The sequence below is a fragment of the Acetobacter sp. DsW_059 genome (genome assembly GCF_002153695.1).
Lineage (GTDB): Bacteria > Pseudomonadota > Alphaproteobacteria > Acetobacterales > Acetobacteraceae > Acetobacter > Acetobacter thailandicus.
In genome coordinates this window covers 115,344-173,014 of sequence record NZ_JOPI01000023.1, presented here as the reverse complement: position 1 = coordinate 173,014, position 57,671 = coordinate 115,344, and the positions used below count along the sequence as shown (strand labels likewise).

Genomic DNA, 57,671 nt, shown 5'->3' with positions numbered 1-57,671 from the left:
AGGAGCAAAATTTCTTTCCAGTGTACCAAGTTTGCTGCCTGGTGGCCCACGCTCAGGCAATGCGGCCTATCAGTACACACTTGAGAGCGATGATGCCGCCACTCTCTATCACTGGATGCCCCTGCTTCAGCAGGCTTTACAAAAGCATTCTGAATTAGCTGATATTTCGACAGATATTCAGCAAAAAGGTCTGGCTGAAAATGTTAATATTAACCGTGACAGTACAGCCAGAACCAGTCTGACAGCACAGCTTGTAGCTAACACACTTTATGATGCCTATGGTCAGCGGGCTGCATCAGTTATTTATAATGCGCTTAACCAGTATCGTGTTGTTATGAATGTTAAGCCAGAGTTCTGGAAAAATGCAGATATGCTGCAAATGACATGGGTTAGCACAGCAGGTGGCACCGCAAGCGGCAGCACGCAAAGTAATACAATCCGCTCATCTGGTACAACAACGACATCTTCATCATCATCTGATGTCGATGATGCAACATCTGCACAAAACAGCCAGTCTTTTAAAAACCAGATTGCTAACAGCCTGGCTGGAGGAAGTGGTGCATCAAATGGCTCAGCTGTCTCTTCTAATGCTGAAACTATGGTACCACTATCCGCTATTGCTCATATGTCACGCGGCACCACACCAGTGAACATTAATCATCAGGGACAGGCCATTGCTGCAACGTTATCTTTCAACCTGACTGCAGGAGCATCTATAAATGATGCGGCACGTATTATTGCAGATGATATGGCAAATCTGAAGATACCATCCTCTGTCCATGGTGGATTTGCAGGAACAACTGCGCGCCTGCAGCAGGAAAGCAGTAACGAGCCTTTAATTATTCTCGTAGCGCTGCTCGCTGTTTATGTTGTTCTGGGCATTTTATATGAAAGTTATGTCCACCCGATTACCATTCTATCCACCCTGCCCTCTGCCGGCGCAGGAGCCCTGCTTGCACTTTATCTGAGCGGACAGGAATTTGATCTTATCGGACTTATCGGCGTTATTCTTCTGATAGGTATAGTTAAGAAAAATGCTATTATGCTCGTAGATTTTGCAATCACTGAAGAGCGTGAACATGGCCTCTCGGCTCACGATGCTATTTATCAGGCCTGCATGCTGCGCTTTCGCCCTATCCTCATGACAACACTAGCCGCAGCTCTTGGTGCAGTACCGCTCGTACTGGGGAATGGTTATGGCATAGAACTACGCCGACCTCTTGGCATTGCTATCATTGGCGGCCTTGCACTTAGTCAGGTACTAACACTTTTCACCACTCCGGTTGTGTATATTTACCTGGACAGACTTGGCATGTGGGGACGCAAAGCTATTCCCGCTGTTGTACATGCTATCCTGAAACCCCTTCGTTCCATACGTATCCGTCGCTCCTGACCTCTTTCGGAATATTGTTGCCATGACACTCTCACGCTCTTCACTTTCCGGTCGGTCTCTGCTCAAGGCAATGGCTGCGCTGATTACCCCCACAATTTTATCAGGCTGTATTCTGGTCGGGCCGGATTATAAACGCCCCAAAGCTGTGCTTTCTGCAAAATTCAAAGAAACACAGCCGGCACCTGGATGGTCAAAAGCACAGCCGGATATGGCTGCTATTCCCAAGGGTACCTGGTGGACAATTTATAACGATCCGGTTCTGAATGAACTGGAATCACAGGTTTCAATCTCCAACCAGAATCTTAAAAAATACGAAGCCCAGTATCGCAATGCTCAGGCTCTTGTCATGGCTGCACAGGCCAACCTTTACCCAACCCTTACTGGTGGGCTTAATTTTTCACGAAACAGTCAGGGTGGCACAGCAACATCAACAAGCGGAACACAATACAGCACAGGCAGAACACGCAATACCTACGCCGCACAGTTGTCAGCAGACTGGACCGTTGATATCTGGGGTAAAATCCGCCGTCAGATCCAGGAACAGGTTACAGCCGCACAGGCAAGTGCTGCTGATCTGGCTAATGCACGCCTCTCTTACCAGTCACAGCTGGCTCAGGATTATTTTGAGCTGCGCTACCAGGACTCACTCAAAGCACTACTTGAACGTAATATCACGTTATACGAGCACACACTTGCTATTGTACAGGCTCAGCACCAGGGCGGCACAATGAACGGTAATGATGTATGGCAGGCTCAGAACCAGCTGGATGCTGCGCGCGCCAATGCAACAGCAACAGACGTTACACGTTCAGAATATGAACATGCCATTGCTGTGCTTATAGGCAGACCTCCAGCCGAACTTTCGCTGTCACGAAACACTCTTCCTGCTTTCATTCCTGAAATTCCTGTTTCTATACCAGCATCTTTACTGCAACGTCGTCCTGATATTGCATCGGCTGAAAGAGCCATGGAACAGTATAATGCTGAGATTGGTGTTGCAATTGGCGCCTTCTATCCTCAGCTTTCCTTGTCCGCCGCTTATGGATACAGCGGCAATCCTGTTCAGTCACTCATTCAGGTTAGCAACCGCATATGGTCTCTTGGTGCATCGGCTTCACAAACTATTTTTGCCGGTGGTGCACGCACAGCAGCTGTTGAAGAAGCCAATGCAGATTATGACAGTGCTGTCGCAACTTACAGACAAACTGTTCTTACGGCCCTTCAGGATACGGAAGATCAGTTATCCAGTCTGAGGATATTAAAACAACAGGCTGAAGAGCAGAAACGTGCTGTGCAGTCAGCTATTCACGCTGCTGATGTCTCTGTCAGTCAGTATAAATATGGTACTGCTATTTATACAACCGTACTTACAAGCCAGCGTAGTGCGCTCAGTAGTCAGCAAACAGCCTTACAAATTCAGCAAAATCGTTTACTTGCCAGTGTTAAGCTGATTGCTGATATGGGGGGTGGCTGGAATATCGACGAACTTCCGTCAAAAAACTATCTGCAACGTCATAACCCTCTGGTTCCAGCATTTATTGAAAATAGTCTCCAGAAATAACTTAATAAAAAATCTGTCAGAAAGTTCTCTCTGACAGATTTATTTTTTACCCAAGAGGGGTATATAATATATAATTTTTATATATTATAATTATGAACTATTAAAAAAAATTAGATTAAAATATAACAGCAACCCTGGCACCAAATGTATCACCACTATTACTACCGATGTAATCTCCCGTCGCATTATAAACATGAGCGTGCGTATAGTTAAACATCAGATGCGCTGTGCTCATAAGATACCAGTTAAGACCAGCGGTTAACGTCCATGCATCTGCTCCTGAGAAAACATGAGACGAATTTGCCCAGTCCCAGCGGAAAGCCAGCTCCCACGCACCCATACCACCATCAATCACCGGATGCAGGACATGTGGCAGACCCCACACGCCATTACGTGGCATATAGTTCGGCTTCTCACCTGTCAGAAAAACACCATACTGAGCACTAAATGCCCTGACTGTGCCTGTCATACCGGCAAAATCAGTCGAACTCGAAGCTATCCCTGAAGTACGCCGCAATGTCATACGACGTGCACCGAACTCAACAAGAGCCCACATACTCTTCCTCATACCGAAAAGTTCCAGCCCCCCGGCAAATGAATGTGCAAGAGGAGCTGTTGGGCCAAACTGCAAATTAAAGTTATTATTTGTACGACTAAGTGCCTCTATATCCTGCGTAAAATTTTGTGCCGGTTTAACATCTTCATAGTAACCCCATATCCCCAGGTGCAAAAGATATGTGTTGTTTCTGAATGGAATATAATGTGCTCTTGCTAAATAAGTAATATCGTCACGTATATTATTTTTCATGTTAACGTTGTTAACCTGATCACCAGCTATCTGTGTCGCCACATGCCAGTTATTACCATATATTTTATAAGCCCCGCCAAGACCATACCACCCCATAACCGGCACCAGTGTCGTAGCAACTAAATCGCGGTCCAGAAAGACGGTATTATATGAACCTGTCGAACCATCAAAGCCACGTTCTGAAAATTTATGCCCAAGCGTATATTCAGCAACGTGACCGAATGTTTTGGTTGTCCATGTCGCATAAGCACTCATCAGAACAAGTGAGTTGCTTGAGAAATCACTCTCGATAACCCATGACAGTTGTTTAATTCGACCTTCAGCACCGATACGCGCAGCACGCATCATCGTTCTGGAAACATTCAGATTATGAAAACGACTACCAAAAGAAGACCCATAATCAGCCAGGATCCTGCCTCTCAGACGGAATGAATAATCACCATTCTCTGTCGTAATGGCGGGAATTCCATTTCCCCACTTCAGGATCAGACCATTGACCTGTGTAGTGCTTTTATTATCTCTTGCTGAATAACCAAATAATTTTTCAAAATAATTATTACTCTCGACTCTTTCTGCATAAGGATCATGAAACCTGATACTTTCCTCAGGTGTTCCGGAATAATTTATTCGCCTTACAACACTCGCATCTTCATTCTGCTTTTTATTGTAGGTTACTTTTTTAACATAAACTTTACGGGACTCTATTTGCCCCATGCGCTTTTCAAGAGACTGAATCTGTTGTGACTGTTTATTTATAATAGCAATTAACTGAGATATTTTGTCATCATACTTACTTTGACCCGCATAAGCTGGCGCAGCCATAAAAAATGAAAATACAATTAGCGACACTACTTTTTTATTATTATTTTTGATCATAACTATATTATTTATTTTTTGATAGAGTCAGTTTATTGATAGACAAAGCAGAATGTTCCTCTGAAAAGTTGTTGCATTTCTGGAATAGCTGAATTGCAAAGTGATTTCATGTCAATCATTTTGCTCTTATATCAATCGCTTGTGATAAAATAACTTTCAGGAAATATTTTTATTTATCTCAATAATATCATTAAGTTACAAACTCTTACTGACAAATATATTACGTTTTTTTGATGATTTTGTAATATAGAATAAGGAGAAAGACGTTAAAAGATTACACTAAACGATTCTGCATATGAGAAATATATAAGAAAGAATTTAAAAGTGAAAAAATTTATTTTTACTTTCTGTATCATGAAAAATTCAAAAAGATAATCATAAAAATAATATAAAAAAACAAAATATAAAATATAAAAATTATGTTGCCTCAGAACTTCTCGAAGCAAGTTCTGAAGCAACGCAAAAACATATTAAATTTTAGCGTAACGCCAGCCACCACTCGCAGTAATTTCTTTTCCACTACGTGCAATCGCCTCACTACACAAAAAGCCGCAAACCTCACTGCCATCAGCCAGTAAAATTTTACCAATCGCCATTGGCTGAGGCAGACCAGCAACAAAACGACCAAAACCTCCGGCTGAAAGCTCGTAAACCTCGACTTCAAGACCAGGCCCTGAAAAGCCCCTCTCACGCACCAGACCCGGTTTAGGAGGCGTCGCATTGGGCAAGGCAAATAAACGATAATCTGCCGCAGTGCGTGTCGTCGCTTTCAGCACAGCCTGCTCCTGCTCAAGCTGCCAGTGCAAGGGAAAGCCCTTCAGATGCGCACCAACAACAGCAACCAGAATATTACCAGGTGCAGGCTGTGCGGCATTGTCGTCAGCTGTCATTAAATGTGTGCCGGACAAACCCGTTGTATGCTGAGCCTCTTTATGAAAACGCCCGGCAAGAGATGCCAGATCACAATCCGTCAGAGCAGGTGCAATAAATGTTACACCAAAAGGCATACCATCAGGTGCAAAACCTGCCGGCACCGCACAGGCTGCCATATCAAGCAGATTTACAAAATTAGTGTAGGTGCCAAGCATACTGTTCGCTACAACAGGCTGATCAATCACTTCCTTTTTTGTTACAATGCGTGGCGCTGTTGGCACGACCATTACATCAAACTGCTTCCACATCCGGTCTGCAATTTGTTTAAGCTGGTGCTGGCGATAAATACCATCAAACACATCAGTAGCTGAATAATGAGCGGCACAGTCAATAATTTTACCAACGACAGGGTCCATATCCTGTCGATTATTTTTATAAAATTCTTTAACCGCAGCTAAACGCTCGACGACAAACGGGCCACTATAAAGAAGCTCTGCTGTTTCTTTAAGCGGTGTGAAATCAATCTCAACTTCAATGCCACCCATTTTTTTAAGCTGAGAAATCGCCTGCTCATACAAAGCAGCATTATGTGTATTACCGTCAAAAAAACGATCCTGCTTACGCAGCACACCAAAACGAAAGGGCCCTGCTGGCAAAGCACGCGGAGTCAGAGCGCGTGAGTAAGGCGAGCGAGCATCAGGAGCAGCGGCACACTGTTCAACACACCAGGCATCAGCAGTCGATGCTGCAAAAACAGAAATGCAATCGATTGAAGCGCAGGCAGGCACAAGACCATAATTGCTCAGTGCGCCGCGTGACGGCTTAAGCCCGACAATGTTGTTAAAAGCAGCAGGTACTCGTCCTGAACCTGCCGTATCAGTGCCCAGAGCGAAAGATACCAGACCGGCTGCAACAGCAACGGCTGAGCCTGAGCTTGAGCCTCCTGACACATGCTCTGCACTAAAGACACTATGAGGCTGCCCGTAAGGCGAGCGCATCCCGACAAGACCAGTCGCAAACTGATCAAGGTTGGTTTTGCCTACCACTATAGCACCGGCAGCCTCAAGGCGGCTAACCACCTCTGCACTTTCTTTCGCTTCATAAGCAAAAGCCGGACAGGCCGCAGTCGTGGGCAAACCAGCTACGTCAATATTATCTTTTACCGCAAAAGGAACCCCATAAAGCGGCAGATCATCAGCTGATAAACTCTCAAGCTCAGCGGCTCTTGCAAGAAGACGTTCAGGTGAGACACGCGTAATCCACACTGCAGGATCAACTGCATGATAAGCGTCGATACGCGCCAGCACCTCACGCACAATATCTGTCGGGGTGAGCGCACCATTGCGACAGGCAGTAAGAAGGGGCGTAATCTGTAACATTGCAGGAAATGACATGATTTTTATATCCTTATTACTGCTGCAAAAGAAAGAAATTATTCTGCGGCTTTAATCGGTGCACACCACCATAATGCGTTCACCTCCTCGCACTTCGCGGCCTTTACGACAAAGAATTTCTTTCACTTCGCCACTTGCAGGTGAGCTGATTTTCATTTCAGTTTTCATTGATTCAATAATCGCAACGGTGTCACCCACTTTAACCCGGTCACCTACTGCCACCTGTATCTGCCAAACACTCCCGGGAACGGGGCTGTCAACACTCATCTGCCCTTCAGGCAAAACCGACTCATCTGCCAGACTGCTGTTATCTTCAGCCTCGAAAGTATCAAGACCTTTTGCAATCCACTCCTGGCGCTCTGCCTCAAAAGCAGCCTGCTGACGCGCACAGGCTTCACCAATTTCAACTTTATTAGCTTCAAGGAAGTTTCTGTATTCTGAAAGGCTAAATTTTGTCTCTTCAATTCTGACAGAGAAACGTCCGTGCGGGAAGGCTGCACGTGCTTCCATCAGCTCATCATGCGAGACCGGATAAAAACGAATCTGATCAAAAAACCGTAATAGCCATGGGGTGTTTTCATGAAAAACATCTGTTGTTCTCCATGTATTCCAGACCTGTGTTGTACGCCCGAAAAGCTGATAACCGCCAGGGCCTTCCATGCCATAAATACACATGTAGCTGCCGCCAATACCCACAACGTTATCAGGTGTCCAGGTACGGGCAGGGTTATATTTTGTTGTCACCAGACGGTGACGAGGGTCTACAGGCGTTGCAACAGGAGCACCAAGATAAACATCGCCCAGCCCCATAACAAGATATGAAGCGCTGAAAATAATATCTTTCACAGCCTCAACTGATGAAAGACCATTAATACGACGAATAAATTCTATATTTGACGGACACCATGGTGCATTAGGGCGCACGAGCTCCTGATAACGCTGCATCGCAAGACGAGCCTGCTCATCATCCCACGAAACAGGCAGGTAAACTATACGACTTGGCACCACAATATCATCATCACCCGAAGGCAAAGCCTGCTCTGTCGTATGCAGTCTCTCAAGCAATGAAGATAACATAAGAACATCAGGATTATAATGCACCTGTAGCGACCTGATGCCCGGTGTCATATCAATAATACCGTCTATAGCCGCTTCTTTAAGGCGTTCGAGCATCAGCTGCACACGCAGGCGCAACGCGATATCAAGCTCTGGCGGCCCAAACTCAAGCAGCAGATAACAGTCACCGGCACGACGATAAACAACCGGAATTTCACCCTCTGAGCGGAACAGAACCGGAGTATCAGCGACAATCGGCTCAGGCAAAAAGGCAACACTGACGGGCTCAGGCTTTACCCGCCGGAAACGCACCTTATCACCCGGGTGCAGCTGTCCCATTTTCCACAATTCATCACGCGTCAACACGGCAGGGCAAACAAAACCACCAAGGCTTGGTCCGTCTGGCCCCAGGAGGATGGGCATATCACCTGTAAAATCGATAGCACCAATCGCATAAGCATTATCGTGAATATTAGAAGGATGCAGCCCCGCCTCTCCGCCATCAGTTCTGGCCCAGCGCGGCTTAGGACCGATCAGACGCACACCTGTACGGGCGCTGTTAAAATGCACCTCATATTCACTGGAAAACAGAGTTGCTATATCCTCCTCAAGGAAGAAGTCTGGTGCGCCGTGCGGGCCATACAACACGCCAAGCTCCCAGGTGCGGGTAAGGGCAGGACGGTCTTCTGCTGCAATTGTAACCGGGGCAGAAATAGCACCCTCAGCTTTTGCAAGACGAAGCACATCACCCGTGCGCAGCTGACCCGTGGCATGACCACCAAACTGCCCCAGCATAAAGGTCGCACTTGACCCCAGATATAGCGGTGCATCAATACCACCCCGCACGGCCAGATAAGTGCGATGCCCCGCTCCCTTGATCTGCCCCAGAGCCAGAACCTGACCAGCTTTAACTTCTACCGGCTGCCAGTAAGGCACCTCCTCCCCGTCCAGCGTGGCGGGCATCCACGCCCCTGAAAGACCGATAAGAGCCGGTGCATTAAAACGTAATACCGGCCCGGTAGCGGTAAACTCAAGCGCAGGTTTACCTTCTGCATTACCAACAATACGGTTTGCCAGACGAAAGCTATGGTCATCCATCGGGCCGCTTGGCGGCACGCCGACATCCCAGTAACCAACACGACCTGGCCAGTCCTGCACTGTAGACTGCAGGCCTGGAGCAACAACCTCGATTGTTGCAGGCATATATGCAAAACTATTGAGCAGACCTGTAAAAACTTTACCTTCTTTTACCGCCTCATCGGCAGTAATAGCGCGCAGATAATCAAGATTGCTTTCAAGGCCGCTAAGGCGTGTTTCAGTCAGTGCTGCATTAAGGTTCGCAAATGCCTCCTCACGCGAGGCACCTCGGGCAATCACTTTTGCCAGCATGGGGTCATAATAGGGGGTGACTTCAGTGCCGGTTTCAACCCAGCCATCAACACGCACGCCAGGAGCAAAACTGACTTCAGTAAGACGCCCTGTAGAAGGACGGAAATTTTCTGCCGCGTTCTCGGCATAAATACGAGCTTCGACGGCAGCACCTTCTGGTATGAGACTTTCCTGCGCAGGAAGAACCAGACTGCCATCAGCCTGGCGTACCATCCATTCAACCAGATCAATCCCGAACACTTCTTCAGTCACACAGTGCTCAACCTGAAGGCGCGTATTCACTTCAAGGAAGTAGAAATCTCCGCTTTCTGTGTCATAAATAAACTCAACTGTACCTGCTGATTCATATGCCACAGCAGCACAGAGAGCACGTGCGGCTTCGCGCAAACCAGCGCGCGTTTCATCAGAAAGACCTGGAGCTGGTGTCTCTTCAATAACCTTCTGATTACGACGCTGAAGGGAGCAGTCACGCTCACCCAGTGTAAGAATATTCCCGCGTCCATCACCAAAAATCTGAATTTCAACATGACGTGCACAGGCAATGAATTTTTCTAAAAAGACGCGGGCATCACCAAAATTATTACCCCCCATACGTGAAACAGCGGCAAAACATTCCTGCAGTTCAGCCTCGTTATGACAGATCTGCATACCAATGCCACCGCCACCGGCTGTGCTTTTCAGCATGACCGGATAGCCAATTTCAGCAGCAGCTTTTAAGGCTGCGTCAGCACTCTCAAGAATATCAGTGCCTGGCAAAAGTGGGACGTTATTCTGTCGTGCCAGGTCACGGGCTGTATGCTTAAGGCCGAAAGCACGCATATGCTCAGGGCGAGGACCCATAAATTTAATACCATGCTGAGCAAGCCTTTCAGCAAACTCTGCACGTTCACTTAAAAAACCATAACCAGGATGAACAGCCTGCGCTCCTGTACTGATACAGGCCTGCAAAATTGCGTCCATGTTCAGGTAGCTTTCACTAACCGCAGCAGGGCCAATGAGAACAGATTCATCTGCCTCAAGAACAGGCGGCGTGAAACGGTCAGCTTCAGAGCAGACAGCGACGGATGCTATGTCCATCCGCTTTAACGTACGACCAACACGACGCACGATCTCTCCGCGATTAGCAATCAATACCTTTGTGAACATGACAGGCTGCCCTTAGCGTCAAAGAGAAACAGGATCGCCGATAACGACGCGAACCGGGGTCGGCACGAAGCCATTGCAGGGGTTATTTACCTGCGGGCAGTTGGAGATCACGACCAGTGTGTCCATCTCTGCGCGCAGATCGACATATCCACCCGGATCAGAAAGGCCATCGTCAATAACCAGCTCGCCATTTTGCAAAATGGGAACATTCATAAAAAAGTTAACGTTATTAACGATATCTCTTTTACTCATACCGTATTTTTCAACTTCAAGAAGGAAGTTCTCACGACAGGCATGCATATATTTCGTCTCATGCCCAAAACGCACGGTATTTGATTCACAGCTGCAGGCACCGGCCAGTGTGTCATGACGACCGCAGGTATCAGCCACAACAGTCATCAGTACATTACCTTCGTTTGAATAAAGGCTGGTACCTGTACTGATATAAGCGGCACCCTGGTTTACCAGTGTATCCTGCGCACTGTAGCGCTCATGATAAGCATGGGCGTTATAAAAAAGTGCATCAACAGCCTGCTGACTTTCAAGATCTATAATCCGGATCACCTGACCTTTACGCACAACACCAGACCATGGTGTACGCGCAGGAATGACGTGATCGAGAACTACAGTTGAAAAAACTTTGCTGATTTCATGCTCTGTCATAGGTCTGACTCCGCTCAGGCAAACAGAATATCGGTATTGTCGAAACCACGGCGGGCTTCTTCACAGAAATTACGGCACAGATCATCTGCCGCTGGCTTCGGCGCCTGCCAGCGCACAGCTTCAACCGGACCAGGTGTGAAATCTGCATCAGGCGCAAATGGGTGCAGGCAGTTTGAAACTGCAACCAGCAGGTTCATTTCAGCCCGCAGATCAACATAATCACCGGGGTTTACATCACCCTCAACCCACTTAAAGCTTCCATCAGCCTGTGTACTGATATGCGAGAAAAACGTAATGCAGGAGGTCACATCATGCTGCGACATGCCGTATTTTCCGGCAGTGAGACGAAAATTATTACGCGTATTACGCAGGGATGAAGAACCAAAATTGCGCATATTGCTTTGTGGTGTACTGCCACCGGCCAGGGTGTCACTGAAACCACATGTATCAGCAATAACCGAAGCGAGAACCCGCCCCATATCAGAAAATAATACACGCCCTGTTGTCAGGCAGGTTGTCCATTGCAGCTTAATAGTATCACCCGCATTATAACGCTCACTTAGGTCATCGGCGTTCCACAAGGCAACTGAAACACCATTATTACCTGATGTATTTAACAGCCGGAGAGCCTGACCACGCGGCAGAAACGTGCTCCAGTACCATCCACCCGGAATAGTCTCACGATGGAGAACATCTTCTTCTTTCATCTCAACAGGCGCTGCCGGAGCACGCACGCTGTTTTCTGTTTCAAGGGCCTGATCGCGCAGCTGATTATAACGCGCACGGTACCATTCTGGTGACTGTTGATCAATTTGCATAAAACTCTCCTGTATTATTCAGGGAAGATAAAAAATATCAGGGTTCTTCGACATTAAGTTCAAGCTCACGACCTGTTTCGTGAACGGGAGGAATAAGTGAAGCAATCAGGTGCAGGCGACCAGATATAACACCAGGCAATGTGATAAACTGATCAGCTATTTCCTGAAGTTTTTTTACTTTACCCTGAACGAGCAAAACTTCGAGTGTCTGACGACGAATGAGATTAACATGCAGAGAACTAATAACCTCAGCCAGATTTTCATATTGCAGATCAGCCAGTCTCTGCGGAAGATTTGCAACCGTGTTATTATAAAAAAGAATGATAACACCAGCCGAAAGCTCATCACCGCTTTCCTGGCGACATGACATCAGCTCCTGATGCACAATATTCTGAATAGCCTGAGACCGGCTGGCATAACCTTTTGCCTCAACCATAGCATCCAGCTCACGCAGAATAACCGGCGACAGCGATACACTGATACGGCTGATTTGCTCTTTGGGTTCTTTGCCGCTCATTCCGGTCTCTCCTACTCTACTTTATCTGTCACAAGCGTGAGGAGGGGGAGATCAATTTTTACATCCTCGTCCTCTGCATTCTCATCTGGCACACCGAAAGAACGAATAAGTTCCTCAAGATGAGCTTTAGTTGCCAGAAACTCATCTGACGTCATCTGCTCTGCCCTGCGTGGCCGTGACAGAGGTACTTCTATGACCTCTTCAACCCGACCAGGGTTAGGTTTAAGAACAAGGATACGATCAGCAAGATAAATAGCTTCATCAAGATCATGCGTGATAAAGACTATTGTTATGTCAATTTTACGCCAGATCTCCATCAGATAATTCTGCATTTTTGTGCGGGTCTGAGCATCAAGAGCGCTAAAGGATTCATCCATCAGAAGCACACGAGGTGAAGCCGCAAGAGCACGCGCAATTGCCACTCTTTGCTGCATACCACCTGACAACTGATGCGGATAAGCCTTTGCAAACTGCTCCAGACCAATCATCTGTAACCATTGCAGTGCCTGGCGCTGGGCCTCAAGACGGCTGACACCAGCCATTTCGATACCAAACATGACATTCTGACAAACATCCAGCCATGGAAAGAGTGTATATTTCTGAAAAACCATACCCCGGTCTGCACCTGGACCGTGTACCGACTTGCCATCCATCAGAATATGGCCGCTTGTCGGATCTTCCAGGCCTGCCAGGATACGAATAAGGGTTGATTTTCCACATCCTGATGGCCCGACAACACAGACCAGTTCGCGGCGATGCACACCAAATTCTATATCATCAAGCGCTTTGACACGGGAACGTTTTTGCACAAACTCTTTTGTAACATGGTCAATTTTTAAAACATAATCTCGTTTTTTAATCTGTGCCATACGCTCTGCAACATCAGGCGGAAGATCACGATAATCAGGAAGGGTATGTTCTGCTTTATCAGTCATCAGCCATTCTCCCTTTTCCATGTAAACAGTTTACGACCGAGCAGACCCAGAACAATATCAGTTCCAAGGCCAACGACACCAATCAGGGCAATAGCAGCAAAAACATTGTCAAAATGCTGATAACGCGCCTGCTGTGTAATGAACCATGTAATGCCGGATGATGTGCCAATCAGCTCAGCGACAATCAGATACGTCCAGGCCCAGCCCAGCAAAATGCGCTGATCTTTATAAAGGTCTGGCAAAATACCAGGAATAACAACACGAAATAATAAACGAAAACCTTTTGCACCCAGCGTACGTGATGCCTCAACCAGTGAGAAATCGAGCTGGCGTGTTGTATTGGCTATTACCAGAACCTGCTGGAACAATGTTCCGATTACAATGATGGCAATTTTCGGAGCATCATAAATACCCAGAATAGCAACGGCGAGAGCGCCAAAAGCCGGTGCCGGAAGATAACGAAAGAAATCGACAAATGGCTCAATTAATCTGGAAAGAGCGGGAATTGCACCACAAAATACACCCAGAGGCACGCCGATCACTGACGAAATTAAAAAACCCCAGAAAATAATACGAATACTGTGCCAGAAAGCCTGAAGAATAGAGTGCTCTGCCCCGACAGAAGCTGTAGATGTAAAGGCATTAACAAAAGCTTTTAACACCTGCCCCGGTGAAGGCAGATAAACAGGATTAGATGCGACACCTTTTGGCACAGCCTGATGCTGATCCTGCATTTCTTTTACTGCGCGGGCAAAATCGCTTTTATTCATCCGCATACCAGCTTCAAGATACTCCTCCCCTCCCGGGTCAGTAATCATAATCTGCGGATGCCAGACAAAAGGAAGGTAGCTGACTGAACTCCAGATCAGCAAAGGCAGGAGAACTGCCAGAACACCAAATATCTGGCGAGATACCCGGTCAGTCCGGCCATATAGCCGCCATGAAGCCCTGAAGCTGTGCATGATGCTCTCCTGCCGCACTTTTATTTAACGGATGCCGTAAAAGACGGATTTATATAACTGTCAACATTCTGCGACTTTTTATAAACCCCCTGCTGAAGGTTAAATGTATTCGCAACTTCTGTTGATCCGTAGAGAGAAGAAAGTCCCTCTTTTTTTACAAAAACAGCTTTATTATCTGAAAGTGTCAGAAGGTGCGTACCATTAAGAAAATGCTTGTAGGCAACAGGCGTGACCCCTGCGAGATGTGACATAATACGCAAAGCATCGGGCTGCGTTTTGGGGTCCTGAATATACGTCACTACACGATCCCATACGCCGACAAGGCGCTGCCACTGCTCACGGTTATCATGCACCGATTGCGGATCAACCACGATGGTATCATAAATCAGCCCAGGCACCTGATGTGATGTAAAAACCGGGCGAGAGCCAGGCACAGCCCGCAGCGCCTGACCTGAGTTAGGCTGCCAGGCGACAACGGCAGCAACTTCACCAGAAGCCAGAACCTGAGGCATTTCGTTAGTTTTGGTATTAACCAGCTTCACATCTTTTTCAGACATGCCTGACTGTTCAAGCGCTTTAAGCAGCAAAAGATGATCGACCAGACCCTCCTCAACCGCAATCGACTTGCCTTTAAGCTCCTGCATGCTGGTAATGCCAGGCTGTGCAACAACCATATCGTTGCCATCGGAATAATCGGTCGCGAGAATCATCTCGCCCTTATGGCCATTAGCCCCCATCATCAGGGCGTCACCATTTGTCGCCATAACAGCATCAAGCTTATGTGCAGCAAAAGCATCAAGCGAGGCACCATAATCAAACCACTGAAAATCAGCGTCAACCTTCGCCTCTTTCAGCCAGCCTTTATCAATAGCAATCTGCCAGGCGACCCAGCCTGGCCAGTCACTATAACCAACCTTGAGGGAAGCCGCAGAAACTGACGTGCAGGAAAGTGCCGCACAGATACCAGCGAACACGCTTTTGCGAAGAAGTGATGGCAGACGCATGAGAGCTCCAGTAATACGAATTTACAAAACCGTATTACTGATAGTGACCACAAAGGCCCGCTTCATGCAATTAAAATTATTCTAACTTCAGAATATTTCGAATTCGTTCTGTTATCTGTGCAAAAATTTAATGTGTTTTGAACAGGATGGACCAATTACGCCGCAGCATAAAAAAAATCATATTCAAACTCAGGAGAGGAGTCTGAAAACACAGCAATCTGTGATGAGGAAAAAAAACTCGACGAAAATTACAATCAAAACACTTAAGGTTTAATTATATTTTTCGGAGAAAAGTCTGGAGCGGGCGATGGGATTCGAACCCACGACCCCAACCTTGGCAAGGTTGTGCTCTACCCCTGAGCTACGCCCGCATCAGACTGAGGACTATATATTCTGATGATGAAAATTACACAATAGGGTATTTTGCTTTTTTATAATTTTTTTCGAAAATTTTTTCCTGCCAGGCAGAACGACTATTCTGCCATAGCTCAGGTTCACTCCTGACGGCTCAAAATAAGAGGAAGGGCGCAAAACCATCATGCCAGATTCTGTTTTTTACGCACTATACCACCATGGATACGCCCGCGTTGCCGCCTGCACCCTTCCTGTCGCTCTGGCTGACCCTGCCACCAACAAAGAACGTATCCTTGAGGCTGCAAAAAACAGCGATGAGCAGGGATGCTCGCTCTGCGTTTTTCCTGAACTCAGCCTGACAGGCTATTCTCTTGATGACCTGCGCCAGCAGGAAGTACTTCTCACCGAGACAGAAACCGCACTGACTGAGCTCGCTGCAGCTACCATTGATCTGCTCCCCATGCTCATTGTCGGAGCCGCCCTGCGCCACGGCTCAGCCTTATGTAACTGTGCCGTGGTGCTGCATCGCGGAAAAATTCTCGGAGTAGTACCCAAAAGCTACCTGCCAAACTACAGAGAGTTTTATGAGGCCCGGCAGTTCACAGCCTGTGCACAGCTCCGCAACGAAACGATCCGCATAGGGAAATATGCGGTGCCTTTTGGCACAAACCTTTTATTTGAAGCTGCCGACATCGCACATTTCTGCGTCGCTATCGAAATCTGCGAGGATATGTGGGTCCCCGTCTCACCCGGTTCAGTCGCTGCACTGGCCGGAGCCACCATTCTCGCCAACCCCTCTGCCAGTGACATCACCGTTGGCAAAGCTGAAACCCGCGATCTTTTATGCCGCTCACAATCAGCCCGGTGCCTCTCTGCTTATATTTACGCCGCCGCCGGAGAGGGGGAATCCACGACAGATGTAGCCTGGGATGGGCAAATCTCTATTTTTGAAAATGGGCAGCTACTGGCAGAAAGCGAACGTTTTCCCTCTGGCAGTCGCGTTATCACTGCTGATATCGACCTCATGCTACTGGCTCAGGAGCGTATGCGCATGGGGTCATTCACCGCAAATGCCCGTGCTGTTGCTGGCGATACATCCGCCTGGCAGCGTATTACAAGCACCTTCACACCGCCGCTGACCAATCTGGGCCTGCGCCGCCCCCTTAACCGTTTTCCTTTCGTGCCCTCCGACCCACACCGCCTTGAACAGGACTGCTTTGAAGCTTTTACCATTCAGGTTTCGGCACTCAAACAACGCTTGCGCAACAGCGGCGTAAAAACCATGGTCATTGGCATATCGGGAGGGCTGGACTCGACCCAAGCACTGCTGACCGCTGTGCGCGCTGCCGATGAAATGGGCTGGCCCCGCACATCAGTGCTGGCCTACACCATGCCGGGCTTTGGTACGACTGATAAAACCCTGGCCAGCGCCAATATTTTAATGGAGACCCTGGGTACCACACACGAAGTTCTCGATATCCGGCCAGCAGCCTCTCTGATGCTGCGTGACATTGATCACCCCTTTGCAAAAGGCGAGGCTGTGCATGATGTCACTTTTGAAAATGTTCAGGCCGGCATGCGCACAGACTTTTTATTCAGGCTGGCTAACAAACATAACGGGCTTGTGATCGGCACAGGAGACCTCTCGGAACTGGCTCTTGGCTGGTGTACTTATGGTGTCGGCGATCAGATGTCGCACTATAATGTGAATGCCGGCCTGCCCAAAACGCTTATTCAGCACCTCATCCGCTGGGCAATTACCTCAGGGTATTTTTCACAAACAGTTTCCCCGGTTCTGACCACAATTCTTAATACAGAAATCTCTCCCGAACTCATTCCCGCAACGAATGGAAAAATACAAAGCACAGAAGATACAATAGGCCCCTATGCTCTGCATGACTTCACCTTATTTTATATACTGCGCTATGGCCTGCCACCATCACGTATCGCCTTTATGGCCCTGCAGGCCTGGCAAAATACAGAGGAAGGCAGCTGGCCACCCGGCTTTCCTGATGCAGAGCGTAAGGCCTATGACCTTGTAACGATCAGACACTGGCTTGGTAAATTTCTTTACCGTTTTTTCACCACCAGTCAGTTTAAACGCTCAGCCATGCCCAACGGCCCCAAAATTATGGCCGGCGGCAGTCTCTCACCACGTGGCGACTGGCGCGCTCCCTCTGATGGCAACGCGAGACTCTGGCTCGATGAGCTTGAACGCAACGTGCCCTGAAAAAACCTGAAAAAGACTTAAGCCTGAAAAAGGCTTAAGATAGATTTACCAAATTCTGAGCAGCAGGCATGGTAACGCATCATAGCGTGATGCTGCAGCTTAGGTTATACAGGACACCATTATGAAGACAGAACGTCAGGCCACAACCCATCGCGCAACCAGCGAGACAGATATTACGGTGACCCTGGATCTCGACGGATCAGGTAAAGCGAATATTGACACAGGCATTGGTTTTTTTGACCATATGCTGACAGCTCTTTCAAAACACAGCCTGATTGATCTGTCAGTTAAAGTGCAGGGAGACCTGCATATTGACGGGCACCATACCGTTGAAGACACCGGCATTGCCATAGGGCAGACCCTCAGACAGGCCCTGGGTGACAAACGCGGTGTTCGCCGGTTTGGTCACGCTCTTGTACCGCTTGATGAAGCTCTGTGTGAAGCGGTTGTTGATCTGTCCGGTCGCCCCTTCCTCGCTTTTGACGCAACCTTTGACCGTGACCGCATTGGCGAAATGGATACAGAACTGGTCGAAGAATTTTTTCGTGCATTCGCAATGTCTGGCCTGCTAACATTGCATCTCACACAAAAAGCCGGAAAAAACTGCCACCATATTGCTGAAGCCGGTTTTAAAGCACTGGCAAGGGCACTCCGCATGGCGGTAGAAGCAGACCCGCGCGCTCAGGATGCAATCCCCTCAACCAAGGGAAAGCTGTAAAGCGTCTGCAATTCCCCCAGGCTCCCTCCATCCCGGAGCTTTTTCTCCGCTGGCCCTCTGCAGGCCGAGAACGTACGAGGTCATATGCCCAACTCTCTCTCCGTTGCCGTAATTGATTATGACGGCGGCAATCTGGCTTCTGCTGCCCGCGCAGCAGAGCGGGCAGCAGAGCTTTCAGGTCTTACTGCTTCTGTTGAGATTACCAGCAACCCCGACGCGGTTCTCAAAGCTGATCGTATTATTCTGCCAGGTCAGGGAGCCTTTGCCGACTGCGCCCGGGGGCTTGCTGCACAACCAGGTCTGAAACAGGCCCTGCTTAAAGCTGTAAGTGAAGGAACACCGTTTCTGGGCATCTGTGTTGGCATGCAGCTCATGGCCGAGCAGGGGCTTGAGCATGGCATAACCCCCGGCTTTGGATGGATCAAAGGTGAAGTCGCTCCTCTTGATGCACCAGGCCTGCGTCTTCCCCAGATGGGGTGGAACTCTCTCTCCTTCACTCGCCCACACCCGTTAACTGAACATCTGGGCAATGACCCGCACGGATATTTTGTGCACTCCTACGCCCTGCGCAACACATCTGCCGATACACTTCTGGCTACAACGGAGTATGGTGGTGCTGTGCCGGCTATAGTCTGTCACAAAAATATGGCAGGCACTCAGTTTCATGTTGAAAAAAGTCAGACTGTCGGCCTGCGTATTATAGCAAATTTTCTGTCCTGGCAGCCTGAGTCACCCCGGTGGGCCTGATGTCAAAAAAGAAAACAGTCAGTCGGATCCTGGAGTTTGAAGACGACGACCTGCAGGCACTATGCGAAGCAGTTAACGCCACAACAATTGATGGCGGAGGGCTTGGCTGGGTACGCCCTCAGGGCGCACAGGTGCTCGAGCGCTATTTTCAGGGGCTTCTGCTCGTACCTGAACGCATGCTTTTTGGCGTACGCCATGAAGAGGTTATTGTAGGCTCTGCCCAGCTTGTTCGCGAGCCTCGCAATAACGAAGCACAGGCCATGTGTGTTGCTCTGAAAAGTCTGTTTGTTGCCCCTTATGCCCGAAGGCAGGGACTTGGCCTGCAGTTGCTAAGTGCCGTTGAGCAGGCAGCACGCAGCATGGGTTATCGCGTCATCAATGCTGATGTACCCGAAACGCAGCGAGCCGCCATACAGCTCTTTATCCGTGCAGGTTTTGAGCACTGGGGCACACACCCTCATTATGCGCAGGTCGATGAGTGCCCGGTTCGCGGGTTATTCTTTTCAAAAAGACTCGACCTGACCTCCCTCCCTCTCCAGCAGCAGAAATAACACCAATGCCTCAGACTGATACCGCTCTTCGTCCTCTCACTCTGTATCCGGCCATTGACCTGAAAGACGGTGCCTGCGTTCGGCTACGTCGGGGTGAGATGGATGATGCAACCGTTTATTCTGATGACCCGGCTGCGCAGGCCCGTGCATGGTGTGATGCCGGATTTAAATGGCTGCATGCTGTTGACCTGAACGGTGCCTTCAGCGGCAAATCAGTTAACACCCCTGCCGTGCGCGCCATTCTTGAAAATACGACAGTACCGATGCAGCTGGGAGGAGGCCTGCGTGACATTCAGGCTATAGCCTCATGGCTTGAAGCCGGCATTACCCGCGTCATTCTGGGCTCAGTCGCAGTCAAAAACCCTGAACTGGTACGCGAAGCCTGTCGTCTCTTTCCTGGTCAGATTGTAGCCGGCATTGATGCACGCTCAGGCTTTGTTGCAACCGAGGGCTGGGCTGAAGTATCAGAAATGCAGGCCCGTGATCTGGCCCTGCGAATGCAGGATGCCGGTACAAGTGCCATTATCTTTACGGAAATCAGCCGTGATGGTATGCTCGAAGGCCTTGATCTGGAACAAACCGTCGAGCTGGCAAACACTGTGAGCATTCCGGTTATTGCCAGCGGTGGTGTTGGGTCAGTCGGGCATCTTGCCGCCTTACGCGAAGCCGCAGCACAGGCTCCTGGTATAGAAGGGGTGATTGTTGGCCGGGCCCTGTATGACGGCAGAGTGTCACCGCAGGAAGCACTTAGGGTACTTGGGTCATGCTGAAGCTGCGCGTTATTCCCTGCCTTGATGTTAAAAATGGCCGGGTTGTTAAGGGGGTTAACTTTGTCTCTCTGCGTGATGCAGGGGACCCGGTTGAGCAGGCTGTTGTTTACGACGCCGCCGGTGCCGATGAGCTGACCTTCCTCGATATTACGGCCAGCAATGAAAACCGTGATACTATCCTTGATGTCGTGACCCGCACAGCAAGACGCATTTTTTTACCTCTGACTGTGGGCGGAGGGGTCCGCACAACAGATGATATGCGTCGCCTTCTGCTGGCCGGTGCTGATAAATGCGCTATGAACTCAGCGGCGGTCTCACGCCCTGAGCTGATTAACGAAGCCGCCAATAAGTTCGGTAGTCAGTGTACAGTTGTTGCTGTTGATGCCAGGCAGTCTGCACCGGGGAAGTGGGAGGTGTATACCCATGGAGGGCGCACGCCGACAGGACGCGATGTAACCGACTGGGTACGCGAAGTTGAAGAACGTGGTGCAGGCGAAATTCTGCTCACATCAATGGACAGAGACGGCACCCGTTCAGGTTTCGACCTGTCCTTACTGCGCTCTGTTACTCAGGCAGTTCGTCTGCCGGTTATTGCCTCAGGTGGCGTTGGCGAGCTTGAACATTTTGCCGAAGGCGCACACGCCGGGGCAACAGGTCTGCTCGCTGCCAGCGTATTTCATTTTGGGCAGTTCAGCATTTCTCAGGTTAAAACGGCACTGGCTGCAGCCGGTCTGCCGGTCAGACCTTCTCCCGCTCCATTTCAGGCAAGCCAATCGATATGATTAAGAAAGTCAGCACAAAAACGCCTCCTGTCACACAACAGGACAAAAAAGCAGCAGCGACATCACCTGCGAAGAAAAAGGTGACTGCGAAGCCAAAAGCTGTGCCCACGGTCACGGCTGAACAGCTGGCAGACGTGCATATTCTTGAACGTCTGTTTACACTTGTCGAAAGCCGGAAAGGGACAGACCCTTCCCTTAGTCACTCTGCCCGCCTGCTGTCTCGCGGGACCAGCAAAATCGCACAGAAATTTGGTGAGGAAGCTGTTGAGTGCCTGATCGAAGCAGTAGCCGGTCGTAAAGATGAACTGATTAGTGAGAGTGCTGACGTACTCTACCATCTTATCGTCATGCTGGTAGACAGCGGCGTGCAGCTTAACGACATTTGGGCAGAACTGCATCGCCGGGAAGGGATCAGCGGCATTGCAGAAAAAGCATCACGTCCTAAAAAAAACCTTTCTAAAAAAGGATAAATAATGTCTGTCAGCGGCACCGGAACTTATGAGCCTGGCAATATTTTTGCCAGAATTTTACGAGGCGAAATTCCCTGCAATAAAGTCTTTGAAAATGACTATGTGCTCGCCTTTCATGACATCAGCCCAAAAGCGCCGGTGCACGTGCTGATAATTCCTAAAAAACCTTATGTCTCTTTTATTGATTTCAGCAAAACAGCATCCGCTGAAGAAATCGCTGCCATAATGCAGGCAACAGGGCACATTGCAGCCAGCCTTGATCTTGAAGAGGGTGGCTACAGGGTCATAACCAACGCAGGCCATAATGCCGGACAGGAAGTCCCGCATTTTCATCTGCATCTGATGGGTGGCAAAGCTCTCCCTGCTTTCCCTGGCTAATCGGCATAAAGTTTTCGCCTTACTGATCAGAAGGACCATAATAACATGACGCCAATGGAAATGCTCCTTAACCGTGCATCTCAGGACTCCCTTACTGCACCTGCACCATCTGCGTCAGAACTTTCAGACATTCTGGCGACAGCTATGCGCGCACCAGACCATGGCAAACTCAGACCGTGGCGTTATGTTATCATTGAAGGCGAAGCCCGCCCGCTTGCTGCAGAGCGTATAGTAGCCAGCATGCTCCGCCTTGATGCTCATGCTCCTCAGGCAAAAATAGACAAACGTCGCGATCGTTTTTCGAATATGCCCATGATCATTGCTCTGGGTATGCATTTGCGGCCTGATAATAAAATTCCTTTATGGGAACAGGAAATGACTGTCGCTGCAGGGGCTATGAACATCCTCAATGCACTTTCAGCAACAGGCTTTGGCGGCGTGTGGGTCTCTGGTGATATCACGGAGGATCCCGTTCTCGCAGCCGAGATCGGTTTTGAAGCCCCCCATAAACTGGCAGGTTTTCTTTTTGTCGGCACACCAGCCGGGCAGAACACCCCCTCACCCCGTCGCCCTGACCCTGAGCAGTTCACCGCACGCTGGCTTGGCAGCCCTGTGACTTTTACTGCTGACCGTAAGGAGTAATCATTATGTCAGACAGCATACAAACTGATGTTGTCATAACAGGTGGTGGGCCTGTCGGGCTGGCAACAGCTTTATCGTTAGCTGATATTGGCCTGAAGAGTGTTGTGCTCGAACGGGCACCTCTCAGCGCATGGGAAGACCCGGCTTTTGACGGCCGGGAGATTGCTCTGACACACCACTCCGTCAATATTCTTAAAAAACTAAATGCCTGGAACCTTATTCCTGAAACAGCTATCTGCCCGCTTCGTGAGGCACGGGTTGAAACCGGTAAATTTCGTCACCCGCTTACCTTCACGACCAACGGACGGGGTGTCGATGCTCTGGGCTGGCTTGTTTCTAACCATGAGATCAAACGTGCCCTCTATACTGTAGCTGCCCGGCGACCAGAGATTATACTGATGCCAGGCGCGGCCGTAACGGCCATTAATCAGGGTGCTGACCACGCTACTATTTCGCACACAGGCGGAGAGATAAAAGCTCAGCTTGTTGTCGGAGCAGATGGTCGTTTTTCTGAAACACGCGAACGCTGCGGCATAGGTGCCATTGTGCACGACTTTAAACGTGTGATGATGGTGTGTCGTATGTTTCACACCTCACCGCACCATAACATTGCAACACAATGGTTTGATGAGGGCCAGACCGTAGCACTCCTGCCTGTTAACGGAAGTGCATCATCACTTGTTCTGACATTACCTGAAGAGCAAATGCGCCAGCTTCTGGCTCTGCCACGTGATGACTTTAATGCTGCTGTTATGCAACGACTTGGAAACAGACTTGGTACGATGCGCCTGGTCAGCACACAGCATGTCTACCCGCTTAAAGGGGTTTATGCCCATCGTTTTGCCTCACGCCGCCTGGCACTGGTGGGCGATGCTTCAGTAGGTATGCACCCTATCACTGCTCATGGTTTTAACCTCGGCCTGAAAGGGCAGGAGACACTTGCAGATGCCGTCGCATGGAACCTGTCACTCTCAGCTGATGCCGGAGCCGCTGCGGGTTTAAGACGTTTTGAAAAAAAGCACAGACTGGCAACGGCTTTTCTTTTTGCTGGTACAAATGGCCTCGCCTCTCTCTACACCCACGATGGAGCGCCATTCAAAAAAATTCGTGAAACCGGCATTAAGCTTGCGGACTCTTTCCCTCCTTTTAAAAGAGCCGTTACATCCCTGCTGATGGATCGTCATGCAGAAAATAAAAAATATACGTAAGTGAAAATAAATATCTAAATTTTACCGGGTTATAATGTGACTATGGCCTGAGCTTAACCCGGTAAAAATCTGCCAGCCTTCTTATTCCAGACTGACAATCCATATTTAATTTTTAAAATTTATATCACCCACGTCCATAAGATTGCAGGGACTGTTTTAACGCCCGCCTTAGCTGACGCAAAACCCAGCGTGTTTCACGGCTGTTCCAGTTGAATCCTGGTTTTTCAGATTGTTTGTTACGTACCCGCCGGGCATAAGCATTAGTACCTGTCGCAGGCATAGCCATAACATGAGTTTTAACAGACTCTGGCAGAGAGGGGAAAACATCAATCCCGGCTCTTTGTTGTAACTGAGACAAAGAGATGAGCCGGCACTGCGGTGTATTGCTGTTTAAGCATAAATATACAGCCGCTCCATCCGCCACCGGGTCAAACACAGCTTTCCATAATGCAGAAGGAACCATCACGCCATCACGCCCGGTTCGTTTCTGTCCTGTTTGCGGAAACAGAACACCTGTCACAACATAAAGTTCACCATCCTGATATGTCAGCCCTCTGACAACACTTTCTATACCTGCCCAGGCGCCTCTGTTTAAGGCCGGCGCCTGTGGCACGATGTTAGAAAGGGCAAAAGATTCCTGCTGGGCTGCAATACCCGCAAAGTCACCGGAGGGTGCAAGGTGCCCTCTGTCCCAGCCACTTTTCTCCCAGTCAGATAATTCTCCCCTCTGGCCATATGGCACCCGGGTATCAGGATAAAAAGAGCCTTCACGCTTTGTTCTGGAGGCCTGCTCAAGGTTTTCTTCAACCAGCCACTCCGCTGACCAGACAGGACCTCGTGTCATGGGTGAATTCAGTGTTGCATAAGCTTTATTACACAGGAGCTGCCCATGACTGAGTGCACCACTAACAGCCGGAACAAGCCCTTTATAAAACAATGCATGGCAACCCTCGGTTGCAAAAGCCTGTGTCGACATACCCCACAGGAACACAACACCGGACAGGAAAATTCCGCCTGTCCGCATCATAACTCTCATCTAACTTACCTTAAGGCAATCATAGTCAGCATCAGTGTGATGCCTGACTTTCGTTCTATGTCATTTTCTTACCTATACATGTGGTTGTATTTTCTTGCCAACTAAACCCATACCCGCACTTTCAGCCGGGCCATGTAAGTAATCACACTTTATGTCTCTGGATATTTAAAAAATGACATATATCAAAAAATATTTTCACGAAATAATAACAAATAAAATTTACTTTTTATGTTTTTCTTGATCTCAAAAAAAAACAAACCTACGCTTCATATGTTCTGAAACAACACATATTAAATAAGGTATTTTTTATGAGTAAACACTCAGATAAAATTCATACTACTGATTCAGGCATTCCCGTTTCCAACGACCAGTTTTCTCTTTCTGTCGGAAATGATGGTCCTATTCTGTTGCAGGATCATGTTCTGATCGAGCAAATGGCTGCATTTAACCGCGAGATGATCCCTGACCGCCAGCCACATGCAAAAGGAGGCGGGGCATTTGGTCACTTTACCGTCACTCACGATGTCAGCCGCTATACATCAGCAAAATTTTTACAAAAGGGTACAAAAACAGAAGTTGTAGCCCGCTTTTCAACAGTTGCGGGTGAGGGTGGCAGCCCGGACACCTGGCGTGACCCACGGGGTTTTTCTGTCAGATTTTATACAGAAGAAGGCAATTTCGATATGGTGGGTAACAATACCCCCATATTTTTCATTCGTGACCCGATCAAATTTCAGCACTTTATTCATTCACAAAAAAGACGTGTCGATAATGGTCTGAGAGACAACGACATGCAGTGGGATTTCTGGACACTGAATCCCGAAACAGCTCATCAGGTTGCCTGGCTCATGGGTGACAGGGGCATTCCCGCATCGTGGCGCCACATGGATGGTTTCTCCAGCCATACTTATATGTGGGTCAATGCAAAGGGAGAGCGCTTCTGGGTCAAATATCACTTCAAAACGGATCAGGGTATTAAATGCCTGACACAGGAGCAGGCAGACAGCCTTGCTGGCTCAGATGCAGATTATCACCGTCGTGACCTGTATCAGGCCATCAAACGTAAAGAGTATCCAGGCTGGACGCTCAAAATGCAAATCATGCCCTATGATGATGCAAAAAAATATCACATCAATCCGTTTGATCTGACAAAAGTATGGCCTCAGGGCGAATACCCCCTGATTGAAGTTGGCAAGCTTGTGCTTGATCGTAACCCGGCTGATTTCTTTGCTGAAATCGAACAGGCAGCTTTTGAGCCAAATAACTTTGTACCTGGTACAGGTCTTTCACCTGATAAGATGTTGCTGGGCCGATCATTTGCTTATGCTGATGCTCACCGTGCGCGACTGGGGGTCAACTATAAACAAATCCCCGTCAATGCACCGAAATGCCCTGTTCATGGCTACAACAAAGGGGGGGCTATGCGCATCAATAATGCTCATGACCCGGTTTACACCCCTAACTCGAAAGGCGGGCCGGTGGCAGACGGGGTAAGGTTCCCTGAAAATGCTGTATGGAGTGCAGATGGCGAATTTGTGCGCTCAGCTTATACCCTGCGCCCGGATGATGATGATTACTCTCAGGCACGTGCGCTTGTAACAAAAGTCATGGACGATGCCGCGAGAGACCGTCTGGTCAGCAATGTGGTCGGACATCTGTCAAATGGCGTTGAGGAACCTGTTCTCTCAAGAGTTTTTGAATACTGGTCAAATATCGATAAAGATATTGGTCAGCGCATCAAAAACAAATTTACCAGCAAGTAAAAACTACAGCCGGAGAGATCATATCTCTCCGGTTTTTTCATATTTCCAGTCATTTTTTTTTAAAAGAGACGGCATAATACGACCATAAAGTCATGATATTGATGATTTATTGGTCATTGAGATAAGGATTGGAAATGATGAAACGTCATATGAAATTTCTGGCTGCTACAGCAACTCTTGCTCTGGCAACCAGCTCTGTCTCTTATGCAGAGCCTGGCGGTTGCCTGAAATATGGTACTGCTGGTGCCGTTGGTGGACACATGGTTGGTCACGGTGTTCTTGGTGCTACCGGCGGATGTGTAACCGGAATGTACAAGCGACATGAATTTCGTAAAGAAGAAAAAGAAAAAGCTGCTGCTTATGACAAAGAGCACCCTGGTGCAAAAGGAACTTATGCACAAAAAGCTACAGCCTATGATGTCGAACACTCAACATCACCTGGAAAAATGGCACCTGATGCACCAGCAGCAAATGAGTCTTTACACTAATATACCCCACACCATCCGCCCTGCTTATGCAGGGCGGATAACACATACTACACTCTTACTGTTTTATATCTGATTTTTCAGGTTCAAGAGGTGAGAGAATTTCTTTAATTTCATTGAGGTTTCCGGAAAGATAAGGGTAACGCAGCCCGTCATGATACGGTAATGAAACTGTGTGAAAATTATCGCCGTCACGCAGCAGCAGTACAACTGGCTGACTATTTTTACCTTTAACTTCTGTAATGGCTTCTTTAAGCACATCTTCACTATAGGCTTCGTTATTAACAGCTATAATCTGCTGATCACGGGTTATACCCGCATTCCAGGCCGGGCCATCCCACAGCACATTCGTCAGGATACCTTTTTTATTAACCTGGAAACCAAGAGAAAACCTGAAATCTGTTGTATGTCGCAATAAAGAATCAGATTTAATAAAATCAGTTGGCTTATCTGAAAAAGCTAATTTAGCACCTGTACGTGTTAAACCATCAAGAGGCGCCATTGGATTAATCTGATCAACCCGCTGATGCAGAAAAGCTGTCCAGTCATAAGGCTGTACACTATTCAGCGTGCTGGCAACTTCACTGATCCAGTATGTGCTGGGCATAACCCGCCCGTTATTCTTACCAAAGAAATCTCCGGCAAAATTATTGAGCGATTTTTCACCATGAGACAGCTTGCGGATCAGTGTATCGACATCAAGCCATATCAGCTGCCCTTCTGAATAATAATCCTCACTACGTTGCCAGTTTCTCCATGACAAAGGTGCACGCTGCGCAATAATCGGGTCATTCGTCGTATCAATAAGCGGGCGCCATTTACGACCTGCCTGAGCACTGTAGGTTGCCGCAACATCAGCTATAGCTTCTTCTGTCTGAGGCACAGTCATAAGACCTGAACGGGCAGCCAGAACATAACCCCAGTATTGAGTCTGCCCTTCATAAACCCACAACCCGCTTCCACGCTGTGGCGTGTTAAAGTTTGCAGCCCACAAGTCAGCCGGACGACGATATTTACCATTCCATGAATGAGTAAATTCATGCGCCAGAAGATCACGTGCTGCAGCAGTTTCATCCCATTTTGTAAAGTAACCCAGCGGACCACTATTCTCACTGGATTCATGATGTTCCAGACCAATGCGTCCCAGATGCTCGGTCAGAGCAAGCAAAAAGTCATAATGCTTATAATGATGAGAACGGAACAGCAGCGTTGCCTGTCTGACCAGCTCTTTATGACGAGCAATCTGGTCATGAGTGGCGTTCAGATATTGCGGTTTATCAGCCATCACATTAAGTGTGACAGGCACCTGGTCACCTTGTGTCAGGTCAAACTTACGGAAGTATTTCCCTGCAAAAATGGGGGAGTCCACCAGCGTGTTAAACATAACTGATTTAAAGGTAACTGTATTACCTTTTTGCGGTCCATCAGCACGCAAAGCCGTACCATATTGCCAGCCTTCAGGAAGAATAACCTGGGATACAACCGGTATTTGCCGTGTATAATAACCAGCAGGATAAAGGGAAACAGCTGACCATTGTATGTTTTCCATCACATCCGTCATCACAACGCGTCCCTCATCAGGAGAGACCGGTGAAAGAAGCTGATATGACACATTCAGTTCACGCGTACCGGCAGGAACTGTAATATGAAAAGCACTTACTTCAACTGTATCACGATGCCACGGCAGAACCTCTTTACCAGAGCGCACTTCTAATCCACCTACCTGGTCAATCGTGCCGGAAGGAGAGTGATCACCTGGCAGCCACATAGGGTAAAGCAGAATAAAATCACCACCTTTTTGAGACAGTTCAGGCGGGAGAGTAACAACTTCTTTTATACTCATGATACGACGGCTTAAATCAGTCGCGTCAACGCTGATCTGCATTTTGCCTGGGTAGGGGATATCTTGAGGCTGAGGGAGAGGGGAGGGGACGGGCACCTGCTGTGGCGCAGCTGTTTGTGCCTGTGCAGCTACTGCACACAAATCCAGTCCTAAAAAAACAGAGCAGAGCAAGGCTGCCCGATGGTATAGTTTCATCTGATATTTCCTATTAGATTTGTCTCTATAAAGACAAAAATATCAGATAATTCCAGAGCAATACAAAAATTTAATAGCTGACCTTAGCTTTAAGCATAACAGCGCCTGTATTGCTCTGAACTTATAAAACTACCGGAGCAAACCTGTATGCCCGATTGAATAACGACCAGGCTGAGGCCATACCGTCAGACCATGAGGCTCTTTGCCAACAGGAATTTTCTGCATATCTCCGGTTTCTGTATCAATTTTATATACGACATCATCAAAACGACCAGAGAGCCAGAGATATTTACCATCTGCGCTGACATTACCCATATCAGGGCTGCCGCCACCAGGAATAGGCCAGTTATTAACAATTTTATTCGTCGCAAAATCAATAACCGTCACACCCCCTGCTTTACTATGAGGGTTACCATGAATTTTATGCGAACCACGATTGGCAACATACATTTTTGTTCCATCACGGCTTGGGTAAAGCCCGTGTGTACCAACACCAGTATGAATAAATCCGATCTCGCGGAATGTATCCCCGTCAACGAGGAACACACCATCGGCCATCATATCAGCAATATAAAATGTCTTGCCGTCAGGTGAAATCAGAATATCCTGTGGCATACCACCACCTGAAAGCTTCAGATATCCTAATACTTTTTTATTAACTGTATCAACTTTTACCAGATGTCCGCCAAACTCACAGGTGAAAATGGCATAGCGACCATCAATTGAAAAATCAGCATGATTCACCCCCTTACAGTCAGGGGTCTGCACAGACTGCTGCAGTTCCATTGTATGCGGGTCACGAAAATCAAGGCGTTTACGTGCCTCGGCAACAACAATGGCAGATTTACCATCTGGTGTGAAATACATATTATAAGGGTCATCAACAGCAACAGCCGCACCAGCTTTACCAGTCTGCGCATCAATCGGGGTCAGACTACCGTCAAATGTGCCTTCAGCATTATTCGTCACCCACAGGGTTTTAAGGTCCCACGAAGGTACAACATGCTGTGGACTTTTACCGACCTTAATCGTCTCAACAACTTTGTTCGTATGCTGGTCAATAACAGAAACACTGTTTGAACGCAGATTGGGCACATAAACCCGTTCAGGATCAGCTGCGATCTGCGGTGCAATATGCCCTACACCTGTTTCACTATATAAATTAGAAGCATCGGTAACAGCCGGCATGCCAGGAATAGTCTGAACCGCAGGCACTCCACCCTGTTGTGAAGCTGATGAAACCGTCTGCGCAGACACAAGGTCATAACCTGTACCAAGCATGACAAAAACAGCAGTTGCCGCTGTCAGATGTCGTTTAAATACCATAGTTTTATATGCCTATTATTTGAATGATGCCTGTCACAATACAAAAAACAGGCATTTCTCCATTTTTACCATAATGGCCTGATATCGTCCATTGCCACGATAAGCAGCATATTACTCCTGCTGCAACGACCTGATATCATGCACTGCAGCATTAACCTGCATTTCAAGGCCAACTTTGCCCAGTGCAGCAGAAGCACGCCTGGGGTCACCACCATAAATCCCCTGACTGGTCAGAGGCTGACCTGACTGCCGCAAAGCCTGCTGCCGCACCATTGACGGATCTGCTGCCATAAGAAGAGATGTATCGCTGATGTCAGCATGCATACCAACTTCTTTCGCATAGCCATGCTGCGCCAGCCAGTGTGCATAATCATGTGTGACGGCGGTATAATATCCCACATCAAAAAATGCTCTGGCATTTTTATCATGCCATGATTTATTTAATGTTTTTACCGTTTTTTCAAGGACAGAATTATAACCACCGTGATCTCCCAGAAACACAACCAGTTTAAACCCCTGCACCCGAAAACTTTCAGCTGCAGATATCATCATTTTTTCGAAAACATCATTAGGTACTGTTATCGTTCCTGGAAAGCGCATATGTGAAGATCGCGGCGTCGTGCTACCTTCAGGGACATAAGAAACGACTGGTGCAATAAGCGTATGACCAAGCTTTTGAGCAATCTCATCTGCCAGCAATTTAACCCGTGTATTATGTTTGCCAACAGCCAGATAAGGACCACTCTGCTCAGTTGCACCAACAGGGATAATAATAGTCGTTGTTCCGGAGTGAATTTTATTATCTATCTCTGTCCATGTCAGTTTTTCAAACTGTACACTATCACTCTGACTGGTTTGCCCAAAACTGGCATCAGAAATAAATCCACTAAAAACAACTGAAAATAATGTAACAGCTTTTAATATTTTCATTATTTTTCACTTATTATCAAGAAGTGGTTTCAGGAATTTTCCTGTATAGCTGTTCTTACAGGCGACGATTTCCTCAGGGGTACCTTCGGCAATAATCTGACCACCACCATCTCCTCCCTCTGGACCAACATCAACGATCCAGTCAGCAGTTTTTATAACTTCAAGATTATGCTCAATGACAACAACTGTATTGCCCTGATCAACCAGAGCATGCAAAACCTCAAGTAACTTACCAACATCTTCAGTATGTAAGCCTGTCGTTGGCTCATCAAGAATATATAATGTACGACCTGTTGCACGACGAGCCAGCTCTTTTGATAGTTTTACGCGTTGCGCCTCACCACCTGAAAGAGTTGTAGCCTGCTGCCCTAACGTCATATAGCCAAGGCCAACTTTTTGTAAAATCACCAGTCTGTCTTTTATACGAGGCTGAGCAGAAAAATACTCGAGTGCCTCATCAACACTCATAGCCAGTACATCAGCAATAGATTTACCACGAAACTTAATATCAAGTGTTTCACGGTTATAGCGTGCACCTTTACAGGTATCGCATGTTACAAACACATCAGGCAGAAAGTGCATTTCAATTTTAAGTACACCGTCACCCTGACAGGCCTCACACCGTCCGCCTTTCACATTAAAAGAAAAGCGTCCGGGCTTATAGCCCCGGGCTTTACTTTCAGGCAGTTCGGCAAACCAGTCACGTATTGGAGCAAACAAGTCTGTATAAGTTGCCGGGTTTGAACGTGGTGTACGCCCGATAGGAGACTGATCAATATCAATGATTTTATCAATCTTATCAGTGCCTGTAATCGCTTTACAGGGCTCGGGAGATGTTGATGACCCCATAAGCTCACGGGATAATGTTTTATAAAGCGTATCAATCACCAGTGTTGATTTACCACTGCCTGAAACACCAGTAACACAAACAAACGTCCCCAGTGGAAAACATGCTGTCACATTTTTAAGGTTATTACCTGTAGCACCTTCAATTTTTAAAATTCTTTTTTTGTCAGCCTTACGTCTCTTCTGTGGTACAGGAATTTTTTTACGACCCGAAAGATATGCACCGGTAATGCTTTCCGGCACTTTTGCAACCTGCTCAGGCGTACCTGCCGCTATTACTGTACCACCATGCACACCCGCTCCTGGCCCCATATCAACCAGCCAGTCAGCACTACGAATAGCATCTTCGTCATGCTCAACAACAATCAGTGTATTGCCAAGTTTTTTCAAACGCTCAAGCGTACCAAGAAGTCGCTCATTATCGCGCTGATGTAACCCGATCGATGGCTCATCAAGTACATACAGCACACCTGTCAGCCCTGAACCAATCTGGCTAGCCAGCCTGATACGCTGACTTTCTCCCCCTGATAAAGTAGCGGAGCTGCGGGCCAGTGTAAGATAATCCAAGCCAACATCATCAAGAAATTTCAGACGGTCAAGAATTTCACGTAAAATACGCCGGGCAATTTCTGCACGCTGCGGCGTAAGTGCAGGCAAAACTGTATCAAACCAGGAAAGAGCTTTATTAATTGGCAAAAGACATGCTTCTGCAATGGTTTTTTCTGCAACCCTGACACATAAGGCTTCAGGTTTAAGACGTGCACCATCACAAACATGACAGGCTTTTTCAGACTGATAACGTGAAAGTTCCTCACGAACCCAGGCGCTGTCTGTATTCATAAGCCTGCGGGCCAGACTATGCAAAACACCTTCAAAAGGTTTTGTAACAGTATAGCTTTTTTTCTCATCATGATATGTGAAGGTTACATCTTCACTTACCCCGTTAAGAATACCATCCTGTGCTGTTTCAGGCAGATCTTTCCAGGGCGTATCCATTTTAATATCAAAATGCCGGGCAAGGCTTTCGAGCGTCTGATCAAACAAAGGCGTTTTCGAATCACGCCATGGTGCAACAGCTCCTTTTTGTAAAGAAAGAGCCGTATTAGGCACAACCAGAACCGGGTTAAAAAATGTCTCTGTTCCCAAACCATCGCAGGCAGGGCATGCCCCCTGGGGAGCATTAAACGAAAACAGACGCGGCTCAATTTCTTCGAGTGTAAAACCACTCTCCGGGCACGAAAACCGCGAAGAAAAAACCAGACGCTCAGGTGTTACGTCACTGTCTTTTAATGCCTCTTCCGCATAAACAATACCGTCTGACAAACCCAGAGCCGTTTCAAGACTGTCAGCCAGACGCGTTTCCAGCCCTTCACGCACGACAATACGATCAACAACCACCTCAACAGTATGACGCAGCTTGCGGTTCAGAGCTGGTACATCAGCAATGTCATACAGCGTACCATCCACTTTAACGCGGGTGAAGCCCTTACGCTGCAACTCAAGCAGCTCTTTACGATATTCCCCCTTGCGGTCGCGAATAACAGGGGCCAGCAGGAGATAACGTGCACCTTCAGGCTGAGCCATTATGCGATCAACCATCTGGCTTACTGTCTGCGCTTCAATCGGCAGCCCGGTGGCCGGAGAATAAGGTACACCTGCACGCGCCCATAACAGACGCATATAGTCATAAACCTCTGTCACCGTACCAACGGTAGAACGCGGGTTTTTAGACGTTGTTTTTTGTTCGATCGAAATAGCAGGGGAGAGGCCTTCAATCGAGTCCACATCCGGCTTACCCATCAGCTCCAGAAACTGACGGGCATAAGCTGAGAGGCTTTCAACATAACGACGCTGCCCCTCGGCATAGATCGTATCAAATGCCAGGGATGACTTACCCGAGCCAGACACGCCCGTCATTACGGTCAGACAATCACGGGGAATGTCTATATCCACATTTTTGAGGTTATGCACCCGTGCACCCCGTACACGAATAACCGGCTTTTCAGATGTAAGAGTTTTTTCTGTCGGCTTTTTCACAACGGCTCCCGCTTTTTCACTGACCCGCAACCACGGCACCATGACGGCAAGGTGATCTGCTACGCTACACACACAATAACTCTTTGAATATCCCATTGCACCCAGACACATGATAGACCATCTAAAGCAACAGGAAATGGCACACACCAACCAGACTACAGGGAAAACCTGAGAGGCTCCCTGCGATAAAACAAGGATAACGACCTTATGAATCAGATTATCGGCCAGTCACTCCAAGGTAAACCAGCAGGGGCCCCATCTTCAGACAATACCCCTGTTATTTCTGAAGGCTCACAGGCCACCTTCATGAAAGATGTGATTGAGGCCAGTAAAACGGTTCCTGTCCTGGTCGATTTCTGGGCTGAGTGGTGCAATATCTGTAAAAAGCTGGCACCGGTTCTCGAGCGCGTTGTAACATCGGCCAAAGGACGCGTCAGACTGGTTAAAATTGACGTTGAAGCAAACCAGTCTCTTGCCGCACAGCTCGCACAGGCTGGCCTGCCTTTGCAGTCTATCCCAATGGTGGCCGTCTTCTGGAAAGGTCAGATTCTTGATATGTTCCAGGGTGCGCCCTCCGAAAGCGAGATCAAAAAATTCATCGAGAATGTCGTTAAAAACACTGGCGGTGGCCCTCTTCCCACGACAGAGCTGATGAGCGAAGCTGATACCGCTCTTGAAGCTGGCAAGCCCGAGGAAGCAGCTGGCCTGTATTCGACTGTAATCGGCGAAGAGCTGGAAAATGCGAAAGCCTGGAGCGGCCTTATTCGTGCACTGCTCGCACTGGATGATGAAGAGTCTGCCCTTGCCGCACTGGAAGATGTGCCTGAAGCCATTGCAAAACACCCGGATATTGAAGGTGCCAGAGCCGCTCTCGAACTAAAAAAAGAAGGACGTAAAGCCGCAGAACAAAGCGAGGAGATTCACGCTCGCCTGGCAGCTAACCCTGATGATTTTGAAGCACGCTGCGAACTGGCAACCGCTTTAAACGTCGCAGGTAAACGCGAAGAAGCTGCAGAGCAGCTGCTTTACATTATCAAAACCGATAATACCTGGAACGATGGTGCTGCTAAACAACAGCTTTTGCGCTTTTTTGAAGCCTGGGGGCATACTGACCCGGTAACACTAACATCGCGTCGTAAACTTTCATCCTTCCTTTTTTCATAAGTATTTTGATAAGTGCCCCCCTCTCTTCCTGCTAATACTGACCTTCTGCGGCGGGTGCCGCAGATTTCAGATATGACACTGGCTGATATCCCTGCTGAAATCGGCCTTTTTCCTCTGTCTGGTATCGTGCTGCTGCCGCATGGAAAACTACCGCTGAATGTTTTCGAACCACGCTATATCGCCCTGGTTGAAGATGCCCTGGCATCACATCGGCTAATTGGCATTATTCAGCCCGACATACACACTTCTGAACAACTGACCGGGCAGGCCACGATACCACTTTATAAGACCGGTTGCGTCGGGCGGATTATCTCATTTGCTGAAAAGCCTGATAATACCTTTGTCATCACACTGCGTGGTATTATACGCTTCAGAACCCTGCGGGAAACACAACCGCACCGGAATTACCGGTGTGCCCGTATCGATGCCTCCGGCTTTGCCGGAGACCTGAGTGAGGTGTCCTCAGCCCCGTTTGATCGTAAAAAACTGCTCACTGCGCTGCGTTACTATTTGTCAAAAAAAAATATTAATGTCCGCTGGTCAGCCATTGAACAGATGGAAGATGACATTCTTCTCATTACCTTACCTATGATCTGTCCTTTCCCTCCGGCAGAAAAACAGGCATTGCTTGACGCAGCTACTCTGAGTGAGCGTATTAATCTGCTACACAGGCTGCTCGACCTGACCGGACTCTGACAATAAGAGTCCACTTTTCTGATGTTTCTTTAAAGGAGCCTCTCCTGATGTCTGAGCCTCATAACCACGTCGCCCCTGACCAGCGTCTGCTCTCTCTCCTGGTCTGCCCGGTAACAAAGTCTCCTCTGATCTATGATTCGCTTACAAATGAGCTCATCAGCGAAAAAGCTGGTCTGGCCTTCCCTGTGCGCGATGGTATCCCTGTTATGCTGCCAGATGAGGCCCGCCGGCTTAAAGACTAATTCCCTCTGACAACGGATTATACGTTGTGCCTTTTCTCTCTCTGATGTCGCAGCAGCAAGGTCACGCACGCCCGGTGAATTTTTGTGTCAGAAAACCTTCTGTCAGCCTTCTTTTGGGGATTCTCCTGGTCTCGCCATGGCTAACAGGCTGCCATCAGGAAATTGAGGGAGAGAATATCGATATTCCGCCTGAGCGGCCAGGTCGCTTTCTCCCTGAAGCCTCAGAGGCTGAAGCGCGCCGGGCGAGAGAAGATGTTGCACGCCAGGAACAGGCTGAAGCCCTTCATCCTGAAAAATACAAAACTTCATCCAGTCAGCCTTATGAAGCTATTGCGCCGGGGAATGCGTCCTCTGGTCCGCTTACAACGGGCGATGGTCATATGGTTATTCCTCAGGAGGAGCCAGTTTATGGCAATGCTCCTAAGCAAAAAACCTCTGCCACGCCATCTGCTCCACAGGCGCAGTAATTTTTAAACACAGCAGATTAATTCTCATAACCCTGTGTATGTCTTCACACCTACAGTTAACACGCCCACTGACGGCACAGCAGAAGCGCGTCAGAGCCATCAGGATAATAGCGTTTTCTGACCCCGACCTCAGCAAACCCCTCTGAGAAATATAAAGCCTGTGCGCTTTCGTTCGCTTTTGACACTTCCAGAAAGAAGCGTTCAGCACCACTGTCATACACAGTCTGCTCTGCCCATTGTAAAAGCTTACGGGCAATACCCTGCCGCCTGTATGCCGGGTCAACACACACGGTAAGAATTTCAGCTTCTCCCGCAACACTGCGCACCATAATAAAACCAGCTGGCTGATCCTGGTGCAACGCAAGCCCTGTTAGCACACCAGACAAGGTAAAAAGTTCAGAGAAAGCCGCTTCATCCCAGCGGTCTGCTTCTGAAAAACTATGAGCATGAAGAGCTGCAAGAACCCCGGCATGGCATGGTTCAGCCTGCATAATATCAGAAGTCATATTATTTTATACTCAGACCGGAGCCGATCTTAGTCCACCGGCAGGACGTTTTGCTTCTGGCGGATCAACATAGACAGGCAGTGCATCCCGCGGGGGCAGATAACCGTTCAGTCTCGCCAGAGCCACCTGAGCAATCTGCTCAGCATCGGGCATAGCCAGTGTGCTGACTTCTCCCTCCGGCATGGCAGGTAAAAGGCTCACCGCATCACCGGCGACCAGCCACACTCCCGACGGAGGGATCCAGTCAGCGAGGGATACGGCCTGAACACCCTCCGTAGTTTCAATAAAAACACGACCTTTACGGGCTGCTGTAACCAGCAGCCACCCCTGCAATGGTTGCTCACTATGTTCACGAATAGTCTGCTCCAGAGCAGGACGAAGAGCTTCTCCACGCGTAACACCCGTAACAGGTACACCCAGCCCCAGAGCATAACCAGCAGCCACCGCGCAGGATGCCCGTAAGCCTGTGAAAGAACCCGGGCCCACGACAACGGCAACACAATGAGGAGCCGTTTCAGCCTCTTTGCTCCATCCGGCATCATCAAGAGCATGGTGTGCAAGGCCGGCAATACCCTCAGCAGCCTGCTTACCAGCTACTTTGCTGCAGGAAAGAAGAGTGTATCGCCCTGCTTTATGCTCAACACACGCGGCCAGACCATATGCTGACTCTCCCGCAGCACTGCCATCAAGAACAAGGATGCGGCGCATATCAGTCATAGTAAACGACAGGCCTCTTCAAAAGATAAACGCGGGGCCCGTGCAGCTAAGCCATCTGTGTCACCATAGCCCAGACACAGCAAAAAATTCGCACGCCAGCCTGTTTCGGCCAGAAAAGCCTCTTCCACTGTTGTTTCGTCAAAACCAGATACTGGCAAAACATCAAGCCCCAGTGCACGGGCCGCCATAATCATATATCCCCCCTGAAGCGTGCCGTTACGAAAGGCTGTCTCTTCAGAAAGGCCTACGTCGGTGGCAAACCAGGACCGAAGCTCCTCACCCGGGGCGAGGTAAGGGAGTTGTTCAAAAAACAGAGGGTCATGCGCGACAATGGCAATAACAGGGGCCCCCATGACACGGTTAATATTACCGGCAGATAAAGCCGGGCGGAGCTTTTCACGCCCTTCTGAGCCGGTAATAAAAATAAAACGGGCAGGGCAACAGTTCCCCGAAGTAGGACCAAGGCACACCATATCATAAAGGCGGCGCAGGGTTTCAGCCTCCACAGGGCGGGTTGTCCAGCGACGCGGTGTCCGTGCGTTCTGAAAAAGTAGATCCTGTGCACTGCTATCCAGCATAATATATCACCTTACCCGCTGCCGCGCACATACCGTGCTGTGCCCGTTTTTAAACGGTTGAACAGGTTAGTCTTCAACCTGTTCAACAGAAACAACCTCTGGCACATAGTGGCGCAGCATGTTCTCAACCCCATGTTTAAGCGTTGCCCGTGAAGAAGGACAGCCTGAACATGCACCCTGCATTGTCAGCCTTACAACACCTTCACGGTAGCCACGAAAAACGATATCGCCGCCATCACCCGCAACGGCAGGACGTACACGTGTGTCGAGCAGCTCTTTAATCTGCTTCACAATTTCCTCGTCTTCCGGGGCGATCTTATCTTCGGTAACGCCTGCACCTTCGGTTACAACCGGCAGACCTGCCACCAGATGATCTGCCAGAGTAGTCAGCACAACAGGGCGTACCTCTGACCAGTCAGCATCATCAGCTTTTGTCACAGAAACAAAGTCGTGCCCCAGAAAAACACGCGACACACCAGGAATAGCAAACAGAACATCCGCCAGAGGAGAGCGACCGGCAACACCATCGGCATCAATGAAATCGATAGTACCGGCATCTCCCATAACAGAGCGGCCGGGCAAAAATTTCAGTGTGGATGGGTTCGGCGTGTCAGCGGTTTCAATAAACATGGTTTGTGATCCTGATGTTCTTTGTCGATATGATAAGATCTTACCTCAGTTGGTGCCACAATGCGAACTGGACAAGTCCTGTTAAAAAACTATTACTCTGAAATATGACCCGCACGGGCAAATCTGCGCCGCATCAGATCTGCCAGCCCCATAGCCACAATACCCGTCATCATCCCAATGGCGGTAGGAATAGCCCCCCCTCCGGGCACCATCGCAACCAGAACGCTGCTCATCGAGCCAATACCAAACTGCAAGGTGCCGAGCATGGCAGAGGCACTGCCTGCATGCTGCCCATGATGGTAAAATGACATCACTGTTGCATTAGGGCCAATGAAGCCCAGAGCACCGGTAATGCTCGTAATTAAAGCACAGGTCAGCAGAGCATGATGCTCACCAGCAAACCCTGTTAAAGCCAGCACGGTAAATACAGCCCCCGAGACCACCGCCCAGGCAAGAGCAGTCTGGAGCAGAAAAGACATAGTGAACTTATGCACAAGACGACCATTGATCTGCGTACCGAGGATAAACGCGGCGGCATTCACCCCAAAAAAAAGACCAAACTGTGAGGCAGAAAAATGCAGAACCTGCTCGAACAACACCGGCGCGCTGCTCAGATAAGAGAACATAACAAAGGTAGAGAAGGTCGCTATGAGGGCATTATAACGAAACACCGGCTCCTGCAGAATAGTAAGATAACGACCGGCAATACGCAGCGGAGAGAGAGAAGTTCTTTTACTCTCATCAAGGGTGTCGGGAAGACTGCTTACAATGCCTGCAATGCCAACAAGACCATAAAGACAGCCTGCCCAGAAAATCCACCGCCAGTCGCCGAATTTGAGAATGATACTTCCCAGACTGGGAGCCAGAACAGGCATCACACCAAAAACCAGCGTCAGCTGAGACATCAGTCTGGCGCCGGCTTTACCGGTTGCGACATCTCTGACAATAGCACGGGGAATAACAGCCGAAGCAGAGCCGCCTATGGCGCCAATAAACCGAAGCAGGCAAAAAAGATGATAATTTTGCACCACGGCACAACCAGCTGATGCAACAGAAAACACAGCCAGGCCTGTAATCAACGGTGCGCGACGCCCAAACCTGTCTGATAAAGGCCCCTGAGAAAACTGCCCCAGAGCAAGCCCCATGAACCAGGCAGCCAGCGTAAACTGAGCAGAACCAGGACCACCCCCCACCAGATCATGCTCAACCTGCGGAAAGGCAGGCAAATACATATCAGTTGCCAGCGGGCCAATCCCTGTAATCAACCCCAGAAGGACGATACGCCAGAGTGTCAGGCTGTTGCCAGAAGACAAAGAGGTTGTGGGGTGCGAAGATGTCATATCGTAAACTCAGGCAAAAGAGCGACAAGGCTGTTTCCCTGCCGTGCTATGCTGCTTTATCTGTCATTCTTTGTCAGAACAACAAAATGACCGCATCTTTTTTATCACTAACCGGAAATTTATTGGTCGGAGTAAGAGGATTCGAACCTCCGGCCCCTGCGTCCCGAACACAGTGCTCTACCAGGCTGAGCTATACTCCGACACTTACACCTGCGCCTATAAAACGTCAGAATTATTTTAGCAAGTGCCGCATAGCCTAAAGCTGAAAAGGTAATAAAATCTCCTGTCAGAACTGTTCGACTGATATGGCATACTGCCGGGTTTCTGAGATGCTACGGGCAAAAGCGGCCTCTACATCTGGTACGACCTCAATTTTTGCCCGGGCCGTAGACTCAGCAAAACCCTGCTTAACGGATGCATCAAGCATAGCAATCAGAGCATCACCCCAGCCGTCAGCATTAACCAGTAAAATAGGCTTTGCGTGCCTCTGAAGCTGTTTCCATGTCAGAATTTCCATAGTCTCATCAAAAGTACCAAAACCACCAGGCAGTATCCAGTATGCATCTGCTGTATCAAACATAATCTGTTTGCGTTCATGCATTGAATCAACAACGATCAGATCCGTCACACCTTCATGCATATTTTCACGCGAGTGCAGAAAATGCGGAATAATGCCCGTTACAGTCCCTCCGGCTTTAAGGGTGGAATCTGCTACGACCCCCATGAGGCCATTAGACCCTCCGCCATAAACCAGCTTCACACCATTTTTTGCAAGTATCTGACCTGCCTGCTCTGCAACAGTGCGGTACAATGGGCTATTGCCCATACGAGACCCGCAAAATACAGCAACAGATTTAACAGAACCAGCCATGATACAATATTCCTCTCGGTTTGTTCTTTACTTTATTCCTGCCTATGCTCTCATGCTCGCCAATAAAAGGCCAGCATTATGATCGTTTTGCCTGAGCATTTAAAGCAACACACATACCAACACCTGCAAGACAGCAAACAGCCGTCAGATAAAACAAAACTCCATATCCCCAAAGCGGAATAATAAACCCAAGGAGCGGGCCTGAAACAGCAATAGCAATATCAAGAAATACCGAAAAAGCACCGATAGCCGCACCGCGGCTCTCTTCTGAAACCCGGTTAACAACCCCCACCCCAAGTGACGGGAACAACAGAGAAAAGCCAACGCCTGAGAGGCCTGCACCAGTACAGGCCCAGAAAGCTGATGGTGCCCAGGCCAGAAATGATAACCCCAGAGCCTCGACAAAAAGAGAAAACAGAGCAACCGTTACGCCGCCATGTTTTGCAATTTGTCTGGTAAATGCGAAACGGGTGAGAACAAAAAGAGTACCAAACAAAGAAAGCCCGACTGCGGCACCGCTCCAGTTACGATGGGCAAAATAAAGCGTAAGCAGTGCTGAAATAGCTCCGAACCCAACCGAGCCCGATGCCAGAGTAGCCCCGTAGGGCCAGACCTGTGAGAGCGTTTTGAAAAATGACTGTTTTTTTTGTGTCGTCATCGGAGGGACTGCAGGCTTCATAAAAGCCAGAGGGAAACCAGTCCCCATCAGAAACGCACATAAAATACCCACCATTCCAAAACCGGTCAGAAGGCCCAGAGCATGCTGATAATATAAAAAAATCGCTACAGGAGCACCCAGGGCAATGCCACCATAAGAACACACACCATTCCAGGAAATAACCTGCGCCGTGTTTTCAGCACCGGCGCGCCTGATGTTCCAGACTATGACAGATGTTGCTACCCAGCTCTCTGCAAAACCAAGCGTAATACGCCCTGCAAGAAGAGCGGTCAGAGACATATAAGGCCAGGTAGCAAGCATGCCGGACAATGCAATAAGCAGCCCACATAACACCCCTGTCAGCAAACCAGTTAAAACAACTTTTTTGGGGCCGACACTATCAATGCGGCGGCCGGCATCTGCCCGGGTTGCAAATGTTGCCAGATATTGAACTGACACTGCAAAACCAGCCATAGCAGAGCTGAAACCAAGCTTTTCATGCACAAACAGCGGTGTCACGGCCATTTGCAGACCAATGACGATATAACAAAACAGCGTAAACAAAACGACTGGCAGAATACTCTTTAAAGCAGAAGAAGATTTTACCTGAGCGGACGACATTACAGAAACCTTTAATTTTCTTTTCTTCTTCAGAAACATGGTAACATAAACGGACAACGAAAAAACCTGAGGAGACTACAACTATGACTGCCCCTCTGCCAGATCCGGGAGGATATTCTGTTCTCTCCTCACGCATTGCTTATGAAAACCCGTGGACACGCGTGCGGGAGGACATCATACGCCGCCCTGATGGCAAAGATGGTCTGTATGGTGTTGTTGAACGCGGTCAATTTGCTGTTATCTGCCCGTTAGGCAGAACAAAAGACGGGAAACCCACCCTCACATTAGTTAACCAGTATCGCTATCCTGTAGGGGAACGTCTGTGGGAATTTCCTATGGGGATGTGGGAGACACGGCCGGATGCAAAACCAGAAGACCTTGCGGCAGGGGAGCTGAAAGAAGAAACCGGTCTTATCGCAGGCAGGATGCTTTATGCTGGCCCGGTCTATCAGGGAGCGGGATATTCAACTCAAAAAGGACATATCTACCTTGCAACAGAACTGTCACAGGATGTGGCTGAAAGAGAGCAAACAGAGCAGGATATGCTATGTACAACATTACCACTCGAAAAATTTGAAGATATGATATCAAACAATGAAATCTTATGCATGGTTACACTGGCAGCTTTTGGATTAATCAAAGCAAAAAAACTTATTTAAACATAAATTTTCTGCACATTTTATTAAAAATAAGTGTGCAGAAAATAAATTCAGAATGGTTTTACGATTACCATAATCACAATAATAATCATAAAAATTGTCGGCACTTCATTAGCGATACGATAATATCGTTCAGAATGTATGTTGCTGTCACTGTCAAATTCTTTTCTCCAGCGGGCACAACACCCATGAAAAGCAAACATACCGACAAGAGAAACAAGTTTGCAGTACCACCACCCGGATGACCAGTCTATAAGACCTGGTGTTAAAGTCAGAAGAGCACCAAATAAAAGGCTTGATATCATGGCCGGGTTCATAATTGCCCGCAGCAGACGTCTCTCCATCAGTTTAAAACGAGCGCTTTCCTCTGACCCGATTTTAACCTGACAATGATAGACAAAAAGACGAGGCAGATAAAATAAACCTGCCATCCATGCGATGACAGACATCACATGAAAAGCAAGAAGCCAGGAAACCCACGGTAAAAGAAACATAAACATATTTTTCATTCTTTCTGAATATTTATAGTATTTTCTATAAGATCAGAAAATTCTGAAAGATGATGGATAACGTTAAGGCCTGGCCAGTCAGGAACGGGCAGACCTGGCGCGCGAAGCAAAACACACATCATACCTGCATTCACTGCGGCACGGGCACCTGTATCACTATCTTCAAGCACGATACAATTTTCAGGTTTTACGCCTTCATCTGATGCAGCTTTAATGTAAACATCTGGTGCAGGCTTTGGTTTTCCCATATCCTGTGCAGAATGAATACGATCCTGAAAATAAGGTGTCATATTCAGTTTTTTAAATTTCAGATCCATCTCAAGAGCTGATGAATTTGAACCGACCCTTACAGGAACAGAGAGTTTTTCAACTCTCTTAAGCATGTCATAAACACCATCAACTGGTTCAAGGTGATCTGCCATAGCCTCAATAAAACGCTTCTGCATTTTACTGATCCAGTCATGGCCAAGATTTTTTCCTGTATGTTTCTCTATTTTTTGCTGAATAAGAGACAATGCCATACCTGAAAACTGCTCAACGGCTTTTTCTTCAGGTGCCTCCATACCAGCCAGACGGGCCTCTTCAGCACTGACCTGACAGCAAATTGTCTCACTGTCGACCAGAACACCATCACAGTCGAAAATAATAAGTTTAAGTTTGCCTTCAGAAGACAGCACTGAAGATGTTTGCATTATTATGGCTCTTCTCTGATTGTTCTGATCAGTTCCTGCACATGCTCAACTGGTGTCTGAGGTAAAACACCATGCCCAAGATTGAAAACATGAGCCCGCCCTTTAGCGGCTTCCCTGACGTATAAAGCTTCACGCTTCATCGCCTCACCACCAGCAAGAACAGCAATCGGGTCAAGATTGCCCTGCACACCGACGGAAGGAGGCAGAAGTGGCAGGATTTTTTTCAGATCAGTCCCCGTATCAAGAGCGACAACATCCACTCCTGTTTTTTCAGCATATTCGGGCACCATAATGCCGCCAAGGCGTGGAAAACCAACTATACGAACACCAGGGTGACGGGCTTTGAGCGATGCTACAATCTGACGGGTTGGCTCAATGACATATCGCCTGAATTCTGAAGGTGGTAAAAGACCGGCCCATGAATCAAACAACATGACAGCCTCAGCTCCGGCTGTAATCTGCGCACTGAGATACTCTGTGGTTGTTTCAGTGAGTAATGCAATTAAGCGATCAAAAAGAGCTGTTTCAGAAAAAGCCATTTTTCGCACAGTTGCAAAATCCCGCGAGCCTTTTCCTTCAACCATATAACATGCAACTGTGAAAGGAGCGCCCGTAAAGCCCAGCAGAGTTGTTGAACCTGGTTTTGCAACACCAACTGTGTCTGTGCCGTTAAAAATTTTATTCAGCCGACCAAGTGTTTCAAGAACAGGAGCTGTTACATCTGCGATACGCTGACGATCAAGACGCTTAAAATCTGCTTCTGAGCGTATGGGAGAAAGAAGAGGACCTTTGCTTTCTACAAATTCAAGTGACTGACCCATAGCCCATGGCAGAATCAGAATGTCAGAGAACAGAATAGCTCCATCCATTCCAAATCGACGGATAGGCTGAAGCGTTAATTCTGTTGCTATATCAGGTGTCATACACCGTGTCAGAAAATCGGCCTTAGCACGTTCTGCACGAAATTCAGGTAAAAACCTGCCTGCCTGCCGCATAAGCCAGACAGGAGGGGGCCAGAGTGCTTCACCATTTAAGGTTCTGAGCAAACGTTTCGTCGAAGGGATTTGAGGTTCGTTATTCATGTCCAGCAGTCCTGCACATCTTTTTCATCTCTGTCCATGGCCTCCCTTAATATAAAAAAGAAAAGAAATTTTTGTGGAGTTTATAGGGTACTGTGGATGATGGGGTACCCACTATTCCAAAAATGTACCCCATCTTTCCCACAGTGTGTACAAGTTTTATGTAACTGGGAAATAGCCATTTTTTGAAGTTATCCAGAATTCTCCACAGAAGGGCTGTGTACAATTCACCGGTTTATGACTCCTGGTTGTTATTCACGGTACTCGGTACAATGAAGAAAGGAAGACCGTACAATCCACACGTACCCCAGCTATCAACTTTTTATACACAGCTCAGATTTCACGTCATACCGATAAGGGACTCGTTTCTATGATATTTTCACATTCAGCATCGACTCCTGAGCATAACGAACCTGCCAGGCTGATTTTAGGCAGCGGGTCTTCAGCCCGAAAACAACTTCTGACGCAGGCTGGGCTCTCCTTTTGTGTACATACAGCGCAGGTCGATGAGGATATTCTCAAGCTTGAGGGGATGAAGCAGGGCCTTTCCCCCTCGGCTGTTGCGTTGTCTCTGGCTGAAGCAAAAGCCACAGCGGTCGCGGCCTTGCATGAAGGATGTATAATTGGTGCGGACCAGATGCTGTCATGTGAGGGAGACTGTTATGATAAACCTGCAGGGCTGGCTGAGGCGCGTGACCAGCTTAAAGCACTGAGAGGCAGAACGCATACGCTGCATACTGCTGTAGCTTTATATATGGATGGCGCTGTGACCTGGCAGCATGTTACTCAGTCTCATCTGAGGATGCGTTTTTTTTCTGATGCATTTCTCGATGCTTACCTGGAGACAGAAGGGGAGCATTGCCTGCATTCGGTTGGGGCTTATCGGCTGGAGGGGCCAGGTCTGCAATTGTTTGAAAAGATAGATGGCGATTTTTTTTCTATACTTGGGCTGCCTCTCTTACCGCTGTTACAGGCGCTACGTGAAAGAGAAGTCATCTTTTCCTGAAAAAAGGGGCTTGCAAACGACTACAACTCCCTGTAACTGACAGTCATCAACTCTCCATTCCCAAATGTGAGAGCTTTATGACTGCACGGGGCCATAGCTCAGTTGGGAGAGCGCTTGAATGGCATTCAAGAGGTCGTCGGTTCGATCCCGATTGGCTCCACCAGTTTTTCAATCCTTTAAAAATAATAATATCACATAAAATAATAAACTAATTTTATTGTGATCTGTTATACATTGCATTCATTGTTTAATAGTAATGTTTTTTATTGTCATAAAACTGAAACAATAGAAAAAACATTTTTCTCCTTAATTGTGTTTATTTTAACACAAAGTGCCTGTTCTGAGGCGTTGTCATAAAACTATAACTCTTATTTGTAGCTTTTCATTTTTATGAATGAGGCAGGTTTCATTTCCTGCAAGGCTTAGCTTTTTCAATGCGTTTATCTTCATCGCCGTCTCTCCATCGTGCTGCGCTATGGCTGTTTTGCTCGCCACTGGCACTATCAGTCGCACACGCTGCGGGTAATACTCGTCATGTACATGCAACGCATACGACACATAACCGTTCGCAGGCTCAGGTAAAACCAGCAGCAGCCATGCCTCTGGTGGCCGGGGCGCCTCATCGCCAGGCCAGGCGTCGTGCTACACAGGTGGCTTCAGGTGGATCTGAACAGATTATTGCGACAGGTCGCCATACACGCTCTGAGCAGACGGTCGGGCACACAGAAATGCAGCGTATTTTACCAGGGATTAACCCGCTGAAGGCGTTGCAAATTCTTCCTGGTGTGGTTTTTAACAATGCCGATCCATGGGGTAATAACGAACAGAATATGTCTCTGTTCGTGCATGGGTTTAATCAGAGCCAGCTGGGTTTTACACTTGATGGTATTCCGCTGGGTGATCAGTCTTATGGTAACTATAACGGCCTTTCACCTCAGCGTGCAGCGATTAGTGAAAATATAGGCTCTGCTTCTGTGGCGACAGGGGCTGGTGCGCTTGGTACGGCTTCAACCAGTAATCTGGGCGGAACACTTGAGTTTACCACACAGGACCCTCTGCACCGTGCGGGTGGTCAGCTGAATCAGACTTTTGGCAGCTGGTCTACATTTCGTACATTTGCCCGTATTGATACCGGTGACTTTGGCAATGGTAACTCAGCATATGTATCCTGGGCCCGTCAGGACGCCCGTGCGTGGGACTTTGCCGGTCATCAGGGTGGTAACCAGGTTAACGCCAAGTTTGTGCATGAAGATAAGAAAAACAAAGTCACTGTGTTTTTCGACTGGTCCAATAAAGTTGAGCCTAATGAAGACGGCATTGTGATGCCTAATGGTGGCTCACTTTATGTGCGTCCTTTTATGTATCCTAATCTTAATCAGGCATTACAGTATTATAATTCATCAGAGTATAAACAGGCAGGTCTGAACTACCGCAACTATTATTCTGCGGCACAGCGTGAAGACTTCCTGATGTATACAAAATGGCACCATGATTTCAGTGAAAATTTAAAATGGGACACGAGTTTTTACTATCATCATGATCTTGGTGAAGGTGTGGTCGCAGGGCCGATCAGCGCTGCTGGTCTGCCTGCAATGTTTTCTTCATATTTTCCGGGACAGGATCTGAAAACAGTATTTGGTGGTTCTGGTATTGCGACCAGAACAACAGAGTACTGGGACAATCGTGGCGGCGTTATCAGCAATCTGAGTTATAAGCTTGGTCATCATCATATCGAACTGGGTGGCTGGTATGAGCGCAATAACAACACGCAGGCCCGTCGCTGGTATCCATTTAGCGCATCTGACCCCACGACACCTTATGACCGTCAGCATAATCCGTTAATTAAACAATATACCAACAATTTTTATACAAATACCTGGACCACACATTTGCAGGATAACTGGCAGGTTACTAAAAATTTCCTGTTAAATGCCGGATTTAAATCTGAGCTGGTTTATACCAATGGTACGCTGCCTGTTTCTGCTATCCCGGGTTCATTGTCACCTAAAACAGCGATAACAGTTCCTGGCGGTACAATTTCAACAGTTAAACCTTTCCTGCCCTCATTTGGTGCATTGTGGAATATTACAAAACATGAGCAGTGGTTTGCTAATATTCAGGAAAACGTAAGATCATTCCAGGCTGCTGGTTATGGTAATGCAACACCCTGGGGTGTAACCAGCCAGGAGGCATTTGAAGACTTCAAACGTCATGGTAAAGCTGAATCATCATGGACGTATGAAACAGGCCTGCGTACTAACCGACGTGTGCATTTTGGTCCTCTGACAAACATCAGTGGTCAGCTTGAATATTATCATGTTCATTTCTCAAACCGTTTGCTGGCAGTAGCATCAACACAAACTCTGTCTTCTATCGTAGGAAGTGCTACAACCCTGACAAACGTGGGGTCAGTAACCACCGACGGTATGGATTTCTCGTTCACCGCCCAGTTTGGTAACCATTTCTCATTCTATAACGCTCTTTCTTATAATAAGTCTGTTTATAACGATAATTATATAACCGGTTCGACCGTGGTGCATACGGCTGGCAGAAATGTTGCTGACGTGCCTAACTGGACTGAAAAATTTGTGGCTTCGACCCACTGGGGTAATTTCGATGCGCAGTTTGTGGGGGATGTTGTCGGTAAGCGTTATACAACGTTTACAAACGATCTTCATGCATCAGCTTATGCATTGTTTAGCCTGAACGCGGGTTATAATATTACAGGTATTCCTCATGTGCGTAATCTGCGCATTCAGGGAAATGTTACGAACCTGACGAATGAAAAAGGGTGGTCAACAATCAACGCAAACAATGCGTCTGGCCAGTATACGGCTTTCCCGATTGCACCACGCATGTATTTCCTTACAATTAGCAGCACATTCTGAGAGGGCGTGGCTATGGTTTCTTTTTCACGTCGTTCCTTACTGTGCGCTACTCTGGCAATGCCTGTCATTGCCAGAGGTTTTAAAGCCAGTTCAGCTCAGGCCACTCCGTCTTTAGCACCAAAGCCTCTGGTTTTTGCGCATCGTGGCTGTTCAGCACAAAGGCCTGAGCATACGCTGGGTTCATATGCAAAAGCGATTGCAGATGGAGCTGATTTTGTTGAGCCTGATCTTGTGCCGACAAAAGATGGTGTTCTGGTTTGCCGTCATGAAAGTAATATTGTAGAAACCAGTGATGTTGCGAGCCGGCCAGAGTTTGCAAACCGACGCCGGACAATGGTGATTGATGGCAGAGAGGAAAACGGATGGTTTACGACCGACTTTACTCTGGCTGAATTAAAAACTCTTCGTGCACGTGAGCGTTTGCCGCAATTACGCCCTCATAATACTCGTTATAACGGGCGCTTTGATATTCCTACTTTTGAGGAAATGATTGATTTTGTTGCAGCTGAATCTGCAGCGCGCGGACGGATTATTGGTATTATTCCTGAAGTAAAAAATTCAACGCATTTTCATGCTCTGGGGCTTGATCCTGAAACCAGATTTCTTGAAGTGATTGCGGCACATGATTATACACGTCAGGCACCACTTGAAGTGCAGTCTTTTGAAACAGGTAACCTGCATAAACTCAATAAGGCTGTAAAAGAGATTAACCCTCAGGCCAGAGTAATGTTTCTGATGGGTGAACGTAATCAGATACCACCTGATTTGCTGGCTAAAGGCGATAAAACCACTTTTGGGCAGCTGATGACACCAGAAGGCCTTAAGCATGTCAGAACGTATGCTGACGTAATTGGTCCGTCTCTCACTGATCTGATCCCGCGTGATGCTCACGGTGCATGGCAAAAGCCAACAACCCTGATTGATGATGCACATGCAGCAGGTTTACTGGTGCATGCCTACACCTGCCGCCCAGAGAATATTTGTCTGCCCCTTCAGCTCCGTAACAATGACGGGGATACAGCGCGCAATATTCCTGGTTCAGTTGCTGAAATGCGCCGTTATCTCGATATGGGGCTTGATGGTTTCTTTACTGATGACCCGGCTATTGGTCGTCAGGCCGTTGATGGTATTTAATCGTTTTATTACTTTGCCTGCTGAGAGGGGGCTTGCTACATAATCAGGGCTAATAGCACTATGGTGGTATAACCTTGAAAAAAAATGTATCAGCTCCCGCTCAGTTTAATCAGGGAAATTTCCTTGATACCCCCCAGCTGGCTTCGGGGATTACGCGCTTCTGGTTTATCAGGCATGCACTGGTTGAACAGAATGCGCGTATGAACCTTTATGGCACCCTTGATGTGCCATTATGCCCGGACACACTCATTGCGCAGCGTCCGATGTATGAAGCTCTCGCAGCACGCCTGCCGAGGGAGGCACACTGGCTGGTTACGCCTCTTTCACGCACCAGAAAAACAGCTGAAGCGATATGGGATGCAGGCTATGGTCCGGCGCATGCAGACGTTGAACCAGGCTTTATTGAACAAAATCTTGGAGAGTGGCAGGGAATGCCTCACAGTGATGTCACGGCTTATCTGCATATGCCGCCACATCCGTTCTGGCCTGTTTCAGCGACTGAGTCCCCCCCTGGTGGTGAGAGTATGGTCGAGGTGACTGCCCGTGCAGGTCGCGCTCTTGATCGCCTTTCGCACCAGTATGCGGGACAAAACATTATTGCGGTCAGTCATGGCGGAGCTATTCGTGCTGCTCTGTCACATGCATTGTCTGTTCATATAGAAACAGCCTTACATTTTTCAATTCAGAATTTGTCTGTGACTATTCTCGAACGTCTTGATGAAGGCTGGCGTGTTGTAACAGTTAATGAACTTCCCGGTATATAATATTGTTTTTAATACCTTCTCCATTAAGGAGAAGGGTCTTTAGAGTTCACTCTTTCCTGCGGTGGTGGTGGGTTTACGACCTGGGGGGATGGTTCAGTATGCAGAGCAGACAGAGGCATACCTTTAACAGGTGATTTTTCGGTAATAGAAATTTCCGGCCCTTTAGCGTTCCAGGCATCAACCGGAGGCAAAGGCTGCTGATCCGGCTGGTCTGCTAATGGATTTTTATCAAGAATATTACGCATTTTTTGCGGGTAGCGGTTCATAAGTCCCAGAAGTGTACCATTTGTCCAGCCAAACCCAATCTGCATCGGGTATTCTCCGCCTCCGGCACCACCTTTAGGGTTTATTTGTTCAGATACAACATCATATTTTTCGAGCAGAACACCACTTTTCTCATATGTTCCAATAACACGTTCCATCCAGCGCCGTGCAATTTCTTCTGCCAGTTTACTATGACCATATTGTTCAAGCCCCTTAATACTCATCCACTCATTAGGAGCCCAGCCATTAGGATAGTCCCACTGTTGTCCTGTTTCACGATCTGTTTGTGTTAAACCTCCTTTTTTCAGAAGGTGTTTTTCAATTGTTTCTGCAACGGCATCAGCTTGCTTTTGTGACGCCAGATGAAAAAAGAGAGGCACGGTTGTTGCAACAGATAAAATATCGCTTTGTTTTTTTGTCTGCCAGTTATAATCAAAATAAGCACCTTTCTGAGCATTCCATAAATACGTGTTAATAGCATTGGTAAGCTCAACAGCCTGTCTTGTGAAAAATGCTTCTTCTTCCTTATTGTTTTTAAGGGCGTAGGCATGAGCAAGAGTTTGCTCAAGATGTACCATAAGGCAGTTATATTCTATAATGACCAGTGATGTTGCCTGAATGGTTGAAAGTGTTTTGCCATCTGCCAGCCAGCGGGATGAATAATCCCAGCCTGTTTCAGCACCGGCTCTCAGATTTCGCCACAGGTCAGCTTTATCACGCTTTGTTTTTTCGGCTGTTTCAATATCCTGAATATAGCTTTCATCCCGGGGGGTATCCATATCGTCCCATGGGCGAAACATAATGCTTCCATCATCAAGTTTTACAACATGATGAGATGCGCTGCCGGGTTTCAGGTCAGCCATTCCTTTCGTCCAGTAGTCATATTCACGTCGCAATGCCGGAAGGAAAGTGGTGTATGTTATTTGTCCGTCATGACTTGCCAGAAGATCAAGCATAACCGAGAAAAACGGAGGCTGTGACCGGCCCATATAATATGTACGATTACCGTTAGGCATAAAGCCATAACGATCAATGAGAGAGGCAATATTTTTTACCATGTTACGCATCAGGTCGATATGCTGATCTTCATAAAGACCTATCATTGTAAAATATGTGTCCCAGTAATAACATTCCGAAAAACGCCCTCCGGGAACAATATAATCATTTGGCAAAGAGAGTAAGGATGACCAGGCAACAGGCTGATCTGCTTTGCGGGTTAAAACATCCCACATTCCACTTATATAATCTCTTACATTTTCATCAGGTTTTCGAGAATAGGATGCTGTTCGTAACACGGGCATAGTAAAATGTTTTGTTACGAATGTTTTCAGGTCAAAACCGGGTTTATCTTTTTCCTGTTTCCACAAAGCAACCAGAGAGTCAGGAGACTGGTCTGGTGTCGCATCAGAGGCAGATTTTGGATCTGTATAGATTTTGGCACGATGTATCGCAACAAAAAGATCTCCGAGTGAGACCGAAGGCGGTCTTAAATCCTGCGGTACAACCATCGGAGAAATAATGGGTGTTGCAGTCGCCTGGGGCGAAGGTAAGGGCAGTGACGGCTGTGCTGTTGTTGTATCTGCCGCAGCTGTCTGTGTCTCAGTTGTGCTTTCTTTAACTTCGTCAGATATGGCTGAAAGCCCGGCAGGTGCAGATAATGCAGCATGCTGAATTGCCGTTTCCGGAGCGGGGGCCTCAGCCCCTGTAGTCTGTTCAACAGTTGCAGGTGCTGCTGCGGGAGGTTCAGAGGGAAGGGCTGCATGTTCTATCGCCGTAGCCGGGGCAGAGGGCGTCTCTGTGGGTGCTGCCATAACGGGAGAATTTAATATTGCCAGAAGGGTGATGCACACAGAGCCTGTGGCTGACAGAGCGGAATAACTTATAAGGCTTTTTTTATGGTGCGATATGCTCATAGTCTGTTGTCTTCCCGGCAATAAAGTGTCTCTTCGCGGCATCAGAGTTATGGTGAAGAGAGTATGCACATCCTGGAGTAAAACGGGCAGAGTTTGGAAGGGTTTAATGTTCCCCCTGCACGCGCTATATTTTTTCGTAATCAGTGATGCTTTACAGTGTGTCGTTACGATCCTTATTCAGGAGTGTTAATCATGTCGTCTCATTCTTCAAGCCCCGGAGCTCTTGCTGTTACAGATGATCTGTTTTTCAGGCGTCCGGAGGCCCTTCTGGCACAGAATGAGGCCGAAAGTCTGACTCATTCTGCCCTGGATGGTATGGATGATGGTGAATTGTTTCTTGAGTATCGTGAAAGTGAAAGCATTTCGCTTGATGACGGAGTGATCCGCTCAGCGTCTTTTAATACCAGTTGTGGCTTTGGTTTACGCTCTGTTCTGGGGGAGGAAACCGGTTTTGCTCACTCAGATGACCTGAGTAAGACAGCACTGAAACGGGCAGCTGAAACGGTATCTGCGGTCAGGACAGGGCGGTCAGGGGTTATGACCCTGCCTCCACGCTCAACCAATACACGCCTCTATACCGACGCTAATCCGCTAGGTGAGAGTGATTTTGCAGCCCGCTCAGGGCTTTTGTCACAGATTGATGCCTATGCCCGTGGTAAGGATAGCCGCGTAGTGCAGGTTATGGTCTCATTGTCAGGTGAATGGCAGGCCGTGCAGATTATACGTGCTGATGGTTCACGTGTGGCTGATTTACGCCCGCTGGTGCGGCTGAATGTTTCTGTTGTCGCAGAGCAGAATGGCAAACGTGAAAGTGGTAGCCATGGTCTGGGAGGGCGTTATGAGATCAATCGCCTGCTGGAGGCTGAAACATGGCAGTCTGCTGCGGACGAAGCTCTGAGGCAGGCGCTGGTCGCTCTTGATGCGCGTCCGGCTCCGGCCGGAGAGATGGAGGTTGTTCTTGGTGCTGGCTGGCCTGGCATTTTGCTGCATGAAGCTGTGGGCCATGGTCTTGAAGGTGATTTTAACCGTAAAGGTACATCCGCTTTCGCCGGCATGATGGGTAAGCAGATTGCAGCTCCCGGTGTTACAGTTATTGATGATGGTTCACTTCCTGACCGGCGCGGCAGCCTGACTATCGACGATGAGGGCACACCAGCCGGCCGCACGGTGCTTATCGAGGATGGGATTCTCACAGGCTACCTCCAGGACCGTCAGAATGCCCGTCTCATGAATATGGCTCCGACGGGTAACGGTCGTCGTCAGTCTTATGCATATGTGCCTCTGCCACGTATGACCAATACGATTATGATGCCAGGCCAGGCTTCAGTTGATGACATGATCCGTTCGGTGAAGCGTGGTCTGTATGCCGTTCATTTTGGTGGCGGGCAGGTTGATATAACGTCAGGAAAATTTGTTTTCTCAGCATCTGAGGCATATCTGATCGAAGATGGTAAAGTAACTGCACCCGTTAAGGGGGCAACACTGATTGGCAGCGGTGCTGAGGCTATGAGACAGGTTTCTATGATCGGCAGTGATATGGCGCTTGATCCTGGTATTGGTGTCTGTGGAAAAGCCGGGCAGGGGGTTCCTGTAGGTGTAGGGCAGCCAACCCTGAAAATGACGGGGCTTACAGTAGGTGGTACAGCCTGATAACTGACACAGCCATAGGCCTGGCCAGGGCATGGTTTGTTAATATCAGCATGATGCAGCGCGACAGAATAAGGTAAGACAATGGTTGAGAACGGCTATAGCAGCTCTTTTATGCAGGAAGCTTCGGCTCGGGGTTTTATTTTCCAGTGCACAGACCCGCAGGCACTTGATGAAGCCATGGCAAAGGGGCCTGTGGCTGCGTATATAGGGTTTGACCCCACAGCTGACAGCCTGCATGTGGGCAGCCTTATTCAGATTATGATGCTGCGTTTGCTGCAAAAACATGGCCACAGGCCTGTGGCGCTGGTGGGTGGTGGTACAGCCCGTATTGGTGATCCGTCTTTCCGTGAAGAAGCACGCAGACTGATGACAGAGGACATCATTCAGTCCAATCTTGCCGGTATTGAGGGGTGTCTGCGGCAGTTTCTTCGCTTTGGTGAAAATACGTCTGATGTCAGGCTGGTCAATAATGCAGACTGGCTTGATAAGCTGGCTTATATCGACCTGCTACGTGATGTCGGAGTGCATTTCTCGATTAATCGTATGCTCGCATTTGACTCAGTTAAAAATCGTCTCGACCGCGATCAGGGGCTGACTTTCCTTGAGTTTAATTACTCGATCCTTCAGTCATATGATTTCCGTGAACTCAACCGTCGTCATGGTGTGACCCTGCAGCTTGGCGGATCAGACCAGTGGGGTAATATTGTCTCAGGTGTTGATCTGGTGCGTCGTACAGACCAGACGCAGGTCATGGGGCTAACAACACCGCTCCTGACCACGTCCTCCGGTGCTAAAATGGGTAAAACAGCGAACGGTGCCGTCTGGCTGTCAGAGGCGCGTTTACCGGTGTTCGATTACTGGCAGTTCTGGCGTAATGTGGAAGATGCTGACACAGGTCGCTTTCTGCGCCTCTTTACCGAACTGCCTCTGGATGAGTGTGAGCGTCTGGCTGCGTTTGAGGGCGCAGACATTAACGAAGCCAAGAAAATTCTGGCAACAGAGGCAACAGCATTGTGCCATGGCCGTGAGGCTGCCGAGGCTGCGGCTGAGGCCGCACGTAAGACTTTTGAGGAGGGTCAGCTTGTTGCAGATGATCTGCCCGTCTACACGGTCTCTGAAGCTGATCTGGCAGAGGGTATTCCTGTTTTCCGCCTGCTTGCTGAATCTGGTCTTGTTAAAACCAACGGTGAAGCCCGCCGCTTAATTCGCGGTGGTGGTGCACGGGTTAACATGGTTGCTGTGAAAGATGAAAATCAGCTGATTACGCATCAGGATACAGTTGATGGCGCAATTCGCCTCTCGTCAGGCAAAAAGCATCATATTCAGGTAAGAGTTGCCTGATTAAAGGCGTGTAGCCAGCAGAGCAGGGGGTAAAATTATCCCCTGCTATTTTTTTGTATGATTTGCTGGCGCCGGCTGAGTTTTCTGACCGGCATACCAGCCCTCCGGCTCTCTGCTATTGTGTTTATGCGCGCAACGCAGGTTTCAATATAATCAGCATCAATCTCAAAACCTGTGCCGTAGTGGCCCAGCTGTTCAGCTGCGGCAAGTGTCGTGCCAGACCCCAGGAAGGGATCAATAACGGTAAGATTGTCCCCTCCGTGCAGTTTCATGCAGCGTATGGGTAATTCTTCAGGGAAACTTGCCGGGTGATTAAATTTCTGTGTTTTTGAGAGGACTGTTTTGTAAGGGATGTGCCACACATTCCCTGCGCAGCGTTTATCGCGCGTATGACCCCAGCGGGAAATGTTAGATTTATCTTTAAAAGGCACGCCAACTGCCAGGCGGTCTATTGTATTTGTGCCTGTTTTTGTAAAATGAAAAATATGCTCATAATTATTGTTGAGAAAGCGTGGGCTGTTAATTGGTTTAAAATGGCCAAAACTTTCTTCATCAATGCTGATCGACTTTACCCAT

General features: G+C 48.1%; 49 protein-coding genes, 3 tRNA genes and 1 pseudogene (2 of these 53 cut by a window edge). 25 read left to right on the top strand and 28 right to left on the bottom strand.

The window, feature by feature from the left end:
• Both HK25_RS06370 and HK25_RS06365 read left to right on the top strand, forming a co-directional pair.
• On the top strand, nt 1–1,393 hold the 3' end of the coding sequence (locus tag HK25_RS06370; protein WP_086635663.1) for an efflux RND transporter permease subunit. The gene continues 1,949 nt to the left of window position 1, outside the view; only the last 1,393 of its 3,342 coding nucleotides appear in the window; its start codon lies beyond the left edge, outside the window; its stop codon occupies nt 1,391–1,393.
• Nucleotides 1,394–1,415: 22 nt separating this feature from the next.
• Nucleotides 1,416–2,954 carry an efflux transporter outer membrane subunit gene (locus HK25_RS06365; protein ID WP_086635662.1) on the top strand — a complete coding sequence of 513 codons (1,539 nt, stop codon included), beginning with the start codon at nt 1,416–1,418 and terminating at the stop codon, nt 2,952–2,954.
• 115 nt (nt 2,955–3,069) lie between these two features.
• Here the strand turns inward: HK25_RS06365 and HK25_RS06360 are convergent, their stop codons facing one another.
• From HK25_RS06360 to HK25_RS06310, 10 genes are all read right to left on the bottom strand, one after another.
• Nucleotides 3,070–4,476 (bottom strand): OprO/OprP family phosphate-selective porin, encoded by a 1,407-nt coding sequence (locus HK25_RS06360; protein ID WP_158092923.1) that lies wholly within the window; start codon nt 4,474–4,476, stop codon nt 3,070–3,072.
• Between the two features lie 632 nt (nt 4,477–5,108).
• Nucleotides 5,109–6,905 carry an allophanate hydrolase gene (atzF, locus tag HK25_RS06350; protein ID WP_086635660.1) on the bottom strand — a complete coding sequence of 599 codons (1,797 nt, stop codon included), beginning with the start codon at nt 6,903–6,905 and terminating at the stop codon, nt 5,109–5,111.
• A gap of 51 nt (nt 6,906–6,956) precedes the next feature.
• Nucleotides 6,957–10,496: an urea carboxylase gene (uca, locus tag HK25_RS06345; RefSeq protein ID WP_086635659.1), complete on the bottom strand. Its 3,540-nt coding sequence runs from the start codon at nt 10,494–10,496 to the stop codon at nt 6,957–6,959.
• A gap of 18 nt (nt 10,497–10,514) precedes the next feature.
• Nucleotides 10,515–11,159, bottom strand: a complete 645-nt coding sequence (locus HK25_RS06340; protein WP_086553770.1) for an urea amidolyase associated protein UAAP2 — start codon at nt 11,157–11,159, stop codon at nt 10,515–10,517.
• A gap of 14 nt (nt 11,160–11,173) precedes the next feature.
• Entirely contained in the window at nt 11,174–11,977 is an 804-nt protein-coding gene (locus HK25_RS06335) for an urea amidolyase associated protein UAAP1 (RefSeq protein WP_086635658.1), read from the bottom strand.
• 37 nt (nt 11,978–12,014) lie between these two features.
• The gene (gene nikR, locus HK25_RS06330) at nt 12,015–12,494 is read right to left on the bottom strand and encodes a nickel-responsive transcriptional regulator NikR (protein WP_086553768.1); all 480 of its coding nucleotides are present in this window, start codon (nt 12,492–12,494) and stop codon (nt 12,015–12,017) included.
• A gap of 11 nt (nt 12,495–12,505) precedes the next feature.
• Nucleotides 12,506–13,450, bottom strand: a complete 945-nt coding sequence (locus HK25_RS06325; RefSeq protein WP_086553767.1) for an ABC transporter ATP-binding protein — start codon at nt 13,448–13,450, stop codon at nt 12,506–12,508.
• Complete coding sequence (locus tag HK25_RS06320; protein WP_086635657.1) at nt 13,429–14,391, bottom strand: ABC transporter permease; 963 nt, start codon at nt 14,389–14,391, stop codon at nt 13,429–13,431. The genes HK25_RS06325 and HK25_RS06320 overlap by 22 nt, the downstream gene beginning before the upstream one ends.
• Before the next feature lie 20 nt (nt 14,392–14,411).
• Nucleotides 14,412–15,395: an ABC transporter substrate-binding protein gene (locus HK25_RS06315; protein ID WP_086635656.1), complete on the bottom strand. Its 984-nt coding sequence runs from the start codon at nt 15,393–15,395 to the stop codon at nt 14,412–14,414.
• 296 nt (nt 15,396–15,691) lie between these two features.
• Nucleotides 15,692–15,766 (bottom strand) — tRNA-Gly (locus HK25_RS06310).
• A gap of 167 nt (nt 15,767–15,933) precedes the next feature.
• On the opposite strand from HK25_RS06310, the gene HK25_RS06305 reads away from it, so the two are divergent.
• The 9 genes and pseudogenes from HK25_RS06305 to ubiM all read left to right on the top strand — a co-directional run bounded on the left by HK25_RS06305 (nt 15,934) and on the right by ubiM (nt 24,245).
• Nucleotides 15,934–17,979, top strand: a complete 2,046-nt coding sequence (locus HK25_RS06305) for an NAD(+) synthase (RefSeq protein WP_086635655.1) — start codon at nt 15,934–15,936, stop codon at nt 17,977–17,979.
• Between the two features lie 121 nt (nt 17,980–18,100).
• Nucleotides 18,101–18,697, top strand: coding sequence for an imidazoleglycerol-phosphate dehydratase HisB (hisB, locus tag HK25_RS06300; RefSeq protein WP_086553763.1), 597 nt, complete (start codon nt 18,101–18,103; stop codon nt 18,695–18,697).
• Nucleotides 18,698–18,781: 84 nt separating this feature from the next.
• Nucleotides 18,782–19,444 (top strand): imidazole glycerol phosphate synthase subunit HisH, encoded by a 663-nt coding sequence (hisH, locus tag HK25_RS06295; RefSeq protein WP_086553762.1) that lies wholly within the window; start codon nt 18,782–18,784, stop codon nt 19,442–19,444.
• A pseudogene (hisA, locus tag HK25_RS06290) lies at nt 19,444–20,765 on the top strand (1-(5-phosphoribosyl)-5-[(5-phosphoribosylamino)methylideneamino]imidazole-4-carboxamide isomerase). Before hisH ends, hisA begins: the two are co-directional and overlap by 1 nt.
• Nucleotides 20,759–21,547 carry an imidazole glycerol phosphate synthase subunit HisF gene (gene hisF / locus HK25_RS06285; protein ID WP_086635654.1) on the top strand — a complete coding sequence of 263 codons (789 nt, stop codon included), beginning with the start codon at nt 20,759–20,761 and terminating at the stop codon, nt 21,545–21,547. Before hisA ends, hisF begins: the two are co-directional and overlap by 7 nt.
• Nucleotides 21,544–22,017, top strand: coding sequence for a phosphoribosyl-ATP diphosphatase (locus HK25_RS06280; protein WP_086635653.1), 474 nt, complete (start codon nt 21,544–21,546; stop codon nt 22,015–22,017). The genes hisF and HK25_RS06280 overlap by 4 nt, the downstream gene beginning before the upstream one ends.
• A 3-nt stretch (nt 22,018–22,020) precedes the next feature.
• A complete protein-coding gene (locus HK25_RS06275) occupies nt 22,021–22,395 on the top strand; it encodes a histidine triad nucleotide-binding protein (RefSeq protein ID WP_086553759.1) in 375 nt (124 codons plus the stop codon).
• A gap of 45 nt (nt 22,396–22,440) precedes the next feature.
• Nucleotides 22,441–23,037: a nitroreductase gene (locus HK25_RS06270; protein ID WP_086635652.1), complete on the top strand. Its 597-nt coding sequence runs from the start codon at nt 22,441–22,443 to the stop codon at nt 23,035–23,037.
• Between the two features lie 5 nt (nt 23,038–23,042).
• Nucleotides 23,043–24,245 carry a 5-demethoxyubiquinol-8 5-hydroxylase UbiM gene (gene ubiM, locus HK25_RS06265; protein ID WP_086635651.1) on the top strand — a complete coding sequence of 401 codons (1,203 nt, stop codon included), beginning with the start codon at nt 23,043–23,045 and terminating at the stop codon, nt 24,243–24,245.
• Between the two features lie 124 nt (nt 24,246–24,369).
• Here ubiM and HK25_RS06260 read toward each other — a convergent pair whose 3' ends face one another.
• Nucleotides 24,370–25,272 carry a DNA/RNA non-specific endonuclease gene (locus tag HK25_RS06260; protein ID WP_158092922.1) on the bottom strand — a complete coding sequence of 301 codons (903 nt, stop codon included), beginning with the start codon at nt 25,270–25,272 and terminating at the stop codon, nt 24,370–24,372.
• A gap of 317 nt (nt 25,273–25,589) precedes the next feature.
• On the opposite strand from HK25_RS06260, the gene HK25_RS06255 reads away from it, so the two are divergent.
• Nucleotides 25,590–27,044 (top strand): catalase, encoded by a 1,455-nt coding sequence (locus tag HK25_RS06255; RefSeq protein ID WP_086635649.1) that lies wholly within the window; start codon nt 25,590–25,592, stop codon nt 27,042–27,044.
• A 149-nt stretch (nt 27,045–27,193) separates the two neighbouring features.
• On the top strand, nt 27,194–27,532 hold the full coding sequence (locus HK25_RS06250) for a hypothetical protein (protein ID WP_086553864.1): 339 nt from the start codon (nt 27,194–27,196) through the stop codon (nt 27,530–27,532).
• A 55-nt stretch (nt 27,533–27,587) separates the two neighbouring features.
• Here the strand turns inward: HK25_RS06250 and HK25_RS06245 are convergent, their stop codons facing one another.
• From HK25_RS06245 to uvrA, 4 genes are all read right to left on the bottom strand, one after another.
• Entirely contained in the window at nt 27,588–29,567 is a 1,980-nt protein-coding gene (locus HK25_RS06245; RefSeq protein WP_086635648.1) for a M61 family metallopeptidase, read from the bottom strand.
• Nucleotides 29,568–29,696: 129 nt separating this feature from the next.
• A complete protein-coding gene (locus HK25_RS06240; RefSeq protein WP_086635647.1) occupies nt 29,697–30,893 on the bottom strand; it encodes a YncE family protein in 1,197 nt (398 codons plus the stop codon).
• Nucleotides 30,894–31,004: 111 nt separating this feature from the next.
• Nucleotides 31,005–31,823 (bottom strand): creatininase family protein, encoded by an 819-nt coding sequence (locus tag HK25_RS06235; protein WP_086635646.1) that lies wholly within the window; start codon nt 31,821–31,823, stop codon nt 31,005–31,007.
• A 6-nt stretch (nt 31,824–31,829) separates the two neighbouring features.
• Nucleotides 31,830–34,778, bottom strand: coding sequence for an excinuclease ABC subunit UvrA (gene uvrA, locus HK25_RS06230; protein ID WP_369824733.1), 2,949 nt, complete (start codon nt 34,776–34,778; stop codon nt 31,830–31,832).
• A gap of 135 nt (nt 34,779–34,913) precedes the next feature.
• Here uvrA and HK25_RS06225 point away from each other — a divergent pair, with 135 nt between their 5' ends.
• From HK25_RS06225 to HK25_RS06210, 4 genes are all read left to right on the top strand, one after another.
• Nucleotides 34,914–35,870, top strand: a complete 957-nt coding sequence (locus tag HK25_RS06225; RefSeq protein WP_086553750.1) for a tetratricopeptide repeat protein — start codon at nt 34,914–34,916, stop codon at nt 35,868–35,870.
• Nucleotides 35,871–35,942: 72 nt separating this feature from the next.
• Nucleotides 35,943–36,566, top strand: a complete 624-nt coding sequence (locus HK25_RS06220; protein ID WP_086553749.1) for an LON peptidase substrate-binding domain-containing protein — start codon at nt 35,943–35,945, stop codon at nt 36,564–36,566.
• 47 nt (nt 36,567–36,613) lie between these two features.
• Nucleotides 36,614–36,808: a Trm112 family protein gene (locus tag HK25_RS06215; RefSeq protein WP_086635644.1), complete on the top strand. Its 195-nt coding sequence runs from the start codon at nt 36,614–36,616 to the stop codon at nt 36,806–36,808.
• Between the two features lie 26 nt (nt 36,809–36,834).
• Nucleotides 36,835–37,275 carry a hypothetical protein gene (locus HK25_RS06210; RefSeq protein WP_086553747.1) on the top strand — a complete coding sequence of 147 codons (441 nt, stop codon included), beginning with the start codon at nt 36,835–36,837 and terminating at the stop codon, nt 37,273–37,275.
• Nucleotides 37,276–37,331: 56 nt separating this feature from the next.
• Here HK25_RS06210 and rimI read toward each other — a convergent pair whose 3' ends face one another.
• From rimI to HK25_RS06170, 8 genes are all read right to left on the bottom strand, one after another.
• A complete protein-coding gene (rimI, locus tag HK25_RS06205; protein WP_086635643.1) occupies nt 37,332–37,781 on the bottom strand; it encodes a ribosomal protein S18-alanine N-acetyltransferase in 450 nt (149 codons plus the stop codon).
• Nucleotides 37,782–37,793: 12 nt separating this feature from the next.
• Nucleotides 37,794–38,498, bottom strand: a complete 705-nt coding sequence (tsaB, locus tag HK25_RS06200; protein WP_233127721.1) for a tRNA (adenosine(37)-N6)-threonylcarbamoyltransferase complex dimerization subunit type 1 TsaB — start codon at nt 38,496–38,498, stop codon at nt 37,794–37,796.
• The gene (locus tag HK25_RS06195; RefSeq protein WP_173559172.1) at nt 38,495–39,076 is read right to left on the bottom strand and encodes a malonic semialdehyde reductase; all 582 of its coding nucleotides are present in this window, start codon (nt 39,074–39,076) and stop codon (nt 38,495–38,497) included. Before HK25_RS06195 ends, tsaB begins: the two co-directional genes overlap by 4 nt.
• A gap of 66 nt (nt 39,077–39,142) precedes the next feature.
• The gene (locus tag HK25_RS06190; RefSeq protein ID WP_086635642.1) at nt 39,143–39,706 is read right to left on the bottom strand and encodes a NifU family protein; all 564 of its coding nucleotides are present in this window, start codon (nt 39,704–39,706) and stop codon (nt 39,143–39,145) included.
• Between the two features lie 92 nt (nt 39,707–39,798).
• Complete coding sequence (locus tag HK25_RS06185; RefSeq protein WP_086635641.1) at nt 39,799–41,046, bottom strand: multidrug effflux MFS transporter; 1,248 nt, start codon at nt 41,044–41,046, stop codon at nt 39,799–39,801.
• 123 nt (nt 41,047–41,169) lie between these two features.
• Nucleotides 41,170–41,246: transfer RNA gene (locus HK25_RS06180), tRNA-Pro, on the bottom strand.
• Between the two features lie 86 nt (nt 41,247–41,332).
• Nucleotides 41,333–41,917 (bottom strand): TIGR00730 family Rossman fold protein, encoded by a 585-nt coding sequence (locus HK25_RS06175; RefSeq protein WP_086553742.1) that lies wholly within the window; start codon nt 41,915–41,917, stop codon nt 41,333–41,335.
• 76 nt (nt 41,918–41,993) lie between these two features.
• Entirely contained in the window at nt 41,994–43,196 is a 1,203-nt protein-coding gene (locus tag HK25_RS06170) for an MFS transporter (protein WP_086635676.1), read from the bottom strand.
• A gap of 83 nt (nt 43,197–43,279) precedes the next feature.
• On the opposite strand from HK25_RS06170, the gene HK25_RS06165 reads away from it, so the two are divergent.
• Entirely contained in the window at nt 43,280–43,855 is a 576-nt protein-coding gene (locus HK25_RS06165; RefSeq protein ID WP_086635640.1) for an NUDIX hydrolase, read from the top strand.
• Between the two features lie 50 nt (nt 43,856–43,905).
• On the opposite strand, the gene hemJ is transcribed toward HK25_RS06165, so the two are convergent.
• From hemJ to hemE, 3 genes are read right to left on the bottom strand one after another with little or no spacing between them, the layout of a single operon-like run.
• Complete coding sequence (gene hemJ, locus HK25_RS06160; RefSeq protein ID WP_086553862.1) at nt 43,906–44,355, bottom strand: protoporphyrinogen oxidase HemJ; 450 nt, start codon at nt 44,353–44,355, stop codon at nt 43,906–43,908.
• A 5-nt stretch (nt 44,356–44,360) separates the two neighbouring features.
• On the bottom strand, nt 44,361–45,062 hold the full coding sequence (locus HK25_RS06155) for an HAD family phosphatase (protein WP_369824736.1): 702 nt from the start codon (nt 45,060–45,062) through the stop codon (nt 44,361–44,363).
• Nucleotides 45,059–46,138 (bottom strand): uroporphyrinogen decarboxylase, encoded by a 1,080-nt coding sequence (gene hemE / locus HK25_RS06150; protein WP_086635638.1) that lies wholly within the window; start codon nt 46,136–46,138, stop codon nt 45,059–45,061. The genes HK25_RS06155 and hemE overlap by 4 nt, the downstream gene beginning before the upstream one ends.
• A gap of 367 nt (nt 46,139–46,505) precedes the next feature.
• Between hemE and HK25_RS06145 the strand changes: the two genes are divergently transcribed.
• The 5 genes from HK25_RS06145 (at nt 46,506) to HK25_RS06125 (ending at nt 51,927) form a co-directional block, all read left to right on the top strand.
• Nucleotides 46,506–47,141, top strand: coding sequence for a nucleoside triphosphate pyrophosphatase (locus tag HK25_RS06145; RefSeq protein ID WP_086553737.1), 636 nt, complete (start codon nt 46,506–46,508; stop codon nt 47,139–47,141).
• An 87-nt stretch (nt 47,142–47,228) separates the two neighbouring features.
• A tRNA-Ala gene (locus HK25_RS06140) sits at nt 47,229–47,304 on the top strand.
• A 271-nt stretch (nt 47,305–47,575) separates the two neighbouring features.
• Nucleotides 47,576–50,029: a TonB-dependent receptor gene (locus HK25_RS06135; protein ID WP_086635637.1), complete on the top strand. Its 2,454-nt coding sequence runs from the start codon at nt 47,576–47,578 to the stop codon at nt 50,027–50,029.
• Nucleotides 50,030–50,041: 12 nt separating this feature from the next.
• Entirely contained in the window at nt 50,042–51,163 is a 1,122-nt protein-coding gene (locus HK25_RS06130; protein ID WP_086553735.1) for a glycerophosphodiester phosphodiesterase, read from the top strand.
• Nucleotides 51,164–51,237: 74 nt separating this feature from the next.
• The gene (locus HK25_RS06125; RefSeq protein WP_086635636.1) at nt 51,238–51,927 is read left to right on the top strand and encodes a histidine phosphatase family protein; all 690 of its coding nucleotides are present in this window, start codon (nt 51,238–51,240) and stop codon (nt 51,925–51,927) included.
• A gap of 23 nt (nt 51,928–51,950) precedes the next feature.
• On the opposite strand, the gene treF is transcribed toward HK25_RS06125, so the two are convergent.
• A complete protein-coding gene (gene treF, locus HK25_RS06120) occupies nt 51,951–54,104 on the bottom strand; it encodes an alpha,alpha-trehalase TreF (RefSeq protein WP_233127720.1) in 2,154 nt (717 codons plus the stop codon).
• A gap of 192 nt (nt 54,105–54,296) precedes the next feature.
• Between treF and tldD the strand changes: the two genes are divergently transcribed.
• Nucleotides 54,297–55,754, top strand: a complete 1,458-nt coding sequence (tldD, locus tag HK25_RS06115; protein ID WP_086635635.1) for a metalloprotease TldD — start codon at nt 54,297–54,299, stop codon at nt 55,752–55,754.
• 81 nt (nt 55,755–55,835) lie between these two features.
• Entirely contained in the window at nt 55,836–57,095 is a 1,260-nt protein-coding gene (tyrS, locus tag HK25_RS06110; RefSeq protein ID WP_086635634.1) for a tyrosine--tRNA ligase, read from the top strand.
• A 35-nt stretch (nt 57,096–57,130) separates the two neighbouring features.
• Here tyrS and HK25_RS06105 read toward each other — a convergent pair whose 3' ends face one another.
• Nucleotides 57,131–57,671 carry the 3' portion of a site-specific DNA-methyltransferase gene (locus HK25_RS06105; RefSeq protein WP_233127719.1) on the bottom strand. The gene runs 368 nt beyond the window's last position, so the window shows 541 of its 909 coding nt (coding positions 369–909); the start codon falls outside the window, past its right edge; the stop codon is at nt 57,131–57,133.

Bases quoted from the DNA above. Each gene is read 5' to 3' on its own strand.
- HK25_RS06365 (WP_086635662.1), top strand. From the start codon at position 1,416: ATGACACTCTCACGCTCTTCACTTTCCGGTCGGTCTCTGCTCAAGGCA.
- HK25_RS06360 (WP_158092923.1), bottom strand. From the start codon at position 4,476: ATGGGGCAAATAGAGTCCCGTAAAGTTTATGTTAAAAAAGTAACCTAC.
- atzF (WP_086635660.1), bottom strand. From the start codon at position 6,905: ATGTCATTTCCTGCAATGTTACAGATTACGCCCCTTCTTACTGCCTGT.
- uca (WP_086635659.1), bottom strand. From the start codon at position 10,496: ATGTTCACAAAGGTATTGATTGCTAATCGCGGAGAGATCGTGCGTCGT.
- HK25_RS06340 (WP_086553770.1), bottom strand. From the start codon at position 11,159: ATGACAGAGCATGAAATCAGCAAAGTTTTTTCAACTGTAGTTCTCGAT.
- HK25_RS06335 (WP_086635658.1), bottom strand. From the start codon at position 11,977: ATGCAAATTGATCAACAGTCACCAGAATGGTACCGTGCGCGTTATAAT.
- nikR (WP_086553768.1), bottom strand. From the start codon at position 12,494: ATGAGCGGCAAAGAACCCAAAGAGCAAATCAGCCGTATCAGTGTATCG.
- HK25_RS06325 (WP_086553767.1), bottom strand. From the start codon at position 13,450: ATGGAAAAGGGAGAATGGCTGATGACTGATAAAGCAGAACATACCCTT.
- HK25_RS06320 (WP_086635657.1), bottom strand. From the start codon at position 14,391: ATGCACAGCTTCAGGGCTTCATGGCGGCTATATGGCCGGACTGACCGG.
- HK25_RS06315 (WP_086635656.1), bottom strand. From the start codon at position 15,395: ATGCGTCTGCCATCACTTCTTCGCAAAAGCGTGTTCGCTGGTATCTGT.
- HK25_RS06305 (WP_086635655.1), top strand. From the start codon at position 15,934: ATGCCAGATTCTGTTTTTTACGCACTATACCACCATGGATACGCCCGC.
- hisB (WP_086553763.1), top strand. From the start codon at position 18,101: ATGAAGACAGAACGTCAGGCCACAACCCATCGCGCAACCAGCGAGACA.
- hisH (WP_086553762.1), top strand. From the start codon at position 18,782: ATGCCCAACTCTCTCTCCGTTGCCGTAATTGATTATGACGGCGGCAAT.
- hisF (WP_086635654.1), top strand. From the start codon at position 20,759: ATGCTGAAGCTGCGCGTTATTCCCTGCCTTGATGTTAAAAATGGCCGG.
- HK25_RS06280 (WP_086635653.1), top strand. From the start codon at position 21,544: ATGATTAAGAAAGTCAGCACAAAAACGCCTCCTGTCACACAACAGGAC.
- HK25_RS06275 (WP_086553759.1), top strand. From the start codon at position 22,021: ATGTCTGTCAGCGGCACCGGAACTTATGAGCCTGGCAATATTTTTGCC.
- HK25_RS06270 (WP_086635652.1), top strand. From the start codon at position 22,441: ATGACGCCAATGGAAATGCTCCTTAACCGTGCATCTCAGGACTCCCTT.
- ubiM (WP_086635651.1), top strand. From the start codon at position 23,043: ATGTCAGACAGCATACAAACTGATGTTGTCATAACAGGTGGTGGGCCT.
- HK25_RS06260 (WP_158092922.1), bottom strand. From the start codon at position 25,272: ATGATGCGGACAGGCGGAATTTTCCTGTCCGGTGTTGTGTTCCTGTGG.
- HK25_RS06255 (WP_086635649.1), top strand. From the start codon at position 25,590: ATGAGTAAACACTCAGATAAAATTCATACTACTGATTCAGGCATTCCC.
- HK25_RS06250 (WP_086553864.1), top strand. From the start codon at position 27,194: ATGAAATTTCTGGCTGCTACAGCAACTCTTGCTCTGGCAACCAGCTCT.
- HK25_RS06245 (WP_086635648.1), bottom strand. From the start codon at position 29,567: ATGAAACTATACCATCGGGCAGCCTTGCTCTGCTCTGTTTTTTTAGGA.
- HK25_RS06240 (WP_086635647.1), bottom strand. From the start codon at position 30,893: ATGGTATTTAAACGACATCTGACAGCGGCAACTGCTGTTTTTGTCATG.
- HK25_RS06235 (WP_086635646.1), bottom strand. From the start codon at position 31,823: ATGAAAATATTAAAAGCTGTTACATTATTTTCAGTTGTTTTTAGTGGA.
- HK25_RS06225 (WP_086553750.1), top strand. From the start codon at position 34,914: ATGAATCAGATTATCGGCCAGTCACTCCAAGGTAAACCAGCAGGGGCC.
- HK25_RS06220 (WP_086553749.1), top strand. From the start codon at position 35,943: ATGACACTGGCTGATATCCCTGCTGAAATCGGCCTTTTTCCTCTGTCT.
- HK25_RS06215 (WP_086635644.1), top strand. From the start codon at position 36,614: ATGTCTGAGCCTCATAACCACGTCGCCCCTGACCAGCGTCTGCTCTCT.
- rimI (WP_086635643.1), bottom strand. From the start codon at position 37,781: ATGACTTCTGATATTATGCAGGCTGAACCATGCCATGCCGGGGTTCTT.
- tsaB (WP_233127721.1), bottom strand. From the start codon at position 38,498: ATGACTGATATGCGCCGCATCCTTGTTCTTGATGGCAGTGCTGCGGGA.
- HK25_RS06195 (WP_173559172.1), bottom strand. From the start codon at position 39,076: ATGCTGGATAGCAGTGCACAGGATCTACTTTTTCAGAACGCACGGACA.
- HK25_RS06190 (WP_086635642.1), bottom strand. From the start codon at position 39,706: ATGTTTATTGAAACCGCTGACACGCCGAACCCATCCACACTGAAATTT.
- HK25_RS06185 (WP_086635641.1), bottom strand. From the start codon at position 41,046: ATGACATCTTCGCACCCCACAACCTCTTTGTCTTCTGGCAACAGCCTG.
- HK25_RS06175 (WP_086553742.1), bottom strand. From the start codon at position 41,917: ATGGCTGGTTCTGTTAAATCTGTTGCTGTATTTTGCGGGTCTCGTATG.
- HK25_RS06170 (WP_086635676.1), bottom strand. From the start codon at position 43,196: ATGTCGTCCGCTCAGGTAAAATCTTCTTCTGCTTTAAAGAGTATTCTG.
- HK25_RS06165 (WP_086635640.1), top strand. From the start codon at position 43,280: ATGACTGCCCCTCTGCCAGATCCGGGAGGATATTCTGTTCTCTCCTCA.
- hemJ (WP_086553862.1), bottom strand. From the start codon at position 44,355: ATGTTTATGTTTCTTTTACCGTGGGTTTCCTGGCTTCTTGCTTTTCAT.
- hemE (WP_086635638.1), bottom strand. From the start codon at position 46,138: ATGAATAACGAACCTCAAATCCCTTCGACGAAACGTTTGCTCAGAACC.
- HK25_RS06145 (WP_086553737.1), top strand. From the start codon at position 46,506: ATGATATTTTCACATTCAGCATCGACTCCTGAGCATAACGAACCTGCC.
- HK25_RS06135 (WP_086635637.1), top strand. From the start codon at position 47,576: ATGCGTTTATCTTCATCGCCGTCTCTCCATCGTGCTGCGCTATGGCTG.
- HK25_RS06130 (WP_086553735.1), top strand. From the start codon at position 50,042: ATGGTTTCTTTTTCACGTCGTTCCTTACTGTGCGCTACTCTGGCAATG.
- treF (WP_233127720.1), bottom strand. From the start codon at position 54,104: ATGAGCATATCGCACCATAAAAAAAGCCTTATAAGTTATTCCGCTCTG.
- tldD (WP_086635635.1), top strand. From the start codon at position 54,297: ATGTCGTCTCATTCTTCAAGCCCCGGAGCTCTTGCTGTTACAGATGAT.
- tyrS (WP_086635634.1), top strand. From the start codon at position 55,836: ATGGTTGAGAACGGCTATAGCAGCTCTTTTATGCAGGAAGCTTCGGCT.